At 40.3% G+C, this 57,671-nt stretch carries 52 protein-coding genes and 2 pseudogenes (2 of these 54 running past the window's edge); 53 read left to right on the top strand and 1 reads right to left on the bottom strand.

Annotated elements, in window-relative coordinates; translation table 11 throughout:
• The 4 genes and pseudogenes from yihA to DWY31_RS05085 form a co-directional block, all read left to right on the top strand.
• Nucleotides 1-408, top strand: partial view of a ribosome biogenesis GTP-binding protein YihA/YsxC gene (gene yihA, locus DWY31_RS05100; RefSeq protein ID WP_021859590.1) — the 3' portion only. Its footprint begins 195 nt before the window's first position; 408 of the gene's 603 nt are visible here — the last part of the coding sequence; its start codon lies off the left edge, out of view; it ends in the stop codon at nt 406-408.
• A gap of 256 nt (nt 409-664) precedes the next feature.
• Nucleotides 665-1,573, top strand: coding sequence for a trans-4-hydroxy-L-proline dehydratase activase (locus DWY31_RS05095; protein WP_021859591.1), 909 nt, complete (start codon nt 665-667; stop codon nt 1,571-1,573).
• 4 nt (nt 1,574-1,577) lie between these two features.
• Nucleotides 1,578-3,953: a trans-4-hydroxy-L-proline dehydratase gene (hypD, locus tag DWY31_RS05090; RefSeq protein ID WP_117538119.1), complete on the top strand. Its 2,376-nt coding sequence runs from the start codon at nt 1,578-1,580 to the stop codon at nt 3,951-3,953.
• A gap of 176 nt (nt 3,954-4,129) precedes the next feature.
• Nucleotides 4,130-4,417 (top strand): annotated as a pseudogene (locus tag DWY31_RS05085) (transposase domain-containing protein); the annotation flags it as partial.
• A gap of 34 nt (nt 4,418-4,451) precedes the next feature.
• On the opposite strand, the gene DWY31_RS05080 reads toward DWY31_RS05085, so the two are convergent.
• Nucleotides 4,452-5,327: an AraC family transcriptional regulator gene (locus DWY31_RS05080; protein WP_118519693.1), complete on the bottom strand. Its 876-nt coding sequence runs from the start codon at nt 5,325-5,327 to the stop codon at nt 4,452-4,454.
• Between the two features lie 202 nt (nt 5,328-5,529).
• Between DWY31_RS05080 and DWY31_RS05075 the strand changes: the two genes are divergently transcribed.
• The 49 genes and pseudogenes from DWY31_RS05075 to DWY31_RS04820 form a co-directional block, all read left to right on the top strand.
• On the top strand, nt 5,530-8,568 hold the full coding sequence (locus DWY31_RS05075) for a glycoside hydrolase family 2 TIM barrel-domain containing protein (protein ID WP_118519692.1): 3,039 nt from the start codon (nt 5,530-5,532) through the stop codon (nt 8,566-8,568).
• A gap of 72 nt (nt 8,569-8,640) precedes the next feature.
• Nucleotides 8,641-10,038 carry an MFS transporter gene (locus DWY31_RS05070; RefSeq protein WP_117538122.1) on the top strand — a complete coding sequence of 466 codons (1,398 nt, stop codon included), beginning with the start codon at nt 8,641-8,643 and terminating at the stop codon, nt 10,036-10,038.
• Nucleotides 10,039-10,331: 293 nt separating this feature from the next.
• Complete coding sequence (locus tag DWY31_RS05065; protein ID WP_118519691.1) at nt 10,332-11,132, top strand: helix-turn-helix transcriptional regulator; 801 nt, start codon at nt 10,332-10,334, stop codon at nt 11,130-11,132.
• An 833-nt stretch (nt 11,133-11,965) separates the two neighbouring features.
• A pseudogene (locus DWY31_RS05050) lies at nt 11,966-12,325 on the top strand (DEAD/DEAH box helicase family protein); the annotation flags it as partial.
• A 302-nt stretch (nt 12,326-12,627) separates the two neighbouring features.
• The gene (locus DWY31_RS05045; RefSeq protein ID WP_006426197.1) at nt 12,628-13,590 is read left to right on the top strand and encodes a hypothetical protein; all 963 of its coding nucleotides are present in this window, start codon (nt 12,628-12,630) and stop codon (nt 13,588-13,590) included.
• 74 nt (nt 13,591-13,664) lie between these two features.
• Nucleotides 13,665-15,104: a DUF5677 domain-containing protein gene (locus tag DWY31_RS05040; RefSeq protein ID WP_243060422.1), complete on the top strand. Its 1,440-nt coding sequence runs from the start codon at nt 13,665-13,667 to the stop codon at nt 15,102-15,104.
• A 22-nt stretch (nt 15,105-15,126) separates the two neighbouring features.
• Nucleotides 15,127-16,197: a hypothetical protein gene (locus tag DWY31_RS05035; RefSeq protein WP_117559169.1), complete on the top strand. Its 1,071-nt coding sequence runs from the start codon at nt 15,127-15,129 to the stop codon at nt 16,195-16,197.
• A gap of 175 nt (nt 16,198-16,372) precedes the next feature.
• The gene (locus DWY31_RS05030) at nt 16,373-17,200 is read left to right on the top strand and encodes a ParA family protein (RefSeq protein WP_118519689.1); all 828 of its coding nucleotides are present in this window, start codon (nt 16,373-16,375) and stop codon (nt 17,198-17,200) included.
• Nucleotides 17,178-18,089 carry a ParB/RepB/Spo0J family partition protein gene (locus DWY31_RS05025; protein WP_330422610.1) on the top strand — a complete coding sequence of 304 codons (912 nt, stop codon included), beginning with the start codon at nt 17,178-17,180 and terminating at the stop codon, nt 18,087-18,089. The genes DWY31_RS05030 and DWY31_RS05025 overlap by 23 nt, the downstream gene beginning before the upstream one ends.
• A gap of 264 nt (nt 18,090-18,353) precedes the next feature.
• Complete coding sequence (locus DWY31_RS05020; protein ID WP_118519687.1) at nt 18,354-21,422, top strand: VaFE repeat-containing surface-anchored protein; 3,069 nt, start codon at nt 18,354-18,356, stop codon at nt 21,420-21,422.
• The gene (locus DWY31_RS05015) at nt 21,394-21,708 is read left to right on the top strand and encodes a hypothetical protein (RefSeq protein WP_105309199.1); all 315 of its coding nucleotides are present in this window, start codon (nt 21,394-21,396) and stop codon (nt 21,706-21,708) included. Before DWY31_RS05020 ends, DWY31_RS05015 begins: the two co-directional genes overlap by 29 nt.
• A complete protein-coding gene (locus DWY31_RS14250; protein WP_278336545.1) occupies nt 21,692-21,817 on the top strand; it encodes a hypothetical protein in 126 nt (41 codons plus the stop codon). The genes DWY31_RS05015 and DWY31_RS14250 overlap by 17 nt, the downstream gene beginning before the upstream one ends.
• Nucleotides 21,807-22,280, top strand: coding sequence for a JAB domain-containing protein (locus tag DWY31_RS05010; protein ID WP_118519686.1), 474 nt, complete (start codon nt 21,807-21,809; stop codon nt 22,278-22,280). The genes DWY31_RS14250 and DWY31_RS05010 overlap by 11 nt, the downstream gene beginning before the upstream one ends.
• Nucleotides 22,281-22,511: 231 nt before the next feature.
• Nucleotides 22,512-23,867, top strand: a complete 1,356-nt coding sequence (locus tag DWY31_RS05005; RefSeq protein ID WP_009268661.1) for an AAA family ATPase — start codon at nt 22,512-22,514, stop codon at nt 23,865-23,867.
• A gap of 2 nt (nt 23,868-23,869) precedes the next feature.
• Nucleotides 23,870-24,571 (top strand): RloB family protein, encoded by a 702-nt coding sequence (locus DWY31_RS05000; protein WP_118519685.1) that lies wholly within the window; start codon nt 23,870-23,872, stop codon nt 24,569-24,571.
• 36 nt (nt 24,572-24,607) lie between these two features.
• Entirely contained in the window at nt 24,608-26,248 is a 1,641-nt protein-coding gene (locus DWY31_RS04995; RefSeq protein ID WP_118519684.1) for a P-loop NTPase fold protein, read from the top strand.
• A gap of 112 nt (nt 26,249-26,360) precedes the next feature.
• A complete protein-coding gene (locus tag DWY31_RS04990) occupies nt 26,361-27,347 on the top strand; it encodes a DUF3991 and TOPRIM domain-containing protein (protein ID WP_118519683.1) in 987 nt (328 codons plus the stop codon).
• 15 nt (nt 27,348-27,362) lie between these two features.
• Nucleotides 27,363-27,674: a hypothetical protein gene (locus tag DWY31_RS04985; RefSeq protein ID WP_055171646.1), complete on the top strand. Its 312-nt coding sequence runs from the start codon at nt 27,363-27,365 to the stop codon at nt 27,672-27,674.
• A 168-nt stretch (nt 27,675-27,842) separates the two neighbouring features.
• Entirely contained in the window at nt 27,843-27,950 is a 108-nt protein-coding gene (locus tag DWY31_RS04980; RefSeq protein ID WP_330422606.1) for a DUF3789 domain-containing protein, read from the top strand.
• A gap of 120 nt (nt 27,951-28,070) precedes the next feature.
• The gene (locus DWY31_RS04975) at nt 28,071-28,958 is read left to right on the top strand and encodes a DUF5688 family protein (protein WP_243060420.1); all 888 of its coding nucleotides are present in this window, start codon (nt 28,071-28,073) and stop codon (nt 28,956-28,958) included.
• Nucleotides 28,955-30,877 (top strand): recombinase family protein, encoded by a 1,923-nt coding sequence (locus DWY31_RS04970; RefSeq protein ID WP_117752022.1) that lies wholly within the window; start codon nt 28,955-28,957, stop codon nt 30,875-30,877. Before DWY31_RS04975 ends, DWY31_RS04970 begins: the two co-directional genes overlap by 4 nt.
• A complete protein-coding gene (locus tag DWY31_RS04965; RefSeq protein WP_118519681.1) occupies nt 30,874-31,257 on the top strand; it encodes a TnpV protein in 384 nt (127 codons plus the stop codon). The genes DWY31_RS04970 and DWY31_RS04965 overlap by 4 nt, the downstream gene beginning before the upstream one ends.
• A 109-nt stretch (nt 31,258-31,366) precedes the next feature.
• The gene (locus DWY31_RS04960; RefSeq protein WP_007488504.1) at nt 31,367-31,615 is read left to right on the top strand and encodes a hypothetical protein; all 249 of its coding nucleotides are present in this window, start codon (nt 31,367-31,369) and stop codon (nt 31,613-31,615) included.
• Nucleotides 31,593-31,883 (top strand): hypothetical protein, encoded by a 291-nt coding sequence (locus tag DWY31_RS04955; RefSeq protein ID WP_007488503.1) that lies wholly within the window; start codon nt 31,593-31,595, stop codon nt 31,881-31,883. Before DWY31_RS04960 ends, DWY31_RS04955 begins: the two co-directional genes overlap by 23 nt.
• Nucleotides 31,884-32,128: 245 nt before the next feature.
• The gene (locus tag DWY31_RS04950) at nt 32,129-32,776 is read left to right on the top strand and encodes a hypothetical protein (protein ID WP_118519680.1); all 648 of its coding nucleotides are present in this window, start codon (nt 32,129-32,131) and stop codon (nt 32,774-32,776) included.
• Between the two features lie 393 nt (nt 32,777-33,169).
• Nucleotides 33,170-33,709: a DUF6560 family protein gene (locus DWY31_RS04945; RefSeq protein WP_034595250.1), complete on the top strand. Its 540-nt coding sequence runs from the start codon at nt 33,170-33,172 to the stop codon at nt 33,707-33,709.
• Nucleotides 33,710-34,026: 317 nt separating this feature from the next.
• A complete protein-coding gene (locus tag DWY31_RS04940) occupies nt 34,027-34,776 on the top strand; it encodes a hypothetical protein (protein WP_005930799.1) in 750 nt (249 codons plus the stop codon).
• A gap of 241 nt (nt 34,777-35,017) precedes the next feature.
• Nucleotides 35,018-36,397, top strand: a complete 1,380-nt coding sequence (locus tag DWY31_RS04935) for a serine/arginine repetitive matrix protein 2 (protein ID WP_117750893.1) — start codon at nt 35,018-35,020, stop codon at nt 36,395-36,397.
• Between the two features lie 113 nt (nt 36,398-36,510).
• Nucleotides 36,511-36,714 carry a helix-turn-helix transcriptional regulator gene (locus tag DWY31_RS04930; RefSeq protein ID WP_117750748.1) on the top strand — a complete coding sequence of 68 codons (204 nt, stop codon included), beginning with the start codon at nt 36,511-36,513 and terminating at the stop codon, nt 36,712-36,714.
• Nucleotide 36,715: 1 nt separating this feature from the next.
• Nucleotides 36,716-37,030 carry a hypothetical protein gene (locus DWY31_RS04925; RefSeq protein ID WP_117750749.1) on the top strand — a complete coding sequence of 105 codons (315 nt, stop codon included), beginning with the start codon at nt 36,716-36,718 and terminating at the stop codon, nt 37,028-37,030.
• A 627-nt stretch (nt 37,031-37,657) separates the two neighbouring features.
• Nucleotides 37,658-38,296 carry a CHC2 zinc finger domain-containing protein gene (locus DWY31_RS04915; protein WP_118519679.1) on the top strand — a complete coding sequence of 213 codons (639 nt, stop codon included), beginning with the start codon at nt 37,658-37,660 and terminating at the stop codon, nt 38,294-38,296.
• A complete protein-coding gene (locus tag DWY31_RS04910; protein ID WP_050755933.1) occupies nt 38,208-39,584 on the top strand; it encodes a virulence-associated E family protein in 1,377 nt (458 codons plus the stop codon). The genes DWY31_RS04915 and DWY31_RS04910 overlap by 89 nt, the downstream gene beginning before the upstream one ends.
• 251 nt (nt 39,585-39,835) lie before the next feature.
• Nucleotides 39,836-40,033, top strand: a complete 198-nt coding sequence (locus DWY31_RS04900) for a hypothetical protein (protein WP_003864557.1) — start codon at nt 39,836-39,838, stop codon at nt 40,031-40,033.
• A 65-nt stretch (nt 40,034-40,098) separates the two neighbouring features.
• Nucleotides 40,099-40,236 carry a hypothetical protein gene (locus DWY31_RS13905; protein WP_158575487.1) on the top strand — a complete coding sequence of 46 codons (138 nt, stop codon included), beginning with the start codon at nt 40,099-40,101 and terminating at the stop codon, nt 40,234-40,236.
• Nucleotides 40,233-40,895 carry a plasmid mobilization protein gene (locus DWY31_RS14135; RefSeq protein ID WP_243060418.1) on the top strand — a complete coding sequence of 221 codons (663 nt, stop codon included), beginning with the start codon at nt 40,233-40,235 and terminating at the stop codon, nt 40,893-40,895. Before DWY31_RS13905 ends, DWY31_RS14135 begins: the two co-directional genes overlap by 4 nt.
• Nucleotides 40,896-40,913: 18 nt before the next feature.
• Entirely contained in the window at nt 40,914-41,288 is a 375-nt protein-coding gene (locus DWY31_RS04890; RefSeq protein ID WP_118519678.1) for a TnpV protein, read from the top strand.
• A 10-nt stretch (nt 41,289-41,298) separates the two neighbouring features.
• Nucleotides 41,299-41,589 carry a hypothetical protein gene (locus DWY31_RS04885; protein WP_118519677.1) on the top strand — a complete coding sequence of 97 codons (291 nt, stop codon included), beginning with the start codon at nt 41,299-41,301 and terminating at the stop codon, nt 41,587-41,589.
• 198 nt (nt 41,590-41,787) lie between these two features.
• Nucleotides 41,788-42,510, top strand: coding sequence for a TetR/AcrR family transcriptional regulator (locus tag DWY31_RS04880; protein ID WP_186856175.1), 723 nt, complete (start codon nt 41,788-41,790; stop codon nt 42,508-42,510).
• Complete coding sequence (locus tag DWY31_RS04875; protein WP_118519676.1) at nt 42,503-44,077, top strand: hypothetical protein; 1,575 nt, start codon at nt 42,503-42,505, stop codon at nt 44,075-44,077. Before DWY31_RS04880 ends, DWY31_RS04875 begins: the two co-directional genes overlap by 8 nt.
• A 421-nt stretch (nt 44,078-44,498) precedes the next feature.
• A complete protein-coding gene (locus tag DWY31_RS04865; RefSeq protein WP_118519674.1) occupies nt 44,499-45,383 on the top strand; it encodes an AAA family ATPase in 885 nt (294 codons plus the stop codon).
• Between the two features lie 190 nt (nt 45,384-45,573).
• Complete coding sequence (locus DWY31_RS04860) at nt 45,574-46,707, top strand: plasmid recombination protein (protein WP_243060417.1); 1,134 nt, start codon at nt 45,574-45,576, stop codon at nt 46,705-46,707.
• On the top strand, nt 46,662-47,543 hold the full coding sequence (locus DWY31_RS14010; protein ID WP_243060415.1) for a site-specific integrase: 882 nt from the start codon (nt 46,662-46,664) through the stop codon (nt 47,541-47,543). The genes DWY31_RS04860 and DWY31_RS14010 overlap by 46 nt, the downstream gene beginning before the upstream one ends.
• Nucleotides 47,544-47,878: 335 nt before the next feature.
• Nucleotides 47,879-49,861: an excinuclease ABC subunit UvrB gene (gene uvrB, locus DWY31_RS04850; protein ID WP_118519673.1), complete on the top strand. Its 1,983-nt coding sequence runs from the start codon at nt 47,879-47,881 to the stop codon at nt 49,859-49,861.
• An 83-nt stretch (nt 49,862-49,944) separates the two neighbouring features.
• Entirely contained in the window at nt 49,945-52,785 is a 2,841-nt protein-coding gene (gene uvrA / locus DWY31_RS04845) for an excinuclease ABC subunit UvrA (protein WP_117538125.1), read from the top strand.
• Between the two features lie 129 nt (nt 52,786-52,914).
• Nucleotides 52,915-53,904, top strand: a complete 990-nt coding sequence (locus DWY31_RS04840) for a rod shape-determining protein (protein ID WP_021861648.1) — start codon at nt 52,915-52,917, stop codon at nt 53,902-53,904.
• A gap of 23 nt (nt 53,905-53,927) precedes the next feature.
• The gene (gene recD2 / locus DWY31_RS04835) at nt 53,928-56,132 is read left to right on the top strand and encodes an SF1B family DNA helicase RecD2 (protein WP_117538126.1); all 2,205 of its coding nucleotides are present in this window, start codon (nt 53,928-53,930) and stop codon (nt 56,130-56,132) included.
• Complete coding sequence (locus DWY31_RS04830) at nt 56,125-56,877, top strand: ComF family protein (RefSeq protein WP_021861646.1); 753 nt, start codon at nt 56,125-56,127, stop codon at nt 56,875-56,877. Before recD2 ends, DWY31_RS04830 begins: the two co-directional genes overlap by 8 nt.
• Before the next feature lie 57 nt (nt 56,878-56,934).
• A complete protein-coding gene (locus tag DWY31_RS04825; protein ID WP_021861645.1) occupies nt 56,935-57,330 on the top strand; it encodes a hypothetical protein in 396 nt (131 codons plus the stop codon).
• 1 nt (nt 57,331) lies between these two features.
• Nucleotides 57,332-57,671, top strand: the 5' portion of a protein-coding gene (locus tag DWY31_RS04820) for a hypothetical protein (protein ID WP_021861644.1). It continues 800 nt past the right edge of the window; only the first 340 of its 1,140 coding nucleotides appear in the window; its start codon is at nt 57,332-57,334; its stop codon lies beyond the right edge, outside the window.

Below are 57,671 nucleotides of genomic sequence, written 5' to 3'. Positions count from 1 at the left end.
AATATTAATGAAGAATTATATCTGGTAGATCTTCCGGGATATGGATATGCAAAAGTATCTGAGCAGGAAAAAGCGAAATGGGGTCAGCTCATTGAGCGGTATCTCCATGGATCGGAACAGTTGAAGGCAGTCTTTCTTCTGATTGATATCCGGCATGATCCGTCTGCGAATGATAAACTGATGTACAGTTGGATCGTGGAGCAGGGATTCAATCCGATCATTATCGCGACTAAATTAGATAAGATCAAGCGCAGCCAGGTACAAAAGCAGATCAAAGCAATTCGCCAAGGATTAAATCTGCTTCCGGGAACGATTGTTATTCCATTTTCATCTGTGACGAAGCAGGGAAGAGATGAGATATGGGAGCTGGTTGAGACGGAATTTATGGAGAAGAATGAAGAGGAGTAATGGATGAGAGAAATTGTCATCTGTGAAGATGTAGAGATTGAAAGAAACCTTTTGAATACAGTACTGCTATGGAACTGCTGTTTCTTGACACCTACATGAAAGAATTAAACAGCATGGAGACAGCGCGAAGAATAAGAGAATAAGGAAAGAGAAGTTTGATAACAGATTGACAAACTTCTCTTTCTTTGCTATTATTAGACTAAAGTACAAACAAAAGTCTAACAGTAAAACAAAAGTAACGAGAAGGAGTAAGATCATGAATTATATTACGAATATCCAGAAGTATTCTATTCATGACGGAGATGGAATTCGTACTACCGTTTTTTTTAAGGGATGCCCGCTGAAATGTGTCTGGTGTCACAATCCGGAGACACAGCGATTTGAAAGAGAACTTCAGTACGATAAGGAAAAATGCATTGGATGCGGAGCCTGTGCAAAAGTCTGTCCGCAGAGCGCGATTTCAATGACGGAGGGAAAACCGGTTCTTGACAAATCTCTGTGTAATCTTTGCGGAAAGTGTGAGAATTACTGCCCGGAAGGAATCCGTGAGACAGTGGGAGAAGAGTATCCGGTAAAAGAACTGGTAAAAGAACTGATGAAGGATCTGATGTTCTACGAGCAATCCGGCGGCGGTGTTACTCTTTCCGGCGGAGAAGTTATGGCAATGTCTACGGAGTATGTGCTGGAAATTGCCAAAGCACTTAAGAAGGAAGAGATTTCTTTAACAATTGATACGTGCGGATATGTGCCGTATGATAAATTTGAAGCGGTTTTACCGTATGTAGATACATTTTTATATGATGTGAAAGTGATGAATCCGGAGCTTCATAAGAAGTACATAGGCGTAGATAACAGACTGATTCTTGAGAACCTTGTGAAATTATCGGATGCGGGAGCAAGGATTTACATCCGTATTCCGACAGTCAAAGAAGTGAATGGCAATGATGAGAATATGAAGGCAACCATTCAGTTCTTAAAAGAACACAATATCCATCCGGCACAGGTGAATCTGTTGCCGTACCATAATACAGGAAGCAGCAAGTATCCAAAACTGGATATGGAATATAAAGGAACTGATTTAACGGCACCAACAAATGAAGAGATGGAAGGTTTTGTAAAACTTTTCCAGGATGAAGGCTTCTCAAATACCAGAATAGGAGGTTAAAACAATGGCAAAAAGAGGCATGAATGAAAGAATTCAGAAACTGAGAGAACTGAGTGTAACAACACCGGTACATATCGACTTGGAGAGAGCGAAGATCGAGACAGATTTTTACAGAGAGAATGATGGAAAATATTCTATTCCTGTAATGAGATCTATGGTATTAAAAGAGTATTTCTCCAAGAAGACATTATATCTGGGTGATGGAGAACTGATCGTAGGTGAAAAAGGAAAAGACCCGCAGGCATCTCCGACATTCCCGGAACTTTGTTGCCACAGCGTAGAAGATATGACAGTTATGAGCGAGCGTGACCTTGTATCTTTCCATACAACAGAAGAAGACAGAAAGCTTCAGGCAGAGGAGATCATCCCATTCTGGCAGGGACGCAGCATGAGAGAAAAACTTCTTGCAACTATGACTCCGGAGTGGAATGACTGCTATTCAGCAGGTATGTTCACCGAGTTCATGGAGCAGAGAGGACCGGGACATACATGTGGTGGAGAACAGGTATTTACAACCGGATATATGGATTACAAAGAGAAAATCAAGAAGACAATGGATTCGCTTGATTTCTTAAATGATCCGGAAGCATACGACAAGATGGAAGAGTTAAAAGCTATGGATATTTCCTGCGACGCAGTGATCATCCTTGGCGAGAGATATCATGAATTAGCACTGGAGATGGCTGAGAAAGAAGCTGATCCGGTTCGTAAAGAAGAATTAAAACAGATCGCAGCCAACTTGGAAGTTGTTCCTGCACATGCACCAAAGACATACTGGCAGGCAATCCAGTTATACTGGTTCACACATCTGGCAGTTACAACAGAGCTGAACCCATGGGATGCATTCAGCCCGGGACGTCTTGACCAGCATCTGATCAAATACTACGAGGCAGATACGGAAGCAGGAATTCTGGATGATGATAGAGCAAAAGAGCTGTTAGAGTGCTTATGGGTGAAATTCTACAACCAGCCGGCACCGGTAAAAGTAGGTATCACACTAAAAGAAAGTGCTACATACACAGATTTTGCAAATATCAATACAGGTGGTGTGACGCCGGACGGACGCGATGGAGTTAACGCAGTCAGCTATCTGATCCTTGACTGTATGGACGAGATGAAACTGGTTCAGCCAAACTCTAACGTAACAATCAGCAAGAAGACACCGGCACGTTTCTTAAAGAGAGCATGCGAGATCTCAAGAAAAGGATGGGGACAGCCGGCATTCTACAATACAGAAGCACAGACAATGGAGCTTATCAATGCAGGTAAATCACTGGAAGATGCACGCCGCGGCGGATCTTCAGGATGCGTTGAGACAGGAGCATGGGGAAGTGAAGCATATATCCTGACCGGATATCTGAACATCCCGAAAGTATTCCAACTTACACTTTACAATGGATTTGACAATGAATCCGGCAAACAGCTCGGTCTGAAACTTGGTTATGCAAAAGACTTCAAGACATATGAAGAATTATGGGATGCATTTCAGAAACAGCTGAAACATTTCATCGATATCAAAGTACGTGGAAATAATGTAATCGAGAAATTATATGCAGAGAACATGCCTGCACCGTGCCTTTCAGTTGTAACAAACGACTGTATCAGCAATGCAAAAGATTATAATGCAGGTGGAGCAAGATACAATACAAACTATATCCAGGGTGTAGGTATCGGAACTGTTACAGATTGTATCACAGCAATTAAATATAACGTATTCGATAAGAAAAACTTCACAATGGAAGAACTGATCGAAGCGATGGATCATAACTTTGAAGGATACGATGCAATTTATCGTATGGTACATGATAAGACACCGAAGTATGGTAATGATGATGACTATGCAGATTCTATCATGCAGGATGTATTTAACCTGTACCATGATTTGATTACAGGACGTCCGACTATGAGAGGCGGAAAATACGGAGTAGATATGCTCCCGACAACATGCCACGTTTACTTCGGAGAAGTAATCGGAGCAACTGCTAACGGAAGAAAAGCAAATGTTCCGGTATCTGAAGGTATCTCACCGGAGAAATCCGCTGATACAAACGGTCCTACAGCAGTTATCAAATCCTGCTCAAAGATGGATCACCTTGCAACAGCAGGAACTCTTCTGAACCAGAAATTTACTCCGGATGTTGTAGCAGGAGAAAAAGGACTTGAGAACATGTCCAGCCTGATCCGTAGCTATTTCGCAATGGACGGACATCATATCCAGTTCAATGTCATTGACAGACAGACATTGATCGAAGCACAGAAACATCCGGATGACTACCGCGACCTGATCGTTCGTGTAGCCGGATACAGTGACTTCTTCCGTAACTTAAGCAAACCGTTACAGGATGAGATCATCAACCGTACAGAGCAGTCTTTCGGCTAAGATGCAAAATAATATAAGATATAAGACAGGATATCCGGAAATGTAAAAGTTTCCGGGTATCTTTTTATTGACGCTGCTTGCCAGAAATTTAAATATCAATTATACCTAACGCAGACGAGAGCATTTATAAGTATAGATCAGTATGGAGTTGATGCCTTATTTGCGTACCTTAAAAAGATGGAGAAGTTCCTATTGATAATAATGCCAGTGAACGAGCAATACGAGGATTTTGTATCGGCAAGAAAAATTGGCAGATGATTGACACGATCAATGGTGCCCATTCTTCAGCAATCATTTATAGTATTGCCGAAACTGCAAAGGCAAACAACCTAAAGCCATATGATTATTTTGTATATCTCCTGGAGGAGATTCCAAAACATATGGAACAAAAAGATCGAACCTTTCTTGAGAACCTGTTACCATGGTCTAAAAATCTTCCAGAAGGGATTCGAAAACAACAGTAGCCAAGAACCGCCAATTACGGCGGTTCTCAATTTTTCAATGTACTCGCTGTTGAGCGTTTACTATTTTTCGGTATTCTCTTGGCGAATATCCTTTCAACTTGTGGAAAAGCCGGCTGAAATAAAGCTGGTTATCATATCCGACAATCTTAGAAATCTCATTGATGGAATAAGTTGTTGTTTCAAGTAACATCTGAGCATTGTTGATGCGGATTCCCACAATGAATTGCATTGGTGTAGAACCGGTATATTTTTTGAAATTTCGGATAAACCAGCTGACACTCATGCCTCGTGAGGCAGCATAATCATCAATATTGATATTTTGATTGTAGTTTTCACTGAAAAAGGTAACAGCATTATCCATCTCATGATCAAGGTATTCATTTTTTAATATGTGCTCTCTTGTCAGTTCCCGGTGGAAACTGATCAGAAGATGACGTAGCAAAAGGACAAGCATTTCCTCATAATTATCTTGACAGCGTTGGAGCTCGATAATAATACGCTTGAAAATTTGTTCATATTCATTAGATGTACCAACTTGAAAGACATGTTCTTTATCCGGAAACCCATATTGACGTAAGATATTTTTTACATTGCTTCCTGTGAAGTGAATCCAGTATACTTCTGTCTTATCTTCTCCGTAATATTCATATTTTTGGAGTTCTTTCGGTCTGTACAGTACAATGTTGCCGGCTGGAACAATCGTTTCATTATTTACATTATCAAAATGAAAATGCCCACAACCAGCAGTGATATATATAATCTGATAATCCAGACGACCCCTTGGACGGTAGGTCGGAAGTTTGGGATGTCTGGAAAGACGGTAAGTACCACAGCTACCTACAATCAGCGGACGACTTTTGTCTTTGAAATCCATATGTGAGTGGTTCAAATAACCGGTGTTCAAATACATAGGACAGCACCTCTTTTCGTACTTTTTATCATTGTATCATTTAGTGCATATTTTGTCTAATCCAATTCATAGACATGTTTTGCAGATTAGGATAAGATATATATAGCAAAACAGAGAAACGTAAACATAAAAGTAAAAGACAAGGTTTGCTTTGGAAAAACAAAGTGCAAAAAAATGTATATGTATTGGAGGAGAGCTATTTATGATCGTACCACGTTATTATGAAAATCTAAGCGTACTGCACGAAAACACAATGCCAGCCAGAGCCTATTATATTCCGGCATCCAGAAGAATGGATAACCTGGTGGAGCACAGGGAAGAGTCAGACCGAATGCAGTTATTGAACGGAACTTGGAAGTTCCAGTATTTTAACAGTATCTATGATGTTCAGGAACCCTTCTTTGAGAAGAATTATGATACAGAAAATTTTGATGAGATTCAGGTTCCGAGTGTATGGCAGATGGCAGGATATGACACACATCAGTATACAAACATCAGGTATCCGTTCCCATTTGATCCACCGTATGTACCACAGGATATTCCATGTGGAACATATGCACATACCTTTGTTTATCACAAAGATGAAAATGCACCAAAAGCTTTCTTGAATTTTGAAGGAGTAGACAGTTGCTTTTATGTATGGATCAATGGCTCTTATGTAGGGTATAGCCAGGTTTCTCATATGACCAGTGAGTTTGATATCACCGACCTCCTTCGGGACGGAGAGAACAGCATAGCGGTTCTGGTCATGAAGTGGTGTGATGGTTCCTATTTGGAAGATCAGGACAAATTCCGTATGAGTGGTATTTTCCGGGATGTGTACATTTTGAAACGCCCAAAACAGGCAATCAGTGATTATCATATTGAAACAAGAATTGAGGATATGCTTGCGAAAGTAGAAATTGAAATGAAATTCTACTCTCCCTTAAATGTAAAAATTTCGATTGAAGATAGAAACGGAGCAGTTGTAGCACTAGGAAGTATTGCTGAAGAAGGAACAGCTGTATTAGAAATCGCAAGTCCGGAACTTTGGAATACAGAAAATCCATATCTATATAAACTGATTCTTGAAACAGAGAATGAAGTAATTGTAGATCACATTGCATTAAGAAAGATAGAGATTAAAGACCAGGTTATTTATTTAAATGGACAGAAGATTAAATTCCGTGGTGTCAATCGACATGATTCTGATCCGGTTACTGGATTTACAATCAATCCGGAACAGATTACAACCGATCTTACGTTAATGAAGCAGCATAATTTTAATGCGATCCGTTCCAGCCACTATCCGAACGCACCATTTTTCTATGAAATGTGTGACAAGTATGGATTCATGGTAATAGATGAAGCAGATATTGAAGCTCATGGTCCATTTATGATCTACAGAAAAGAAGACACCGATTACAATCGGTTCAAACGATGGAATGAGAAGATTGCAGATGATCCGGTATGGGAAGAGGCAATCGTTGATCGAGTAAAACTCATGGTGGAACGTGACAAAAACCGTTTCTGTATTGTTATGTGGTCAATGGGAAATGAGAGTGCTTATGGCTGCAACTTTGAAAAAGCACTGGAATGGACAAAGAATTTTGATCCAGACCGTATCACACAATATGAGAGTGCAAGATACCGTAATTATGATGAAACATATGATTACAGCAATCTGGATGTGTACAGCCGGATGTATCCGGCGCTTTCCGAAATTCAGGAATATCTGGATAAAGATGGAAGCAAACCCTTCCTTTTGGTAGAGTACTGTCACAGTATGGGAAACGGACCTGGAGATTTTGAAGATTACTTCCAGATGATTCAGGATAATGATAAAATGTGCGGCGGCTTTGTCTGGGAATGGTGTGACCATGCGATTGCTCATGGAACTGCTGAGAATGGAAAGACTATATATGCTTATGGGGGAGACCATGGCGAAGAAATTCATGATGGCAACTTCTGTATGGATGGATTAGTATATCCGGACAGAACGGTACATACAGGACTTTTGGAATACAAGAATGTTTATCGCCCAGCAAGGGTTATTTCCTATGACAAAGAAAGCGGAGAACTGGTGCTTCATAACTACATGGATTTTGATGACTTGAAAGATTATGTGAAGATCAGTTATGAACTGACGCAGGACGGGCTTGTAATCAGCAAAGGTAAACTTCCAGAAGTTTCAGCAGCACCACACAGTGAAGGAAAAATAAACCTTAAAATCAATGTACCAGAGAGTGGAAAATGTTATTTAAAATTTATTTACCATCTGAAAAAGGAATTGCCACTGTTGGATGAAGACCATATTCTTGGATTCGATGAAATTGAGGTAAGCAAAGACGGTGCAAAATGTAAACTTGCTGAGAAATGGCTACAAAAAACAGCAGTGGACTCTGAGTTACAGGTAAATGAAAATGATACACAGATCCATATCAAGGGGCGTGAATTTGCTTATACCATAGACAAACGTACTGCACTCTTTACAGAGATGAAATTCGCAGGTCGGGAATATCTGAACCACCCGATGGAATTAAATATCTGGAGGGCACCAACAGATAATGATATGTACATCAAGTCTGAATGGAAGAAAGCCCATTATGATAAAGCTTATACAAGAGCTTACACGACAGAGGTCGTGCAGGGAAAGCATGGTGTGAAAATTATAAGCCATGCATCCGTTGTGGCAGAGACAGTACAGAAGATTCTTGATGTGACGATCACATGGAAAATAGAAGCTGCTGGAAAGATTGATGCAGATATTGCAGTAACAAAAGATGATGAATTTCCGGACCTGCCAAGATTTGGTGTGAGGATGTTCCTGGATAAAAAACTTTCAGCTGCACGATACTTTGGAATGGGACCACAGGAAAGCTATTGTGACAAACATCAGGCTGCGAGCCACGGTTTGTATCAGACAAATGTAGATGATTTGCATGAGGATTATATTCGTCCACAGGAAAATGGAAGCCATTATGATTGTGAATATGTAGAGCTTAACAACAACCGATATGGAATTGTGGTCTCTGCGGAAAATGCCTTCTCATTCAATGCTTCTTATTATACGCAGGAAGAACTTGAGGAGAAAACGCATAATTATGAATTGACAGAATCAGATAGTGTAGTATTTTGTGTTGACTATGCACTAAATGGCATTGGTTCTAACAGTTGTGGTCCAGTTGTATTGGAGCAGTACCGATTTGATGATGTATTATTCCGGTTCCAGTTTACACTGATACCGTATATAAAGGGATAATAAAGTTTCATGTAACCCGTAAACAAGGAAAGCGATTCTAAGTGCGATGAAGATGAGGAGCAAAGAAATTCGATGGAAGAAAAAAAGTATTTGAAATGGTATAACAAAATTGGATATGGATCAGGCGATATTGCAGGTAATGTAGTCTATGCGTTCCTGACATCTTTTATGATGGTCTATTTGACGGACTCAGTAGGACTTGCTGCAGGTGTCGTAGGTACCCTGATTGCCGTATCAAAACTATTTGATGGTTTTACGGATATATTTTTTGGATCAATGATTGACAAAACACACAGTAAAATGGGGAAAGCGAAGCCATGGATGCTATACGGATACATTGGTTGTGCCATTACGCTGGTCTGCTGCTTTGCAGTACCAGTCAGCTTTGGAATAACGGCTAAATACGCATGGTTCTTTATTTCTTATACACTGTTAAATGGTGTGTTTTATACAGCAAACAATATTGCTTACTCAGCACTTACGTCACTGATTACAAAGAACAGCAAAGAGCGTGTGCAAATGGGATCTTACCGTTTTATTTTTGCATTTTCAACAAGTCTTCTGATTCAGGCGATTACAGTTGGATTTGTAGATAAATGTGGTGGAGATGCTGCGGCATGGAGAACGGTTGCTATTATCTATGCAATCATTGGTCTTGCCGTAAATACGATTTCAGCACTTTCTGTTAAGGAACTTCCTGAGGAAGAACTTAACGAAGGAGAAGTAAAGGATGATAATGAAAAGTACGGAATGGTACAGGCATTCAAGCTTCTTGTTAAAAACAAATATTACATGATGATTTGTGGAACATATATTTTACAGCAGTTATATGGTGCCATGATTGGAGCTGGCATTTATTACATGACATGGGTACTGAAAAATAAGAATTTGTTTGGACAATTTGCATGGGCAGTAAATATTCCACTGATCATTGCCCTGCTTTTCACACCGACATTAGTTGGTAAGTGGAAAGGTATGTATAAACTGAACTTAAGAGGTTATATCTTAGCAGTCATCGGTAGAGCACTTGTTGTTGTTGCAGGATATATGGGCAGTGTTCCGCTGATGATGGCATTTACAGCTCTTGCAGCTTTAGGTCAGGGACCATGGCAGGGAGATATGAATGCAGTTATCGCATCCTGCTCTGAGTACACTTATCTTACACAGGGAAAGAGAATTGACGGAACGATGTACTCTTGTACTTCTCTTGGCGTAAAAATCGGTGGAGGTATTGGAACTGCTGTTGCTGGATGGCTGCTTGAGTTCAGTGGATATATCGGAACAAATGCAACTCAGCCGCAGTCTGCACTTGATATGATGCAGTTTATGTATCTGTGGCTTCCGTTAATCTTTGATGTATTGATTATGTTTGTACTTTCAAGAATGAATGTAGAAGATGCAAATAAAAAACTGAAAGCAGAAAAAGGAATTGCTGCAGATGAAGTAACAGATGCATCAGACATAAATTAGAATTGACAGGAGAAAGCGTTGTCTGGTCATTGCTCGATGAGACAGTGCTTTTTTCTATATATAAAGTGATTGAACTGTATTTTGAAAATAAAAAAGGACCACTTCATTTTTGTGAAATGGCCTTAAGAAAATATTCAGTGTAGAATACTAAAAGGTCATTCAGATATTTTTTTAGGTTGCTCATTTGCAATTCCTCCTTTTCTCATTTACAAGTTGATTATAAGATAGGTGTAAAAGGATTGCTTGCTAAATCGAAAGAAGATATAGACAAATGTTGCAAAGGGGAGTATTTCATGCAGTTAAAATATGTTGACACAAAAGAGGAAATCATAGCAATAAATAGGAAATCAAAACATATTGAACCACATCTTCATAATGCACTGGAGATCGTTTGTGTAACAAGTGGAGCATTAGAAATTGGTGTCGGACAGGAACTATACCATATGGAAAAAGGAGATATAGGCTTTGTATTTCCAGATGTTATTCATCACTATCAGGTACTGACACCCGGTGTAAATAAAGCGACTTATCTGATTGCATCGCCATTTACGATAGCAAAATTTGCAGATATCATGCAATCCATGGCTCCTGAATACCCAATCATCAAAGCGGAAAAGGTTGAACCGGAGGTATATAGGGTTATAAATGCAATTTTAGAGACAGAACAGTCGGATATTACTGTTGCTCAGGCATATCTTCAAATTGTGTTGGCACGCTGCATAGGAAAATTAAATTTGGTAGAAAAGAGTAATGTGGGGAGCAACGATCTTATTTACCAGACAGTTTCCTATATATCAGCAAATTTTAAGAAGAAATTTTCGCTGGAAAAGATGGCAAAAGATCTGGGGGTGAGCAAATATGTTTTATCCAGACTCTTTTCCAAAACATTCCATAGAAACTTTAATCAATATCTTAACGATGCAAGGCTGAACTATGCATGCCATCGTTTGGAAAATACGAGTGATTCTATTACAAACATTTGTCTGGATAGTGGATTTGAAAGTCAGAGAACATTTAACCGAGTATTTAAAGAAAGATATAAAATATCACCGAGTGATTATCGGAGTATTTGTATGAAAGAGATGTTGTCATAAAAGGTTCTGTTGATAGAAATATTTACTTTGATTTCACAGTACTATGTATTTGATTTTATGTGTGGATGATATAATATAAAAATATTTGTAGAAAATAGCGCTTTATTTTATTATGAAAAGAGCAAGGTGTATTCTAAAGAAACAAGAAAGGCAGGGCGCATATGAACATGAGAGGGACTTGATGTGCCAGAAGAACATTTTTACACCAGCGCATTAGAAATACTATAAAGACTTGTTGAAATCCTTGGATTTGCCTGATATTCATTTTCACCAGTTGAGAAATACCTATGCAACTATTTTGCTGAAGAATAGCTTTAATTCAAAAGGTGTTTCGCATTTATTGAAGAAGTTATTCCAAAAGAGCGGAAAGATCAGTATTATGATTATTCAGAAGTGATTGAAATAGACTTAATCCTGGAGGAATATTTCAACGCAGCATGATAAAAAATAGAATAGTAGTAAGATAGAAAAGTACAAATGAGAATCGAACATTTGTACTTTTTTCTTACCTTCATCTATATACTTTCAAAAAAATGTCTGATATAATAGGGAATGTTACAAGAACAAACAGTAAAAATATGACAGAACCGGAGCCTGGTATCATCAGGTATTTCCGAGTGCTGTTTTATCCGCAAATATGAATTTTGTGACTTTTATTCGTAACGAGGTGAGAAACACATCTATTCACCATAAAATAAGCTTTTCGTTACGAATCTGGATACGAATTTTTGGCTGATAATGATCATAGTAAAAAAGTTCACAGAACTTTTTCAATCGCATAAATGCGATTAAAAGTCACATCTTATTGAACATTAGTAGTTCAATAAGCATGAATGGAGGGAGTTACCATGAATGCAGAAAAAGGACATTCGCAATCCGCTGACAATAGGCAGCTACTTGCTCATAAAAGCAGCCCGCAGGACGGACATGCTTTTAAATTAAAAGCCCCATATAAGCCAACCGGAGACCAGCCACAGGCGATAGCAGAGCTTGTAAAAGGGTTCAAGGAAGGCAATCAATGCCAGACTTTACTAGGGGTTACGGGTTCTGGAAAAACTTTTACGATGGCAAATGTGATTCAGCAATTACAGAAGCCGACGCTTGTCATCGCTCATAATAAAACACTTGCAGCTCAGTTATACGGAGAGTTCAAGGAGATGTTCCCCGATAACGCAGTGGAATATTTTGTCTCCTAGCATGAGAAAGTCACAAAACGGGTAGTATTTTGTGGTATGTGGGTGGTTGAACATCCAGATGTTGTGGAAGTGGTAGTGGTGAGAGTATAGGTGAAAAGCGGGTGGATGAAGAGGTTTTGTGACTTTTCATCGCCTGCTTTTTTGATTATAGAATTTGAAAAAATTAGTGTATAGGGGTTGAAGAGATGATATGATAAAATATGAAGATTTGCCAGTTGAATTAAAAAAATTATATTTATATTTGAGATAGAAAATTAAGTGAGAACTGAAATAAATAAGGAAATATAGGTGATGATGTTATGAATGGTATCTTGAAACTTGCAAAAAAATATTCCAAACAATATCATTTGAGTCTTCTTCCGTGTGAAGATTCAAACAATCTTTTGTGCAATCTAAATTTTTTATATGATGAAAAATGGGAAAATCAAAATTCTTATCCATATGAAATATTGACATATCTCTTTGACAGTTATTATGTTTTGCCTCAAAGACCAGATTTAGCAGCTTTGTTTTGTTGGCAAGCCATTAATCATTCATACTATGTGCAACAATTAGGTGATAATAGTATAGGATTTTGCGTGGATACAAAAGGTGTTGAACTTGTTAGGGAGGCTCTTTTGGCTGAATGGAATAACAGGTATAAGGCAATTTTGGAACCGTTTTTGTTGAAATTACCAATGAAGACTTTTCATTATGTCGCATCATATTTGTTAAAAGGATATGCAATGGAAAGTGCGGGGATTGCGGAAAAATATAGAGCATCGTCATATAAGTCTTTGAAAGGGAAAATCCCTGTGTTATCAGATATTTTGATTAATTCTTATGGAAATGTATATAACCAGATTGCAAATCCAGTGGTTGTGGGAAATAAAGTGGATTTAGGAATTGATAATTTGAATAAAGAAAAGAGTCGGGCAATAACACATAGTTTTGCAACGAAATTAAGAAAACTTGTGAAAGGCGATGAAGTAGAAATTACATTTTCTGACATAGCAAGAACAAAAAAGAGATATAGTTTTACAGAAGAGGAAAGACTTTCATTTGTTTTATTTGGTATTCTTTATGCTTCAAGATGTAATAATTTTCACGGGAATGTTGCGGCTCGAATGAATAGCATTAATGCCAATAAAGAGACGTTTGAGATGTATACAGATATTTTTTTGACGGAGTATATTATATTAGCGATACATATGCATAGTCAGGGAATATTATCTGATGCGGCGCTAGATAAAGTTAAGAGAAATGTGGAATTAATGATATAAATAAGACATTGAGAAAAGATAAAATGCAGCGGGAATACATACATGAAAATTTGTAATTGAGAGGAATGATGATAATGGATAAAATTGAATTGTCAAAACATAAAAAACAAGGAGATACATTGTATACACCATTTACCTCCCCAAGCGGTTTGGGGGCAAAATTAAGTCTTTCCAGTTGGGCAAGGTGTTGGTTGCCTGAATTTCTTTGGATTGGTTTAATTATCCGTAAGCAAGGGAGAAAAAAGGGTTTTGAAAATATGTATCATATAATTGAAGAGTTAAAAGACGAAGACATGGTAATTCCACAACTATCAAAGATTTTCGGATTATCCGCGGAACAGCAGAGAAAATATTGGTCAATAGTAACACGATATGTGGAGAAAAATATATTGTTGCCTTTAACAGTGGTGATTACTTCGGATATAAATGAGACTTTTTATGATTCTTTTTATGATTTTTCAATAAATGTTGATGAAAACATTTCGGAACTTTTGAATATTGCAAAGGAGACTAATAGATTTCATGATGAGTTGAGTACCGATATATGTTTTATAGTTGATTGGTTTTACATACAGAATGGGAGATTGTATATTTCAAATGAAATAGATATAGTTCCTACAGCGTTATCAGAATATTATAAATGCAATCATGAAGATGAAGCTATGAGAATATATAGACCTGTTATTAGATCTACATTCCAAGGGTTGTGCAATTTAGATTGTAGTAAGGAGTTTTCTGAGAAAATATGGAAAGTATTGGGGAAGATTTCAGAATGTAATCCTTTGGTAATAGTATGGGATGAGGAGAAGGAAAAAATGGAATTCTACGAGATTGCAAAGCAAACAATTGAATATTTCGCTGCAAATAATGAAGATAAGAAGATGGAAACTAAATATTCCGTAATCATGGGGATGACTTGTTATATTTACAGAATATATCAAGAAATTATAGAAAAACAGATGCAGAATAATATTAGCGGAAGGATTCTATTTAGAACAATGTTGGAGACATATATCAATTTAAAATATATGATGCAACAGGAAGATGAAGTGCCAGATGTTTATGATAGGTTCAAGGCATATGGAAATGGTAAGTATAAATTAGTAATGGCAAAGTTACGTGAGGAGAAATATACTGTATCGGATGATTCGCAGATTGATGAAAGAATAATGGAATTAATGGTGAATGAAGATATGGATGAAGCTTTTGTCAATATAAGTATTGGGTATTTTGATAAAACAAGTGTTAGGGCTAAATTTAAAAAATGTGGCGAAGATGAACTATATGAAATATATTACGAATACGCCACTAATTTTGCACATGGTATTTGGGGCGCAATTAGAGAATCATCCATGCTAATTTGCGACAATCCGGCACATATATATCATTGTGTACCAGATTATCATGCTGAACAGAATTTGCGTAGTGTGTTAAGTGATTGTGAAATGGTTATGAAGAAGACATTTGAAGCTATTGCAGATTATATAGAATTTCCGGAGTTTTATAATATTTAGTTAAATCCAAGGGGTGATATAAATGGTTGAATTGAAAGCTATAAAGCGAATCATGAATAATTATAGGATTTTGCTTGAGAGATATGAAGAAAAACTGGAAAGTTTTACTGTATCAGATTATAAAAGATTAATTGGTGAGGTAAAAATGTTCTGGTATCGAAATAGGAAAAGTATAGAGTACTTTGTCTCTCATATTACGGAAGATGACAAAGTGGCTTTCCTTGCAGGAGCAGTTCGCCTGGATATTGTGAGTAATGGACATTATGAATATATTTTGGTGGGGAGAGTCAGATTGATAAATGAACCACTGTTAAAAATGGCTATTTTATATAATGGTACGGAGGATGAAATTAATTTTGAATACACAAACCAATATGTGAAGGAGTGCATTCGAGATATATTGCTTTTACTTAGAGAATATACAGATGATTTTTATATCTTGCCAATAGAATATATTACAGTTAATAATGGGGAAGCTTATCATTTGGCGTTATCAAAAGCTGCTGAAAATATGATTCTCTCGATGTTTTCAACGGAATATAATGATATTCAGGATTTTTATGCAAAGAATGAAACATATGAAGATATTGAAAATAATTTATTACCACAAATAAAGAATCAGTTGATATTTGATGGGGTGGAAGATATTAAGATGCCATTGAGAGATAGATGTACTAATTATTTAAAATCAAATGGTCATATTATGCCTATGATGAAAAATATGAGTGAGGCACAATTATTTTATTTACTTGTAGTGCAATTTTGCATGCAAACAATTGATATAGTAATGGTTATGGATATCTATCATATGATTCCATTTATTAGAAATGATGTTACTTTTCAGTATTTTACTATACTCTCCCAGTCGAATTTATCAAGCAAATTTACAAAACAAAAATATTTGAATACATATATTCCATATGTTGTTCAGAAAGCTTTCGATTTTTCAGATAAGGAATACGGTTTTGTGAAATTACATATGGGAAATGGAAAGATGACTGATGCGATTATTAATGCGATTGAAGAAGAAAGAATTCCACTTCCGGGAGAAATTGTGAAGTGTGTTGAAAGTTATATGAGTTCTGTTGAATAAAGCCATGTTGTCAAAAATGTATGAAAAAATTAGGAGATGAATGATTAAGTAGAGTAATTATACATAGCCGATTGGTTCACCAAGAGCCAATCGGTTTTTTCATACCCATTTTTATACATAGTCAATTCCGTAAAAAGGATTGGCTATTAAATTTTTCGAGGAAGGAGGAAACCATATGACCAAGTGTAAAGTAATCGCCCTTGCAAATCAGAAGGGAGGGACAGCCAAGACCACAACGACATTAAATCTGGGAATTGGTCTTGCACATCAGGGGCGAAAAGTATTATTGGTCGATGCTGATCCACAGGGAGACTTAACAACCGCATTGGGGTGGACTAATGCAGATAATCTTCCGATTACGTTGGATACACAGATGAAGAAAATATTACAAGATGAACCATTTGTGTATAACGAAGGCATTTTACACCATAAAGAAGGAGTTGACATTATTCCAACTAACATTGAATTATCGGGCATGGAAATCTCCCTGGTAAATGCAATGAGCAGAGAGCAGACACTAAAGCTGTATCTGGCAGATTTGAAAAAAGATTATGATTATATCCTGATTGATTGTATGCCTAGCTTGGGGATGTTGACTATCAATGCATTAGCTGCCGCAGACAGTGTAATTGTTCCAGTTCAGGCTCATTATCTTCCATTAAAGGGCATGACACAGTTAATGAAAACAATCGGTAAGGTACAGAGACAGCTAAATCCTAATCTGAAGATTGAGGGAGTATTGCTGACACTTGCAGATATGAGAACAAAACTTGCAAGGACAACAGAGACTAGCCTTAGAGAGAATTATGGAAAGCATATTAGGATTTTCAAAACTGTTATTCCAGTGGCTATCACAGCAGCAGAAAGCAGTGCAGCAGGACAGAGCATTTATGAGTATGACAAGAATGGAACTGTTGCAAAGGCGTATGCAGAATTTACGAGGGAGGTGATTCAATGTGGCGAAAAGCAGAGAAATAAACATGAATATTCCTTCAGTAGATGACCTTTTTACGACGCAGGAAGAAAGAGACCAGAAGAATCAGGAATATGTAAAAGATATTTCGATTTATGAAATTACAGATTTCCCGAATCATCCGTTTAAGGTAAAAATGGATGATAAGATGTTGGAAACTATCGAAAGCGTGCGTGACCATGGCGTATTAGTCCCAGCACTTGTCAGGGAAAGGCCAACAGGCGGGTATGAAATGATTTCTGGACACCGCAGAAAAATGGCAAGTGAACTGGCTGGAAAAGAGACAATGCCATGCATTGTAAGAAATCTTAGTGATGACCAAGCAGTCATTGTCATGGTTGACAGCAATCTTCAGCGAGAAGAAATCTTACCATCCGAAAAGGCATTTGCTTATAAAATGAAGCTAGATGCTATGAAGAGACAGGGACAGAGGAGAGATTTGACTTCTGTGCCACTGGCACAGAAGTTTAAAGGTAAAACCTCAAGAGAAATATTAGGTGAACAAGTTGGAGAAAGCCAAGACCAAATCCGTCGCTATATCCGCCTTACGGAACTTATCCCGGAAATCCTTGAAATGGTCGATGACAAAAAGATTTCTATGCGTCCGGCGGTGGAGCTGTCCTATTTGACGAAGGAGGAACAGGAGATATTGTACGACACCATGGAGTCGGAGGCTTGTACCCCAAGTCATGCACAGGCAATTAAAATCCGTAAATTTTCAGCAGAAGGAAGGTTAAATGAAGATGTTTTACTGTCGATTATGGCAGAGGAAAAGCCGAACCAGGTAGAGCAATGGAAAATTCCAAAGAATCGACTGAAAAAATATTTTCCATCGGGAACTTCACAGCAGAAAATGGAAGAAACCATTATCAAAGCACTGGAATTATACCGGAAACGGGAAAAAAGCAGGGAACGATAGGCATTTTGACACCAAGGGAGAAGTCTATCCGTTGGCGGTCAATGAGAAATCAGTCTTTTTGTGTTTCCCCTCCCCACACCCTACCCCTTTTGTTTACCAGCAGATTACCAGCCGAAAAGACAATAAGGAGCCGGGAACCTCTTCTCTTTCGGCAGGTCAGAGATTCCCATACCCTGCATGACAGCAGGGAGCAAACAGCATAAAGCAACGGCAGGCGTTCCAGACGGACGTCTTTTTTGATTGAAAAGAAAGGAATTGTAGAAAATGAAGAAGATATGGAAACGAGTGTGTACAGGGATTCTTGCCCTGACCACGATTTTAACTGCATTACCGACTACATCGGTTCACGCAGCAGAAACACAGTATTGGACAGAGTCCTCAGAGAGAGTCGGATATATTGAACATGTGATGAATGATGGAACCATTCATTCGACATTCAATGAAGGTCACATGAAAGTAGAGGGCGAAACAGCCTATTGTGTAGATATTAACACCGGATTTAAAAATGGATATAAAACCAGACACGATGCAAGTGCCAGCATGAGTGCTGCACAGATCGAAGATGTGGCATTGTCACTGGAATATGTAAAGCAGTATAGGGGCAGTCACAGTAACCTGAATGTGAATCAGGGATATCTGCTGGAACAGTGTGTAGTATGGCAGAGACTCAGTGAACAGTTGGGCTGGAAGTGTGATAATGTCCGAGCTGCATATTCTGAGATTTCACAGGATATTCAGAATGAAGTGTATGCAGGAGCGAGAGCATTTGTACAGGCAAACAAAGGTCGTTATAAATGTGGCGGATATATCTATACTGGAGAGGGACAGGATCTCGGACAGTTTTGGGCAGAACTGAATGTCGGAAATGCGAAGGTAAAAAAGATTACAGCAAATGAAAGTATCACAAAAGCAAATGCAATGTATTCCATTGCAGGAGCAACTTTTGGCATATTCTCAGACCAGAATTGCAGTAATCAGATTGGAACACTTACAACAAATGAGAATGGTGAGACAAATGAAGTTGAAGTGACTGCAGGGACTGTTTATATCAAAGAGATTTCTGCACCGAAAGGATATAAGCTGGATACGACAGTACGCAGTCTGAAAGTTGAAGCCGGAAAGACAGCCGTATTAAATGTTTCCGATGTTCCGAAAGTAACAGAGACATTGGTAGATCTGTTCAAGATTGATATGGAGACAGGAAAAGCAACCGCACAGGGTGATGCAGCACTGTCAGGAGCAGAGTTTACCTGGCATTATTATGACGGATTTTATACAAAAGATAACTTACCAGAGAAAGCAACACGTACCTGGGTTACAAAAACGGTGGCAGAAAAGAGCAGTGACGGAAGTATTCATTATGTGACAAAACTGTCAGATGCTTACAAAGTATCGGGAGATGCATTTTACACTCAGAATGAAAAAAGCGTATTACCACTTGGAACACTGACTGTTGAGGAGATAAAAGCACCAGACGGATATTTACTGGACGGAGCTTATATGCAGGCAGGAGACAGTACAGAACAGATAAAAGGAATGTATCTGACACAGATCACAGAGGACGGAGAACTTGCAGTTCTTTCCGGAAGCAACCAGTATTCCGTATCTGACCAGGTAATCCGAGGTGGTGTGAAGATTCAGAAACGTGATTTAGAGACAAAAGATATCAAAGCACAGGGAAGTGCCACATTAAAAGATGCGGCGTTTGCAATTATTTCACTGAACGAGAATCCGATTCTGGTAGAAGGAAAGCTGTACAAAAGGAATGAGACAGTTAAGATGATTCAGACAGGGATTGATGGTATTGCAACAACATCAACAGATTTACTTCCATATGGTAAATACAAACTGGAGGAAACAAAAGCACCGGAAGGTTATTTGACAGACGGTGCAAAAGCGATTGAATTTTCCATTACAGAAAATGGAAAAATCGTAGATTTAACAGACGAAAGCCATTCCATTTACAACCAGATTAAACGTGGAGATCTGGAAGGAGTCAAGATTGGAGCTAGCACACATAAGAGATTGGTAAATGTTCCTTTTAAGATTACAAGCAAAACAACCGGAGAGAGCCATATCGTAGTGACAGATAAAAATGGTCAGTTTTCAACCGCTTCCGATTGGGCATCCCATAAGAAAAATACAAATGCCGGGAAATCCAGTGAGGACGGAATCTGGTTCGGAACTTCTGAGCCGGACGACAGCAAAGGTGCATTACTTTATGACACTTATGAGATTGAGGAGTTATCTTGTGAATCCAACAAAGGAATGAAGCTGATTCCGGCATTTGAAGTTGTTGTCAGCAGAAATAAAGTGAAAATCGACCTTGGAACACTGACCGATGAGTATGAAAAAGAAGTTAGTATTCATACAACCGCAACAGACAAGAAAACGGGCGAAAAGGTAATTGTTGCAGGAAAGAAAGTAACGATTGTGGATACAGTTACTCTGGACGGTCTGGAAGAAGGTAGAAAGTACCAGTTAAAAGGCTGGCAGATGCTGAAAAAGGAAAATGCTGAACTGCTCATTGATGGAAAACGTGTGGAGAGTGATTATACTTTTGTTGCTGATAGCGAGAAAATGAAAGTAGAGATTTCATATACGTTCGATGCATCAGAACTTGGAGGACAGAATCTGGTTACGTTTGAAGAATTATATGACCTAAAGAATCCGGAAGAACCTGTAAAAGTTGCAGAGCATAAGGACATTGACGATGAAGGTCAGACAGTCCTGATTACAGAGCGAAAGATTTCGATTCATACCGCAGCAACTGATAAGAACGGTAAGAAAGAGATTGAAGCCGGAAAAGATTTGACGATTGTGGATACGGTTACTTTAGAAGGACTGGAAATTGGTACAAATTATAAGTTGTCCGGTTGGCAGATGGTTAAGGCAGAAAATGCAAAGCTGCTCATTGATGGCAAAGAAGTTACCAATGATTATGAATTTACAGCGGATAAGGAAAACATGGAAGTGCAGATTGAGTTTACTTTCGACGGCAGCACTCTTGGAGGAAAGCAGCTTGTAACCTTTGAAGAACTGTATGATATGACAAATCCGGAAGAACCGAAAAAGGTAACAGAGCATAAGGACATCAACGATGAAGGTCAGACTGTAACCATCAAAAAAGTACCGGGAACACCAACCCCAGAGACACCGGGTACTACTACAAAGACCAGTAACCCTCCGAAAACAGGAGATACAGCAAATGCAGTTTTATGGATAGCCATTCTGGTATTATCAGCAGCCGGAATCACAGGAGTTCGTATCTGGAATAAAAAGAAACAGGTTAAGAGATTAGGAATTGAAGAAAAGAAAGAAGAGGAGGAGTAAAACAAAGGGCGGCGATAAACTGCCCTTTGATGATGAAATGGGAAAAAATCAGAAAGCAGTAAAAGTATTACAGCGTTTATTTGATGCTGGGTATGGAACGGAAAAAGAGATTGTCAATATGACGATGGATGAGATGTTTGCTTTGCCGGGAGTGAATGTAGCAGATTTGTGTATTATCAGTGAGTTACAGAAAAGAATTAAGACAAACAAAGTGATAAGCTATTTGTCAGGAAAAACAGAAGCAAGGGAAGAAACGAAAGGAGCAGATTATGGTGGAACAACCTAAATATTTGGAAATGACATTGTCACAATTGAAATCATATGTGGAATCTTCAGATAGTAATGTCCTTCTGGTTGTAGAATTTCCAAAAGGAGATCAGAACAATGGAGAATGAATTGGAAGTTGTGAATATCCGTCTGGTAAGAGAACCATCTCTTTATAGTGAGCAGATATTGGATAGTCCACAGGCTGTTGTAGAATTGATGGCGAAGGAGTTATCCCAATATGACAGAGAAGTATTTTGTATCCTGAATATGAAAAATAATGGACAGGTAATCAATATGAATCTGGTCAGTGTTGGAACAATCAATGCATCTTTGGTAATTCCCAGAGAAGTTTTTAAGAGCAGTATTCTGGCAAATGCTTCTGCAATCATTGGACTTCATAATCATCCCAGTGGCAATGTGAAACCGTCAAAAGAGGATATGGTTGTTACGAGAAAGCTGCAGAAGTGCGGACAGCTACTGGGGATAGAATTGCTGGATCATATCATTGTCGGTGGAACTAATGGAAAGATGCTCAGCTTCCGAGAAGAAAAGATGTTGAATGTGACAGGAAGGATGGATTGGGAGAGATAGAAGAAAAAAGAATTAGAAGTTTTTATTTATTGTAATATTTCATGTAGCGGCATTAGTAAAATAGTGTCGCTACAAAAAGCTGACTTATACATTGATATTATATGCATAACTCAAAATAAAATTGTTAAAAATAGAAAAAGAAACAATATATAACGAAAAAATCTCTAAATAAGAAATTTACATTGACTGAGAGAAGAGTAAAACATATAATAAAGGTGGAGGTGTATAAGAATGTTAGTAAAAGTAAGTGTTGAAAATTTTAAATCTTTTGATAAAGCAGCAGAGCTGACAATGATTTCCTCAAATAAAATACGAACAAATGCAAATCACAGGTTAAAGATAAAAAGTACCCAGTTATTAAAATATGCAGTAGTTTATGGAGCAAATGCATCTGGAAAGACCAATTTGGCATTGTTTTTTAAATTTTTTAAAGATAGTGTCTGCAATGGTATTCCGATAGAAGCTACACAGATGTTTTGTAAGAATCGGCAGGAGAATAAGGAACGAGAAAGTAGTTTTGAAATTCAGATTACTGTAGGTGACAAATTTTATGCCTATGGTTTTTCTGCAGTTTTAAGCAGACGAAAAGTAACCGGAGAATGGTTATATGAATTATATCAGAATGGTTCAGCAAAATGTCTCTTTGAACGAGAAGGAAGTAAACGTCCGGTGTTAAATGATGGTATTACGCTGACAAACACAGAAAAAAATAAATTTGAAACCTATGCAGATGATTTTGAAGGAAATGAAACATCTTTGTTCCTGACAGAAATGAATCGTGGAAAAAAATATAGCACACGATCTAAATTATTGTTCTTCCGGGATGTATATGATTGGATTCAGAATCATATTTCGATTATCACACCGGATACGCCATTGATTGATTTGGAATATTATTATGATGATAATTCGCTGAAGCTGATTAACAAATTGATCAAAACATTTGATACGGGTATCAGCCAGGTAAAAATTGAAGAAATTACATTGGATGAGTTATCAAATGCATTGCCGAAATCAGTATTTGATAAGATGATGCAGCATGTAAAAAATAGAATGGAAGAGCAGGAAGAACCATCATTCAGAATGACGATGAGGTCGAAGGAAACTTTCTTTAATATCGAAGTTGAAGGACATTCTGAACCGAAGGTCACAACAATCCGATTGCATCATAATAAGTCATTTTATGAGTTCGGTTTTGATGAAGAGTCTGATGGAACAAGAAGATTATTCGATTTGATGGATATGCTGTTGAATAAACGAGAAGATGTTCTTTATGTTGTGGATGAATTGGAGAGAAGCTTACATCCGAAATTGACAGAACGATTTTTGCAATTGTTTATGCAGCTACATGATGAGCAGCGTATGCAGCTATTGTTCACTACACATGAATCATCCATTATGGATCAGGCTATTTTTAGAAGGGATGAAATCTGGTTTGTAGAACGTAACGCAGAAAATGCAAGCTCTATTTATTCCTTAGATCGTTTCAAGGAGAGGTATGATAAAGTGTTGAGCAAGGCATATCTGGAAGGAAGATATGGTGCGATACCGGTATTTTCAACATTCGACTTTAGAGAGGAGGAGTAGCCTTGGCTCCAGTAAGAAGTTATACGAATTGGAATAGTAGAACTACAGATGAAGAAGAACAGATTGAGCCTTATCGTAAGTACTTTTTCATATGTGAGGGTGCAAATACTGAAACATGGTATTTCAAAAAGTTAATTGATATCCGAAAAGAGTTAAATATTCATCCATTGATCGATATCCGGTTACTTGAAAAAACAGAGGGAGACAGGGACATTTCATTTCCAAGACGTTTGATTGAGTTTGCAGAAAATCAGAAAGAAAATCCAGAAATAGCGTTTGATAAAGAACGGGATAAGATGATTGTTGTATTTGATGGAGACATTTTTGAAGAGAAGGTACTTGATTATGATGAATTGGTAGCTGAAGGTGAAAAGAAGAATATATTAGCGGTTAGCAATCCGGCATTTGAACTGTTCCTGTTGTTGCATTATAAAAATTCATACGAAGATGATATTGAGCCAAATGCTGAACAGATTATCAAGAATGAAAAAGATGGACATCAGACATTTATCTATAAGTTGTTACTTGCTAGAACAGGAATCAATCCGAAGAAAAATGCTGCGATTGGAGAACTCGCGAAAAATATAGAGATTGCTATTGAACAGGAAAAGAAAATCAATGAGGATATTCATCAGTGTAAAGGACAGATTACATGTAATATAGGCCGGATTATTGATGAGATTCGGAAGGATGATGGAAAATAAGTTGTTAGATGAAAAATAGGGGTGGAAAGATACAGTATGAAAGCAGATAATATAAAAAATATAATCAGTGACATAGATCATCTACCGTATAGAGCAATTTTATTTGATGGAACATGGGGAATTGGAAAATCTTATGCGGTAAATGAGGCATTAGAAGCAAATCCCAATGTTTGTAAAATATCAATGTTTGGTTTGAAAGACACTAGGCAAATATATCATGAAGCTTTATTTCAATTGGCTTTAAAGAATAATATTGGTGGGAAAATAGGTGAAATAGCTAATAATATTTTAGATGGCGCATCAAAAATCTGGGATAAAGTTGGTCAGGCAAAGGAAGCAGTACAAAGTATAGTCAATGAAAGAGAAATGTTTCTATTATTGTCAAAAGAGTTTACTTCTGTTCATATTATTGTAATAGATGACTTGGAAAGAATGAGTGATGACATAAATTTGGAAGATATATTTGGAATTATAGAAGAACTCAAGCAATGTAATTATGTAAAAGTTATTGTGATTGCGAATACAGATGAAATACAATCGGACAAAAAAGTTGTATTTGAAAAGTATAATGAAAAGGTCATTGAAAGAATATATCATATTACAGAACGTGCAGAGAAAGTGACATGGAGTAAAATGAATATCCATGCAGACTTTGTTGAAAAATTCTTGGAAATCCATAAAGTCAAAAATTTACGGACGCTCGAAAAGGCGCAACGTTTTTTTGAAGATGTAAAATTGTTTTGTAATAGTGACATGAGTGAGCAATTTAAAGAAGAATTAAGGTTAATATGCTTTGCTGTTGTTGTGGAGAGTATAGAAAATTTGTACTATAAAGAAATTGATTCTGATAATACTGATTCTGTAGAAAAAATGACAAATACGATTGGAAATATGCTTCAACATAGAATTGGCAGATATCTTTATGGAATAAAGTGTAGTACAAATTTGGTAGAAATGATACTGAAATATTATGAGGAAGGGGTACTAAATGAAGAACAATTGGAGGCTGAATACAAGTTATTTCTTAATTCAGGAGATAAGCCTAACTATTATAAGTCAGATGAGGAAATAAGGAGTGTATTACCTATTTTAAGAGAGAAAATGCTTGAAGCAAAGAGTTTGGCAGAATTAAATGAATTTGCAGATGCGTATGTTGTTTGGAGTGATGTTTTAGAGGAAAATAATGAAAGTGTTTTATCAGAATATAGAAATATTTTAGAAGAAATGCTGGAAAAAACTGTCTTAGATGGGAAAGAGGAAATGCTATCGTATTCATATGATTTGTTTCACATGTCATCGGAAAAGACAAAAAGAATATATCAAGAAGAAAATAAAGAAACGATGAAATTTTTAATAGAGACATATGTGGGATATTTGAAAAAAACAACTCATGGGAAAAAGGCTTATGAGTATTCATATAAACTTAGAAATAATTTTGATAGTAGTTATTATCATGATATTATCATATCAGAGATAAACAATTTGTATAATAAAATTTCTTTTCCAGTAGACAATGTGGATGAGGATAGATATCATACGTGTTATAATATTATGTATGTTTTGTATCATTCAGATGCTGAAAAATTCTTGCAGTATTGTGAAAAAATAAAAGAAGATTGTGATAATATGTCAAGGCATAGAATAGATGTTTTGATTGAGGAGATAGTAAAAAAGTAAAAGTAAATTTACATAGCCAGATGGTTCCGACCCAAGGAATCACCTGGCTATTTTCATGCCCGGATATTATCCCCAATAATACCAATCCAAGGCAGGAAAGGAGATGAAAATTATGCCATATATACCACCATCAGTTGTGCAAGAGGTCAAGCGGATGGACTTGCTCACATACCTGAAAAATTATGAACCATATGAATTGGTTCACTTTTCTGGCAACACCTACACTACCAGAACACACGATAGTTTGAAAATATCAAATGGAAAATGGATGTGGTGGAGTCAGAGAACCGGTGGCAGATCAGCACTGGATTATCTGATCAAAGTAAGAGGATACAGTTTTTTAGAGGCGGTTGAATTGCTTGCAGAACGGGCAAATATTCAGCCGCCTCTTTCTGTATATGAGAATGTTCCGATGGAGAAACAGTTACTGTTGCCAAAGAAAAATCAAGATGATCAGAAAGTGATTGCGTATCTTTTAGGACGTGGGATTGATAAGGAAATCATTCAGTTTTGTTTGGAGTCCGGAAGAGTTTATGAAAGTGCATTTCATCATAACGTAGTGTTTGTAGGGATGGATGAGAAAGATAATCCGAAATATGCAGCTCTTAGAGGAATCGGAACCAGCTTTATAGGAGAAGCAAATGGAAGCGATAAGAATTATTCTTTTTCCATTTTTGCAGAGAAATCCAATGATACGGTGCATCTGTTTGAGTCAGCCATTGATTTATTATCCTATGCGACGTTGCAGAAATTAGACGGGAAAGAGTGGAGGAGAGAACATTTATTGTCATTGGCAGGTGTCTATCAACCAGCAAAAGAAATTGAAAAAAGTAAAGTCCCTACAGCGTTGGCCAGGACATTAAAAATGCATCCAGAGGTGAAGACAATCGTTCTGCATTTGGACAATGACCGTATTGGAAGACTTGCCACAAAAGCAATTTCTACAGTCCTTCCGAAGCAATATCAGGTAAAAGATATACCGCCAAAACAAGGAAAAGATTACAACGATCTGCTCTGCATCAAGTTAAATCTGGCAATTACAAAGCGAGAAAAAAACACGAAAAAGAGTATGTCTGGTCATGAAAAATATGAGAGATAGAAGGTGAAAAAAGATATGAAAATTGCAAGATATGAGCTGAAGGTTGTGTATAAGAAAGAACTGATTTTGATGATGGAAGACGATGTAGACAGCGAAGATCTGTTGAAGATTTTTCTGGAAACACAGTTGAAAGAGGAAAAAGAACAGAGTGAATTACTTGGAATTATTGCTGAAAAAGTGTCAGAAGAAAGCTGTACGGAGCAGTGTGAAAGTTGTCAAAAGTATTGTCCGGCAAGTGAAGAATGTATGGCAACTGATGAAAATGTACGATGCACAAAGTGTGAATACTTGTGTGAAACTTGCGGGATTTGTGAACTGAAAGAATAAAAAAAGCAAGTGCTTTTTCGGCAAGTAAATCTTCTGATACCCGGAACAGTGAGACGGGTGCAGAAGAATACACAATACCAGCAAGCAACGCCTTTGGATTGCCATACAGGTTTCCTGTCTGGCAGTCTGCGGCAGCTTGTCAGGGAGAATCCCTGAAACCCTCAGAAAATGAAAAAGGAGAAAGTAACAATGTTGAAGTTTATTTGTGGAGTATTAATAGGTGGCATTATAGGAGTAGTGTTGATGTGCCTGTTGCAGATTAACAAGATTCAGTAGACAAAAAGAAAGGAGATACAAGATGCAGGTTGAAGTATCAATGAAAGACAAGAAGAAAGCAGAAAGACGGTATCAGGAATATTTAAAGAAAATGAACAAGAAGAAGGGAGAACAGAAGAAATGATTGCAAGAGAAATGATAGCAGAAAAAGTGTTTGCGGAAAGTGTAGCAAAGGACATCAGGAATTTTCTTCCAGAAAAATATGAGAATGCAGAATTTCGGGTAATGCAGATGAATAAAAATAATGGAGTCCAGATGATAGGAGTACAGGTAAGACTACAGGAAGAAAATGTGTGTCCAGTTGTTTATGTAGAGCCGTTTTTCAATGAAATACGTCTAGGTGAACCTGTTGAGAAAGTGATGAATGAAATTGCAAAATGCATGGAAGAAGCAGGCAATGCTCCGTTTGTGCACAACGGTATCAACCCAATGGATTATGATTCAGTGAAGGAACATCTGGCAGTGATGCTTGTAAACACCCAGGCAAACAAACGAATGTTACAGGAAATGCCTCATGAAAATATCGAAGATCTGTCGGCTATCTGTTATGTGGATTTTCCGGTAGAGTCTAACGATGGAAAAGCGACTATGAAGGTGAAAAATGAACATCTTAAGATGTGGAATGTGGATGCAAAAGAAATGTTCCATCAGGCCAGAGCAAATACCCAGCCTGTAAATACACCGATTCTTCAGTCAATGGACGAAATGATGTTGAGTATTTTTAATGAAGAAGGACATGCAACAAATTTATTAGATGAAAATGTTGATTTTGGATTTCGTTCACATGATATGTTGTATGCACTTACGAATGTAGAAAAGCAATATGGGGCATCTATGATCACGCAGCCAGAAGTTTTAAATAAATTGGAACAGCTTTTTCCAGAAGGATTTTATGTGTTACCGTCATCTGTGCATGAAGTTCTGATCGTTCCGGATAATGGAGAGATGGATGTGATATTTTGTGAGCGTAAGGAGTGGATAGGAATTGAAGAAAGGAGTTCAGCATGAGAAGAAAAAAAGATAGAAGCAATGGCATTACTGCTTTGTATGAAAGACTGTCTCGTGATGACGATAATGCTGGAGAGAGTAACAGTATCATTCATCAAAAGCAAATGCTTGAAGATTATGCTATAAAACATGGTTTTACGAATCTTGTTCATTTTACCGATGATGGTTGGAGTGGAGCGACCTTTGACAGACCTTCATGGAACAGACTTGTTGAAGGTGTTAAAAACGGAGAAATCACTGCCTGTATCTGCAAAGATATGTCCAGAATCGGCAGAGACCATTTGCAAGTAGGTTTTTTCACTGACATTCTGTTTAGAGAAAAGGAAGTTCGATTTATAGCAATCAATAATGGTATTGACAGTGACCGTCAAGAAACCAGTGAGTTTGCCCCTTTTCTGAATATCATGAATGAGTGGTTTGTCAGGGACACAAGTAAGAAAATTAAAGCTGTACTGAAATCCAGAGGTTCTTCCGGCAACGCTCATACAAGTAATATCCCACCATACGGCTATTTGAAAGATCCCGAAAACCCCGACCATTGGATTATTGATGAAGAAGCTGCCGAAGTAGTCCGCAGAATTTATCGCATGACTATTGAGGGAAAAGGACCTTATCAGATAGCAAGAGAACTTTCAGAAGAAAAAATAGAAAGACCATCTTATTATCTTGGCAAAAAGGGACTTGGAAATCATGCAAGCAACTATGACAAAGAAAATCCGTATATGTGGCGAGGAAATCAGGTTACTACTCTGATTGCCCGACCAGAGTATATCGGAAAGACTGTCAACTTCAGGACATTCAAAAATTCCTATAAGGACAAAAAGACGAAAAGGGCAGACAAGGAAGATTGGGTGGTTTTTGATGATACACAAGAGCCTATTGTCGATGAAGAAACATGGCTGCTTGCTCAAAAGTTAAGACAGAATGTAAGAAAAGCAGATCCTATGGGCGAGCCTAATGTTCTGACCGGAAAGATTTACTGTGCTGACTGTGGTGCGCCGATGTATAATCACAGGCAACGAAAAGGGCGTGAAAGAATATACTATACTACCAAAGGCGAAAAGCGGATAAGCCATTCAAATCCGGCAGATTGTTATGAATGTTCCACTTATAATCTTGCTTATCAGAAGTATGACCGGCATTGTACTTGCCACCATATTTCAACAAAAGCACTTAAAAGCATCATTCTGAAAACCATACAAGAGACTTGCCATTATGTTTCTTTGAATGAGCAGGAGTTTGTCTATTCTCTGCAAGAAGAATCGGCGATGAAAGATATTGCTGTTTCTGAAACTGTAAAAAACCGCATTGAAAGAAATCAGAAGCGAGTTCACGAACTGGATATGCTTATCAGGAAAATCTATGAAGATAATGTAATTGGAAGATTGCCGGACAGGCTTTTTCAGAGTATGCTTACTGATTATGAAAATGAGCAGAACGAGCTAAACAAGATTATTGAGACTGACACCGCTGATATGCAACGAATTATAGGCGGTCAAAATAATGTGGAGCGTTTTATAAAGCTGGTCAAAAAGTATGAGAACATTACAGAGCTTACTCCTGCCATGATAAATGAATTTATCGACAAAATTCTGGTTCACGAGCCACAAGGAAAAGGTGCAGACCGCACCACAGAGGTGGAGATATATCTTAACTATGTCGGGCAATTTCAAGTACCTGTGGAGCAGCATGAACCAACAGAGGAAGAAAGGATTGCTGCTGAAAAAGAGGCGGAACGGCTTCGCAGAAAACGAGAATCCAATCGTAAGTATATGAAAAAGATTCGTGAGAAATCAAAAGAATTTGCGGAGCATGAGCGTATAGCAGAAGAAAAAAGTTCTGATAGCAATGTGCGTGTTGAACAGAACGCCACAAGTAAATCAAATCAGCAAAAAATGAAAGGAGAAAAAATAGCATGACAGAATTGAAACCACGAATCCATGATGAAAGCAACGGTCTGGACTATGTTCTTGTGGGCGATTACTATGTGCCGGACTTGAAGCTGCCGGAGGAACACCGCCCTATCGGTATGTGGGGCAGACTGCACAGGACATATTTGGAGCAGTACCGCCCTACAAGGTTCTCTGCCCTCTGTTTATCCGGCGAACTGCATACTTACCTTGCTGACCTGAACGAACAGGCAACGGAAAGGTGCAGCCTTATCATTGAGCAGATGAAACAAGCCGAGGGTGTGACCGAAACCATGAAAGCAGACAATCAGATGTTGTGGGTACAGTCCATGAACTCTATCCGTAACCGAGCCGAAGAAATCATCAGACAGGAAATGATTTACTGCTGATTTTATCAAGTCCAAAACCAACAAATTTATATCGTAAACGAAGCGACAGGTATTTCCTTATGAAGTGTCTGTCGCTTTTCATTTATCAAACTTTAAGGAGGAAAACACAATGAAGATGAACCGGAATGAAATGGAAGCCCTTTATGCCTTTGGCTGTCCGAACCTGAAAGCAACTGTCGAGCGTTTGCGTATGGTAGCTGCCCTTGCACCCGATCCAGTGGCGAAGAAGCTGTTTTATATGCTTTCCGTTAAGCTGAGTGCTGAGGGTGTTGAAAGGTGGTATCGCTGCTTTTACTGCAAGCTGCGTGTGTTGAAAAACCATAGGGAGGGCTGCTATGGCGAGACTGACGAAGATTGAGAAAGAAACAATCGTTCTCTTTAATGAGGGCGAGGACAAGGCAAATATCTACACCCACAACGCCGGATTGAAAAAGAGGTTGGCTGCTTTTGCTAAGAAGTACCCTGACCTTTGCAGACTGGAAAAATCCAATGTTCAAGGCGGTGTTTCTTATGAGCTGGCAAAGTCCCGTCTGTCTATCCGCTTCCTGCCGCCTTACAGTGAGGAACGCAGACAGAAAGCCAGTGAATATGCGAAAAAACATGGGCTGAACAGTCAGCAGGGATAATGTGATAATCAGGGCTGATATGCGGTTAAAATGTCAGGTGAAGACCTGATGTTTTGACCGTTGCCTATCGCCTGTGAGGAAAGTATCGGGGACTATGAAATTTGCAGAAATGTGCGTTACGGGTAGCAAGATAAAAAGCTGTGAAAATTTAATGCCACTTCGGAATTATTAACACTTATTTGTAGATTTAAGGTATGGAGATATGTTAGAATAGCAATAAATAATGACGAAAGGGTAATTTTTATATGATGAAACTTAGTGAAAAAACCAAAAATTTCATACTATATGGTGTTGAAAATAAAATAGAGAGGAAAGAGATTTATAAATTTGATGGAGCAATACTTTTTCTCTGTTTTTTAGCAATGTTTATAGCAGATTCAACTCCGTCGCCCTCTTTTTACAGAATTTTTTTAATACTATTCTATGTTGTTTTCGTAATTGCTACATTTTCAAAATCAGATGTGACTGGCGAAAAAACTTTTTGGATTCATGGCATTCAAGGTTTAGGAATGGGCATTTTGTTCGGTTGGTTTGGGACTATTCTCATGTTTTCAACATTAGAAAAGGAAGATTATAGTTCTTATATGGCTATTTTATTGATTGTATATATAATGAGTGCGATAGCATATACATGTTTAGTTATGTTTCTCATAAAAAAGGATATATATAATTCAGATTCTAATAAAAAAGTTATGGGAGGTTGGAGTTTCGTTTGTTTTGGAATGCTCGGAATATCCGTCGCTAAAATAATGAGTTCTAAAATACCATATATATCCATGATTAGGATAGCAGGTTTGGGATTTTATGTTCTTTCGTTACTATGTTTAATGAGTATAATTTTTTTCGTGAAGTACTTTTTGATAAAAAAATATAAGCTAAAACCGAATGAATAAATAATCTTTATATTCCACATAAATGATAATCAGCTGCATAGTTGGTCGTTTTTGTTTATCCATTTACAGACTATTTGTAATCTGCCACAACTGAATATGACCGTTAAGGTCAGATGAAGAAACCGATGTATTGAGCGTAAAGCGATCATGCGTCGGTTTTTCTTATTTCATGAGCTGACAGAATTCCGACTGTATATCACCCGTGAGGAAAGTATCGGGGACTATGGATTTTGCGGAAATGTGCGTTACAAGGCTTGAACAGGAACTCTGTACACAAAATTTTTTCTTCCATTCTTTAAGTTGATGAAGTATAATGAGATATGAAAAATTGAGGTTTTTAATACTCGATTTCAAACAATCATTTTTATATAGCTGGAACTATGGAGGGCAAAAATGAATAATTTTTTACGAATGTGTTTGAATATAATTACACAAATAGGTCCCTATTTAGTTGTACTTCTTCTTTTGAAATATCTTGTAAATCTTCAACAAAAGAGAGCTAAAGAACGAGAGGAAGAACAGAAAAAGGGAATAATTAGGACGCATTATATAATAAAAACCGAAAAAGTACTTACTATGTTTTTTGTATTGGCGGTGTTTCTTTTTGGGGGAGCTACGGTAGCCAGTGCTATTCAACAAGATGATTTATTGCCACCAATTGGTTTTAGTATTTTCTTTATTGTTTCTTTAATCGGCTCATTGAACATGATTATGTGGAAACTGGAAGTGAACGGAGATGAAATCACATGGCGTTCAACTTTTGGAAGAAAGAGAACTTTTCGCTTTGAAGATATTACATATTGCGAGATGAAGGGAAATTCTATTCGTGTATATGTCAATGGCAAAAAATTATTCACTATTGACAGCGGTGTTGATGATAGTGAATTTATGGAGGATATAGAGAGAAGAAGAATCCCTGTAAAATCTTACTGAGCAAATCAGCATAAGAAAAATCGTAAATGACATAGATTTTATAACAGTACGATGTTAGACAACTGAATATGACCGTCAAGGTCAGATGAAGAAACCGATGTATTGAGCGTAAAGCGATCATGCGTCGGTTTTTCTTATTTCATGAGCTGACAGAATTCCGACTGTATATCACCCGTGAGGAAAGTATCGGGGACTATGGATTTTGCAGAAATGTGCGTTACAGGTAAGTAAAAAAACTACTTGATAGAGTGTAAATTGAATTGTTCATATCGGTATGATATAATTTACTGAAATGAAGCAAGAAGGTGGACTTTTGTATGAAAAAATTTTTGAAAATATTGCTAATCGTTATAGGAATAGTTTTTTTGATTTTTGCAGCGCTGATATGTATTGGACTGTTTGTTGATTATGATGACCATATTGAAAATGGTCGTTATACTTATGTTCCGGAAGAAGAAAACAAAGGAAATGAGTATATCGAGTTTAAGTTGACAGATAATGGAAAAGACGATTCTAAACTTACATATTATAACTCTATCGAAGAAGCTATTTTGAATTCCCCCTTAAAAGCAGAACATGAAGATTTATCAGCTCCAGAAGATTTTCTTAATCATGTTGATGAAATATTGCATATATGGAATGGCAAACAGTATGATACGATTTTCTATCGAGCAGGAAGTGATAACGATCCCGTTCAAGGTTTTGTGATTGCACGCTGCAAAAAACAGATAGAAAATGAAAGTACACAATATGCGTTTGTAAATGCCACACCATCTGCCACTACACCAGATACCACTTATGGGGGAGACTTCAAAAAATTTATCCATTTATCTTTAACAATAAGTGATATTCAACAAGACTTAAATCCAAATTATCCAGATACCAGATTCGTTTTTGGCTATGCACATGATAAAGAAATTTACTCATTAGAAGTAGAGGGTCAAAAGCCAGATGGAATTATAGAATATGAAGAATATGGTAGAACGATGTATATGTGGTATTATAACGATTTGGAAAGCAATAAAAGAGGCGATTGTCTGAGCTACTCAGTAGATGTGCCAGAATAATTTTTCAAATTGGCTAATCTGCCACAACTGAATATGACCGTTAAGGTCAGATGAAGAAACCGATGTATTGAGCGTAAAGCGATCATGCGTCGGTTTTTCTTTTTTGCAAAATAGTCCGGTGGACTGTTTTGTAAAACCGAAGGAACTGACAGAGCTTGAGACGGGGCGAAGTCAGTTTGTTCGAGCGGGAGTACAGAGGGTGCAACCCTTTGTGCATGGGTACAGGGAATGCAATATCCCTGTGCAGGTCAAGGGCGGCAGCCTTGCCCAGTTAAGTGGCGTTTCGCCACTTAGTACTGGGTATTACTTGACGCAGAAAGCCGCAAGGAATCAGCTTCGCTGCCCTTCTCCCCTGTCGGGGAAATCAAAAAGAAAAGGAGGAACTCATGTGAAATTAACAAGGCACAATGGACGAGCCGGAAAGAATGGCGTTTATAATCCGAAGCACAATGACCGCAGTTTTGACATTGCCAACAGCGAACACATTGACGAAGAACGAGCCAAACAAAATCTCTATTGGGACTGTTACAATGGCTTCCGCAATTTCAAAAATCCCGAAAAGGAAAATGAGCTGTCTGCCACTTTTGAAGATGTGGAACAGCTTTTTTATCGTCAGCGGTATCGTGATTTTGTGACCAGGCAGAACGAAAGAAATGTGAAGAACCGACACCCTGAAAGAAATAAGGAAACCGGAGATTTACTCAAAAGCAAAAAGACCTGTCCAGAGGAAACGGTCTATCAGATTGGAACGCTTGATAATCATGTTCCGCCGGAATTGCTCATTGAGATCGTCACAGAATTTATGGAAATCGTAAATGAGCGTTTCGGTTCTCATGTCCATATCCTGAATTGGGCTCTGCACTTGGATGAATGTACCCCTCATATTCACGAGCGTCATGTGTTCGACTGTGAAAATCAATATGGGGAGATTGCCCCACAACAGGAAAAGGCTTTGGAAGCACTGGGGTTTGAACTGCCGGAACCGGAGAAGCCTGTCGGAAGAAAAAATAACCGCAAGATGACTTTCGATTCAGCTTGCCGAGTGCTGCTGTTTGATGTGGCGAAAAAGCATGGCTTACAACTGGAAGAAGAACCGGAATATGGTGGTCGTGCTTATCTGGAAAAACAGGATTATATCCTTTTCAAGCAAAAGGAGCAACTGTCAGCACAGGAGCAAAAGCTGGAAGAACTCACGATGAAGATTGAAGATGTGGAAGCTCTGGTGGACGAGGTTGCCGATATTGCCTATGACAAGGCGGTTGAGGTCGTTGCTGATACTGTGAAACTGGAAACGCACAAGGAGGATATTAAGCTGGTGGAGCAGTCTAAGGCGTGGGTTCTCTCCCCTGAGCGTAAGGCTTCAAAGAAAGAAGTTGAGTATGCAGTGAAACGATTGGATGGCGTGATTGCCAGAATCACAAACGCTATGAAATCAACCATTCAGAAAATCCAAACCACGCTGATGAAGCCGGAGGTCAAAAAAGCCGGAACGGAGCAAATCAAGAAGAAAGCCAAAAGTTCCATTATAGAGCAGTTGAGCCGCAAAAAGAAAGAAATTGCAGAGCGTGAAGTCAGCCGAACAATTCCGGCGAAAAACCAAAAACAAGATATGGAACTTTAAGGCACTTGCTGTTTTCAATTTGAAATCGTGTATTACTCTATTGACAAAATGTAATGAATTGATTACAATACAAATGTAATCAGTTCGTTACATTTAGGAAAGGAGAGATTACTTTGATATGGAACAGGATTAAGGTGTTGAGGGCTGAAAGAGATTGGACGCAAGCCGACTTAGCAGATAGGGTTGGTATTTCACGACAAGCAGTCATATCAATAGAAAAATATAAATATACGCCCTCTTTGGAATTAGCTTTCAAGATAGCAGAAACATTTGGTGTATCTATTGATGAAGTTTTTAAGTATGGAGAGGAGAAGTAAAATGAACGAACAAACAATTATTTTGATTTTTCTTGTTATGGCATTAGTTATAACTCTTTGGCTATATATTCTAAAAGCTATAAAACAGGTAAACTATAAAGGTGATGAGCGTTGGAAACTAATACAATTAAAGGCGAATAATGCCGCAAATCTTGCACATTCGATTTTGATAGTTTTAATTGCCGTTCTACCACTTTTTATAAGTATGCAAACAACAATTACACTCCAACGAGTTTCAATTTTTGCGTTGCTCTATATTGGAATACGCAATTTAATTGAACTGGTTGCAACGATTTATTTGGACAAACAATTATAAAAGTGTATTGAATAGTTACCGAAATTACTTAAGTGGAAATGGAACGCTAAAGCACTTGCTGCTTTCACTTTGAAAATGACAGGTGCTTTTGCTTTGGGAAACAAGAAAAAATCTTCCATTCTTTAGGTTGATGGGGTATAATGTAAGTAGCAAATTAGAGGTTGTAGGGGTGATCAGAATGAAGAAACTATATTGTATGAACTGTGGTGTTCAAATAAAAGGAGGAATACCTAACGAATGTTCTTGTGGTGCTAAATTTGATTTAGCAGACACAAAAAACATAAAAAAAATAATTACAAGCATTATATTCTTTGTAGTATTAATGTCTCCACTGCTTATTCTTATTCATTTTGGCAGACAATACTTACAAGCGTCAATTATTTTATATGCGTTACTCCTGATTATAGGTATTTTTGGTATCGTATCGTACAAACTATTTTAGTTCGTCTTGGGTTAGTAACCATGACGAATATTGAAATTAAATAACAACAATAACCTCTACTGAGCAGGAAATCTGAAAAGGTCTCCTGCTTTTTTGTACCTAAAATTAAATATGGAACTTTAAGGCACTTGCTGTTTTCGTTTTGAAAATGACAGGTGCTTTTTTCGTTTCAGGAAAGGAGTCACATGAATGTATTTGAAGTTGTAAAAGAAAATGTTACTGCCCGACAAGCCGCAGAAGCCTATGGCTTGAAAGTGGGTCGCACAGGTATGGCGTGCTGTCCGTTTCACTCGGATAAGTCCCCCAGTATGAAGCTGGATGAACGCTATTACTGTTTTGGCTGCGGAGCAACCGGAGACGCTGTTGATCTCACGGCGAAGCTATTCGGCATCGGGCTGAGGGAAGCTGCTGTCAAACTTGCTGAAGATTTTGGTCTTAACTATGACAGCCGACAAAAGCCGAGTATTCGCCCTCATATTCGTGAGCCGACACCGGAACAGAAGTATCAAAAAGAAGAAAATCATTGCTACAAGGTGCTGACGGATTATTTTCATCTTCTTAGAGAATGGGAAAAGAAATACGCTCCTAAACAGCCGGATGAAGAATGGAATCCCCTGTTTGCAGAAGCACTGTATAAGAAGAACTATATCGAATATCTGCTTGATATTCTTCTGTATGGTTCATTGGAGGAACGAAAAGCACTTGTGGCAGAACAGAGAAAGGAGGTGTTGAAACTTGAACAGCGAATTGCAGAACTGTCAGCAGACAGAACCATGCACAGTAGAAGAAATCCGAAACAGCTTAGAGCAGAGCGAGAAAGGTAAGGTTTATAATACTGCCGCAAATTATAAGCGTGTTCTGCAATATGACCCACTTTTGAAAGGAGCTATCCGAAAAAATCTTCTGACCGAAAGAATCGACATTGTGAAGCCCCTCGGTTGGTATCGTGACAGCCCGACATTGACGGATGTGGATGTGAAATATCTGCTCCTATATTTTGAAGAAAACTATGGATTGACCGTAGAGAAGAAAATCATAGACGCAGTTGCGGTTATTGCCAATGAAAACCGTTACCACCCTGTCTGTGATTTTCTCAATGCCCTGCAATGGGACGGAACGGAACGCATACGCTTCTGTCTGCACCGCTTTCTTGGTTCTGATACAGATGATTACACCTATGAAGCATTGAAGTTGTTTCTGTTGGGTGCTATCTCACGAGCCTTTAAGCCGGGGTGTAAATTTGAGGTAATGCTCTGTCTTGTAGGCGGTCAGGGAGCCGGAAAGTCTTCTTTCTTCCGTTTGCTTGCGGTCAATGATGACTGGTTCTCTGATGACTTGAAAAAGCTGGATGATGAAAATGTGTACCGCAAAATGCAGGGGCATTGGATTATTGAAATGTCGGAAATGATTGCAACTGCCAACGCTAAGAGCATTGAAGAAATCAAGTCCTTTCTGAGCCGACAAAAGGAAACCTATAAGATACCGTATGAAACACATCCGGCAGACAGAAAGCGACAATGTGTATTTGGGGGTTCTTCCAATACCCTTGACTTTCTTCCCCTTGACCGAACAGGCAACCGCCGCTTCGTTCCGGTTATGGTCTATCCTGAAAGGGCTGAGGTTCATATTTTGGCAGATGAACAGGCTTCCAGAGAGTATATCAATCAGATGTGGGCAGAGGCTATGGAGATTTACAGAAGCGGCAATTTCCGTCTGAGATTCAGTCCGGCTATGAACGCTTACCTGAAAGCTCACCAAAAGGACTTTATGCCGGAGGACACAAAGGCAGGACAGATTTTAGATTATCTGGAACGCTATTCCGGCAGCATGGTCTGTTCCAAACAGCTTTATAAGGAAGCACTGGGGCATGATTATGACGAACCGAAACAATGGGAACTGCGAGAGATCAACGACATTATGAATAACGCTGTCACAGGCTGGAGGGCGTTCAGCAATCCGAGGTATTTTCCAGAGCCTTACCGCAGACAAAAAGGCTGGGAGCGTATCAGGAATGACAACGAGCCTGACAACAGCATGGATGGTTTTCAAGAAATCCCGACAGAAGAAATGGAACAGTTAGGACTTCCGGAAGAATGGTTGAAGCAAAAATAAAAGCCCGTTGTCGCTTCGGTTGTCGAGCCGGTTGTCGGTCTGGTTGTCGGGCGAAAATCCCGAAAGCCTTGATATTGCGGCACTTTTCCCTCTCTGACAACCATGACAACCAATATTATAAAGAAAAAGGAAATAGTAAAAAGATAGTATCGCCCGATAAAGAAAAAAGGTTTTCTGATGTCCGTTGTCGGAACTTCGTTGTCAGACCTTTCCTTGTCGGGCTTTTTTCATTTAATTAGGAGGAATATCGTATGACAAATATTGTGAACAGTACACTACCCACCCAAAATAACCATTCGGAGAAAAACAAACCGGATGGAGTTTTTGTGATTAAGCAAGGCAAAACAAATTATAAAGTCAAAGTGTTTTTTGACCATAGTAGCGGTTTGACTGCTGAGGACAGGTTGAAACGCATTATTCAGGCAGAAGCAGAGAGAGAATCTGCGTAAGTAATATAAAAAATATCCACGCACCCCCTTGACAAAAGCTTTCAGAACCGAAAATGCTTGGTGAAATGGTACGGGAAGTAAATAAAAATGAAGTGGAACGGCAGGAAGTCCTTTCAGACAGAGTTTACAGCTACGATAAAGAAAAACACCAGATTCGCCAGGAACCAGATTCTATACAGAAAGTAAAGGAGCTGGAGCGTTGAGAAAACGTAATGTAGCAATCCTTTTTCGATTGAACAAAAAAGAAGCAGAGGTATTGGATAAGAAAGTAAAGAAAAGTGGACTGAACCGGGAAGCTTACCTGAGACAGTTGATTTCCGGTGTTGTTCCAAGAGACGCACCGCCACCAGATTATTATTCCATGATGCGGGAACTTCATAAGATTGGAAATAACTTAAATCAGATTGCACAGAAAGCACATGTGTTAAATGTGATAGATGCCGAGCAAGAAGCGGCGGAAAAAGCAAAGCGCAAGAAGAACCGGCAGCGTGAGAGCAATGCTGCGCATAGAGCCAAAACCAAGGCGGAACGCTGGGCGGCGAATGACGGGCATAAGTACCCGAAGCGTATCTGCGAACAGTGCGGTAAGGAGTTTTATCCGAACAGCACAAGGCAGAGGTTTTGCAACACCGACTGTACAAAAGCCCATCAGCAGGCAGAAAAAGAGAAGAAACGCTTTGCCGAAAAGGGAGAGCACACCTTCCGTCAAAAGGTCTGCAAGATATGCGGCAATCCCTTCTGGCCGTCCAACGGTCAGGAGGTGCTGTGCTCCGAGGAATGCAAAACCATCAATCGCAACCAAAGACAGCTTGCCTATTATCACCGTAAGCAATCCGGGCAGAAAGCCGGAGAAGCAATATAATTCAAGGAGGACGATACAATGGAAGAATTCATCACAGACGAAAGGACAGGCTTGCGCTATGAGCTTGTCGGGGACTACTATCTGATCGCCGGAGAGGACGAGCCGGAGGGCAGACCCATCGGCATTTGGGGACAGCGACACCTGCGATACATTCGCAAGCACAAGACCAGTCTGTATGCCGAGGTGCTGACCACCGGCAAGCTGAACGATTACCTTGCAGACCTCAATGAGCAGGCAGAAGCAATGCTTTCTCGGCTGGTAAAGCAGCTTTCCGAAAAGGAGGGCGTTATGGAAGCCCTCAAAGCGGAAAATCAAATGCTGTGGGTGCAGAGGATGAACAACATCCGCAGTGCTGCTATGGAAATCGTTGCAAACGATTTGATTTACTGTTAGGAGGACGGCTATGAATGTCAAGCTGGACGATTATGAGGTGCGAGTGCTGATAAACGGCTTGATACAGCAGCACAGGAGCTATGACGCAGAAACCAACGGTCAGATTGACTCACTCGCCCTTCGCCTGTGTGACATTGCTGAGGCAATGAAGCCGGGGCGAAAGAAGAAAATCCCCTTTGAGCCGGTAGAAATCAGAGTAATTTGTCAGTGCCTTATGGAGTGGCGAAATCGAGAGATACAGGTGAAAAGACACGGCGCAGTGGATGCTATAAATGAACTGCTGATACGGTTTACCCGCTAAAGAGAAAAGTCGCTGTCAACAGACGGCGGCTTTTCCTTTGCGGGTAGTATTCAAGAAGTCATAAAGTTCCGTGAGTAATGGAAGAAGCCAGCGTTTGCGGAAATGTCACAATTTACGGAGGTAAAGTTTCAAATACCGCTTGCCTTTTTGTACTTGCTATGATATTATTAGTATACGTACTAAAGCGTTTAAAGAGAGGTGATATATTTGCGGAGAGACAGCAGTGGAACAAAGAGGAAAATACTGACCGTGTGCGTCCGTCTCTTTCTGGAACAGGGGTATAAAAACACCTCTGTCAGTCAGATTGTGGATGAAGCAGGTGTTGCAAGAGGAAGCTATTTGAATCTGTTTCCCACCAAGGATAAAATTTTGCTGGACTTGACCGAAACGATGTTCGGCGGACAGTTCGGCGTGGCAAGAAGCATTGCAGACAGCAAGCTGCCGCCAGTTTACGCCTATGCGGTGGAAACGGCGATCCAACTGACACTGACTGAACTGAATGAGAACCTGCGAGAAATCTACATTGAAGCCTATTCCCTGCCCGACACGTCGGAATATATTTACCTGCAAACCACAGCAGAGCTGAAGCAGATTTTTGGTGAAAATTTTCCCGATGATACCGAGAGCGACTTTTATGAGATGGAAATTGGCACGGCGGGATTGATGCGCAGCTATATGGCGAGAAAATGTGATATTCATTTTCCGTTGGAACGCAAGCTCAGTCGCTTTCTGACGGCGGCGATGCGGGTGTATCGTATACCGGAGGAAGAACAGGCAAAGGTGCTTGCCTTTATTCAATCACTGGATATTGAAGCAATTGCTACAGAGGTTATGTATAAGCTGTTTGCAATGCTGGAAATGAAATACGATTTTAAGCTGTCAAAGGACAGCAAAGGAAAGGAGAGGAAACTATATGAATAAGAAAATTTTGAGCGTTGTGCTCATACTGTGCGTGATGCTGGCTGTTATGCCTATGACGGCATATGCGGCGGATATTGCGTTTTGTTCTAAATGCAACCGGATACAAACAGTAAGGTTGACTTATCAATACTCAAATGATGAATGGCACATATGCAATGTTACATGCACGGTGTGTAATAATATATGGTTTTACGGAATGTCACACAAATGGAGCGGAACGGCGACTTGCACAAGCGGAAGGACATGCACGGAATGCGGCGGATCTTCCGAACCGCTTGGGCACGACTGGGGCACTTGGACGCAGAACAGCGATGAAAAGACCCACACCCGAATCTGTAAGCGTGACACCAGCCATACGGAAACCGAGAATTGCCACGGCGGCACGGCCACCTGCACCCAAAGAGCAACATGCACAGTTTGCGGTGCGGAATATGGCGATGCTCTGGGACATGATTTTACTACCAGTTGGACACATGATGATAACGAGCACTGGAAGCAGTGTTCCCGTTGCGATGCAAAGGATGACGTAAGCCCTCATACTTGGGACAGCGGTACGATAACAACAGCGCCTACCTGCACAAAAGCGGGCAAAAAGACATATAGCTGCACCAAGTGCGACGCAACAAAAATAGAGCCGATTCCAGCTACGGGCCATAGCTGGAAGTCCGATTGGACGTCCGATGCAACGCATCACTGGTATGAATGTGACAATAAAAACTGCGATGTGACGGATAACGCGGGAAAGAAAGGCTACGCGGAGCACTCCGGCGGCAAAGCGACCTGCACCCAAAATGCCGTCTGTGAGTTTTGCAAGGCTGAGTATGGCGAAAAGCTGCCCCACGACTTCACGGCGGAGACCGTGGATGCAAAGTACCTGAAATCCGCCGCCACCTGCACGGAAAAGGCAGTCTACTACAAGTCCTGCGCAGTCTGCGGTCTGAGCTCCGAGGGCACGGCGGATGAGGCGACCTTCTTCTCCGGCAATGCGCTGGACCACAACTGGGGCGCTTGGACGCAGAACAGCGATGAAAAGACCCACACCCGAATCTGTAAGCGTGACACCAGCCATACGGAAACCGAGAATTGCATCGATGCAAACAAAGACCACAAATGTGATATCTGCGATTATATAATCAGCGAGTGTGCAGACGATAACAAAGACCACAAGTGTGATTATTGCGGCAAGAAGCTGACTGAGCACACCGGCGGGAAAGCGACCTGCAAGGACAAGGCAAAGTGCGAAGTCTGCGGTGCGGAATACGGTGAGCTTGATGCGAAGAACCACACCGACTTAAAGCACTTCCCGGCAACTACGGCGACCAAGACCACCGAGGGCAATATCGAGTACTGGTACTGCGAAGGCTGCGGTAAATATTACAGCGACAAGGACGGTACAAAGGAAATCAAAAAAGCCGACACCGTAACGGCGAAGCTGAAGGACGATTCCAAATCTTCGCAGACCGGCGATACAAGCAACCTTGCTTTGTGGATTGCCTTGCTGTTTGTCAGCGGCGGTGCAGCCATTGGCACAACGGTTGTCAGCAGAAAGAAAAAGTACAACAGATAATTGAATAGCGTTCCCTTGCCCCATCTTCCGAGCAAGACAAAAGCGTCGTAGCGATACGGCGCTTTTTTGTTACCCGGAAGCGACAAACAGCGGCTTTTGAATGGTTGGCGGTAAAGGATACCGCCGCTAAAACAAAGCCGCTCATATCGAAAGAAAACGCCCAAAATCGCCCCGAAACTATACAGTGGGAAACGGTTTTGGGCATTTCTGCGTTTCGGGAGCAAATCGGCAGTGAAAAGGAGGTGCTCGCTATGCCCCGTATGCCGAAATACCTCAAGGAAGAATGGGCGTTCTTTCTTGATGAGCGTGGCAGGAAGAAATACAACGAGCTTTGCAGGAAATGCGAAAGGAGCTGCAAGCAGAGCTTCCGTGCCGCCGTTATCCAATGCCCACACTATCTATCGAAAAGGAGAACAAGACAATGACAGACTATGCGAACAACACCCCAGCAAAGCTGGAAATCATCAAGGCAAGCGAGATTATACCCAAGGAGGTGCTCTGGCTGTGGTATCCCTATATCCCCTTCGGCAAGGTCACACTGCTGCAAGGCGACCCCGGTGACGGCAAGAGTAAGCTGATGCTTTCTCTTGTCGCTTTGCTTTCCAAGGGTGCGCCGCTGCCCTTTGCCGATGAGGACGAACAAGGCGAGCCGATGACGGTTATCTATCAGACCACCGAGGACGATGCAGACGATACCGTTGTGCCGAGATTTAATTCGGCGGGCGGTGACGGTGATAGGCTCATCTTCATCAAGGAGGACGAAAAGAGCCTGACCTTTGGAGATGACCGTATCCGTGAGGCCGTGGAGAAGTACAACGCCAAGCTGCTGATCCTCGACCCAATGAGTTCATATATCGGTGACACCTGCTCGATGAACAACGCCAATGAAACGAGAGCCGAGTTCAACCACCTGATTGCCGTTGCCAAGGACACCGGCTGCGCCATCGTCATCATCGCCCATATGAACAAGGCGAAGGACACAAGCCCCCTCTATCGCACCAACGGCTCTATCGACATTGCCGGTGCAGCGAGAAGCATTCTTGCTGTCACACGCACGGCAAACAAACAGAACCCCGCTGAGCGTTATCTGGTGCAGGTCAAGAGCAATCTTGCGCCGATGGGCTCGGCTATTCTCTTTGAGGTAGCCGACAAGGGCGTGAACTTTCTTGATGAGCTGGAGCTGAATGCGGAGGATGCTTTCTCTGCTTCTGCGCCGAGGATGGGCAGACCGAATGCCTGTGAGGAAGCGGCAACGGACTTTATCCGTTCCCTGCTGGCGGGCGGTAGGCGGCTGGCTTCCGATTGAGAATGGGCAGGAAGTCACGGACGAGGACGACCTGCCTATTTGATTGAGGTTTTGAGGGAGGTCAAGGGAGGAAAGCCCTTGCCCACGACATCTTTGCAGCGAAGCTGAAAGTGTCATAGTGGGTTACGCACTTTGAAAAAGTTGCGTAACCCGCACCCCCCTCCCTTTCCGCTGACTGGAGGTGATGAGAATGGCGGAAGGAAATTGGAACGTTATCCGAGTGGAGAAAATCTCCGCAGAGGGAGCGCAGAAAACCGAGCGACACAACGAGCGCAAGAACGAAAGCTACGCAAATCTTAATGTGGACACCGAGCAAATTGCCCGCAATGTTCACTTTAAGGACACCGGCGGTCTGACCTACAACGAGTATTTCCAGCGGCTCATTGATGAGGGCAAAATCTCCACAAGAGGACAGAAAGCCGGGGCAACGGTCTTTAACGAGCTGGTCATTGATGTGAACACAAGGTACTTTGAGGAGCACGGCGGCTACGAATATGCCAGGCAGTTCTACGAGGAAGCCTACCGTTTGGGCTGTGAGATTTACGGCGAGGAGAACATCGTGTCGGCGGTTATGCACGCCGATGAAATCAACAAGGCGGTGTCCGAAGAACTGGGCAAGCCGGTCTACCACTACCACCTGCACATCGTGGCAATCCCCACCGTCAGAAAAGAAATCTTGTGGTCGAAACGCTGCAAGGACGAAGCCCTGAGAGGAACGGTCAAGGAGGTCATCAACCAAGTTTCCCACTCGAAGAAATGGAAGAACGCCGTTCCTCTGCTGGACGAAAACGGGCAGCAGGTTATCAGCAAATACGGAAAGCCGATGTTCCGCAAGTCCTACTCCGTTCTGCAAGACAAGCTCTTTGAGCATATGACCGAAGCGGGTTTCACCGGCTTTGAGCGTGGCGTATTGGGCAGCACAGCGGAGAATTTGAGCAGCCTGGATTATCAAATTCAGAAGGACAAGGAACGACTTGCCCACATTCAGGAACGCATTGAAGCCGAGCAGGTACGCTATGAACCTGCTCACGAAGTCCGCAAGACAATGGCAGAGATTGAGGGTATGGGGCAGAAAACCATCACCGGCAAGATTTCCGTTTCCAAGGACGATTATCAACAGCTCACGGCACTTGCCAAGGAGGGTATCACAAGCCGCAGTGAAATCCAAGATTTGAAAAGCAGCGTTTCCTACTATCAAAGGCAATATTTCAATGCGTCCTCTGCCGTGGAACGATTGCAGGAACGCTATGACCGGCTCAAAAAAAATGCCAGCCGTTTTTGCAGGCACTGGAACACTTCCCAAAGCTGGTGGAGGTCTTTGTAGAGAAGGTCAAGGAGCTTTTCAGTATCAAGGAAGCACAGGAAGGAATCAATTTACCGAAGAAAATAAAAAAGACAGAGTATCGTGTCCTGAAAATTGACGAGAAGAAAACATTGACACTTCCGCAGGTGCTTCGGTTGATTGAGGCAAGCAAGGAGACACCGATTCATATGCAAATTCTGTTTGCGGTATTGATGGGACTCAGAAGAAGTGAAATAAATGGTCTGAAATACAGTGATGTCGATTACATTCACAGGATGTTGAGAGTAGAGCGTCAGTTGGGAAAGAAGCCAAACAGTAAAGCAGAAGACTGTGCACCTAAGATGCTGACAAAGCAGGAAATTAAAACAAAAACACCTGCTGGTGTGCGTGAACTTCCAATACCGGATTATGTATTTGAAGCAATTCTGGAAGAACGGAAAACTTATGAGAAGAACCGCAGACGCAGACCAAAAGAGTTCCGGGACTGGAATTATATTTGTTGTTCTACATATGGGAATCCAAGGAGTAAAGGTTTTCATCAGAAATACTATAAAGACTTGTTGAAATCCTTGGATTTGCCGGATATTCATTTTCACCAGTTGAGAAATACCTATGCAACTATTTTGCTGAAGAATAGCTTTAATTCAAAAGGTGTTTCGCATTTATTGGGACATGCCAAGGAAATCATATCAGTAGATGTCTATGGAGATACGCAGGAAATCATAGAAGACTGTCTGGATGTATTGGAACCATTTATTGAAGAAGTTATTCCAAAAGAGAGGAAAGATCAGTATTATGATTATTCAGAAGTGATTGAAATAGACTTAATTCTGGAGGAATATTTCAACGCAGCATGATAAAAAATAGAATAGTAGTAAGATAGAAAAGTACAAATGAGAATCGAACGTTTGTACTTTTTTCTTGCTTCCATCTATATACTTTCAAAAAAATGTTTGATATAATAGGGACTGTTACAAGAACAAACAGTAAAAATATGACAGAACCGGAGCCTAGTATCATCAGGCATTTCCGAGTGCTGTTTTATCCGCAAAAATGAATTTTGTGACTTTTATTCGTAACGAAACAAAAATGACCTCTATTCGAGACAAAAATAAGCATTTCGTTACGAATCTGATTACGAATTTTTGGCTGATAGTGATCGTACTAAAAGTCATAAATGGAGGAATTTACCATGAATGAGTTCAAATTAAAAGCCCCATATGAGCCAACCGGAGACCAGCCACAGGCGATTGCAGAGCTTGTGAAAGGGTTCAAGGAAGGTAATCAATGCCAGACTTTACTAGGGGTTACGGGTTCTGGAAAAACTTTTACGATGGCAAATGTGATTCAGCAATTACAGAAGCCGACGCTTGTCATCGCTCATAATAAGACGTTAGCAGCTCAGTTATACGGAGAGTTCAAGGAGATGTTCCCCGAGAACGCAGTGGAATATTTTGTATCCTACTATGATTATTACCAGCCGGAAGCCTACGTTCCGTCATCCGACACTTACATTGCGAAGGATTCTTCTGTAAATGAAGAGATTGATAAATTAAGACTGTCGGCAACAGCGGCGTTGATCGAACGGAGAGATGTAATCGTAATTGCCAGTGTATCCTGTATTTATGGTTTGGGCGAACCGGAGAACTTTGAGCAGATGATGGTATCATTAAGACCGGGAATGGAGAAAGACCGGGATGAAGTACTGCGTCAGCTGATAGATATTCAATATGACAGAAATGATATGGATTTCAAGCGTGGAACGTTTCGTGTGCGGGGAGATACAGTAGAGATTGTGCCGGCAGACCGTGGGGATACTGCGATCAGAGTTGAGTTTTTCGGGGATGAGATCGATCGGATTTCAGAGATTGATATGCTTACCGGTGAGATTAAAAATACATTGAATCACATTGCAATATTTCCGGCTTCTCATTATGTCGTTCCAAAGGAACGTATGGAGAAAGCAATTCATGATATTGAGCTTGAATTGGAAGGCCAGGTGAAATATTTCAAAGGCGAAGGAAAGCTTCTGGAAGCACAACGTATTGCGGAACGGACAAATTTTGATGTTGAGATGATGAGGGAGACTGGCTTCTGTTCCGGAATTGAAAACTATTCCAGACATCTGGCAGGACTGCTTCCGGGACAGCCGCCGAATACGCTGCTGAATTATTTCCCGGACGATTTTGTAATGATGATTGATGAGTCGCATAAGACAGTTCCGCAGATTGGTGGAATGTATCATGGAGACCAGTCGAGAAAACGTACCCTGGTGGAATATGGTTTCCGTCTGCCATCGGCACTGGATAACCGTCCGCTTAGTTTTGATGAATTTGAAAATAAGATTGACCAGGTACTTTTTGTTTCGGCTACGCCAGGCACTTACGAAGAAGAGCATGAACTTCTCCGGGCAGAGCAGGTAATCCGGCCGACCGGGCTTCTGGATCCTGAGATTGTAGTGCGTCCGGTAGAAGGACAGATTGATGATCTGATTGGTGAAGTGAATAAAGAGATCGTAAAAAAGAATAAAGTACTGATTACAACACTTACGAAACGAATGGCAGAGGATCTGACCGATTATATGCGGGAAGTAGGCATCCGTGTAAGATATTTACATTCGGATATTGATACGCTGGAGCGTACAGAGATTGTCCGTGATATGCGACTGGATGTCTTCGATGTGCTTGTCGGAATCAATCTTTTGCGTGAAGGTCTGGATATTCCGGAGATTACACTTGTGGCAATTCTTGACGCGGATAAAGAAGGATTCTTACGTTCAGAGACGTCACTGGTACAGACGATCGGTCGTGCTGCGCGTAATGTGGAAGGACATGTTATCATGTACGCGGATACGATCACGGAATCTATGCAGAAAGCGATGGATGAGACGTCAAGGAGACGTGAAATCCAGATGAAATATAATGAAGAACATGGAATCACACCAAAGACGATACAGAAGAGCGTCCGTGATCTGATCAGTATTTCAAAGAAAGTTGCTGCATCTGAGATGAAGATGGAAAAAGATCCGGAGTCTATGAGTGCAAAGGAACTGGAGAAGCTGATCGCAGATGTGACAAAGCAGATGAAGAAAGCGGCAGCAGAGCTGAATTTCGAAGCGGCAGCAGAGTTGCGTGATAAATTAATAGAATTAAAGAAGCTACAGAAGGAAGAATAAAGAAAAATGGCAGATAAAAAGCCAGATAGAATAAAAAATGCAGCAGCTGCAGAAACAATTAAAATAAAGGGGCATAAAAAACGGTGGATAGAAAAGAGAACAATCGATATATAAGAATACGGGGAGCCAATGAGCATAATCTGAAGAATGTAGATTTGGATATTCCAAGAGATAAACTGGTTGTCCTTACAGGACTTAGTGGTTCGGGAAAGTCTTCTTTGGCGTTCGATACCATTTATGCGGAAGGACAGAGACGATACATGGAATCGCTGTCTTCTTATGCAAGACAGTTTTTGGGACAGATGGAAAAACCGGATGTAGAGAGCATTGAGGGACTTTCACCAGCAATTTCTATTGACCAGAAATCTACGAACCGGAATCCGAGATCTACGGTTGGAACGGTAACGGAGATTTATGATTATTTCCGATTATTATATGCAAGAATCGGAATCCCGCATTGTCCAAAGTGTGGAAGAGAGATCAGAAGACAGACGGTCGATCAGATGGTAGACCAGATTATGGCACTTCCGGAACGGACGAAGATCCAGCTTCTTGCGCCTGTAGTCCGTGGCAGAAAAGGACGCCATGAGAAACTTTTAGACCGTGCAAAGAAGAGTGGATATGTCCGTGTGCGGATTGACGGGAATCTGTATGAACTCTCGGAAGAGATCAAATTAGATAAGAATATCAAACATAACATTGAAATTGTCGTAGACCGTCTCGTTGTAAAACCTGGAATCGAAAAACGACTGACAGATTCGGTGGAGAATGTGTTACACCTGGCAGAGGGCCTGATGATGGTAGATATTATTGACGGAGAAACGATGAATTTCAGTCAGAGCTTTTCATGTCCGGATTGCGGAATCAGTATTGATGAGATCGAACCAAGAAGCTTTTCTTTCAATAATCCGTTTGGTGCGTGCCCGGAATGTTTCGGACTGGGTTATAAAATGGAATTTGATGAAGATCTGATGATTCCGGATAAGAAACTGAGCATCGCCGAAGGTGCGATTACGGTACTGGGATGGCAGTCGTGTACCGATAAGAAGAGTTTTACCTATGCGATTCTCGATGCTTTAAGCAAGGAGTACAAATTTTCACTGGATACACCTTTTGAGGAATATCCGAAAAAAATCCACGATATATTGATCCATGGAACGGATGGAAAAGAAGTGAAAGTCTATTACAAAGGTCAGCGTGGAGAAGGTGTGTATGATGTCGCTTTCGAAGGGCTGCTCCGCAACGTGGAACGCAGATACCGAGAGACGGGTTCCCAGACAATGAAAGCAGAATATGAAGAATTCATGAGGATTACGCCGTGCAGTGCCTGCAAAGGGCAGAGGCTAAAACCGGAAGCGCTGGCAGTAACTGTCGGAGGATGCAATATTGCCGAACTGACAGACCTCTCTATTGAAAAACTGCATCAGTTCCTGGAAACATTGGAATTAGACAAACAGCAGATGTTGATCGGGGGACAGATTTTAAAGGAAATCCGTGCAAGAATCCGGTTTCTTCTGGATGTTGGGCTGGATTATCTGACACTTGGAAGAGCAACCGGTTCGTTATCCGGAGGGGAAGCGCAGAGAATCCGGCTTGCAACACAGATCGGTTCCGGCCTGGTAGGTGTGGCATATATTCTGGATGAGCCGAGTATCGGACTTCATCAGAGAGATAATGATAAATTATTAAATACGCTGAAACATCTGCGTGATCTGGGCAATTCAGTTCTTGTAGTAGAGCATGATGAAGATACAATGCGGGAAGCAGATTATATTGTTGATATTGGACCGGGAGCGGGAGAACATGGTGGAAAAGTTGTAGCAGAGGGAACTGCTGAAGAAATCATGGCGAATCCGGATTCGATAACAGGAGCATATTTAAGTGGCAAGAAGAAGATACCGGTGCCGGAAGTGCGGGAGAAGCCATCAGGCTGGCTGAAAATTACCGATGCAGAAGAGAACAATTTAAAAGGGATCGATGTGGAGATTCCGCTTGGCATTATGACTTGTGTAACCGGTGTCTCAGGTTCGGGGAAAAGTTCTCTTGTAAATGAAATTTTATATAAAAGACTTGCCAGGGATTTGAACCGTGCCAGAACAATTCCGGGAAAGCACAAGAATATTGAAGGACTGGAACAGCTTGACAAAGTAATTGCCATTGACCAGTCTCCAATTGGGCGTACACCGAGGTCAAATCCTGCCACGTATACCGGCGTCTTTGATCTGATCCGTGATCTTTTTGCGTCAACAGCGGATGCCAAAGCAAGAGGCTATAAAAAAGGAAGATTCAGTTTCAATGTGAAGGGCGGACGATGTGAAGCCTGCAGTGGAGACGGTATTTTAAAAATAGAGATGCATTTCCTGCCAGACGTATATGTGCCTTGTGAAGTTTGTCACGGAAAGAGGTATAACAGAGAAACTCTGGAGGTAAAATACAAGGGTAAGAGTATTTATGATGTGCTGAATATGACGGTGGAAGAAGCATTGCATTTTTTTGAAAATGTACCAAGTATCCGCAGAAAAATGGAAACTCTGTACGATGTAGGACTTTCTTATATCCGCTTGGGACAGCCTTCGACACAGCTCTCGGGAGGAGAAGCGCAGAGAATCAAACTTGCAACAGAACTGAGTAAGAGAAGTACAGGAAAGACCATCTATATTCTGGATGAACCGACAACCGGACTGCATTTTGCAGATGTGCACAAACTTACGGAAATTTTGCGCAGACTTTCCGCAGATGGAAATACCGTTCTTGTGATCGAACATAATCTGGATGTTATTAAGACTGCGGATTATATCATTGATATGGGCCCGGAAGGCGGAGATAAGGGCGGAACTGTTATTGCGCAGGGAACACCGGAACAGGTGGCTGACAATCCGGTTTCCTACACAGGCAGATATATCCGACAGGTGTTAGATAAATAATAGTTCCATTCGACAGGATACACGTTTGCTTCACAAATAATTAAGGAAAAAGGGCTTTCTATTTTAGAGGAATTTGATTATAATGATACATGCATGAAAACCAGATGCAGAAATGAAAGGGGATTGAACATGTCGGTCGATATTGGGATTGATTTAGGCACTGCCAGTGTTCTGGTATATGTAAAAGGAAAGGGAGTTATCTTAAAAGAGCCATCTGTTGTGGCTTTTGACAGAGATTCAAATATAATAAGAGCGATCGGAGAAGAAGCAAGACTGATGCTCGGGAGAACACCGGGAAACGTTGTAGCGATCCGTCCGCTGCGCCATGGTGTGATTTCAGATTATACTGTGACGGAAAAGATGATCAAATATTTTGTACAGAAAGCAATGGGAAAGCGTTCATTTAAAAAGCCACGTATCAGTATCTGTGTACCAAGCGGTGTGACAGAAGTGGAGCGTAAAGCGGTAGAAGAAGCTACTTATGCGGCAGGTGCGAGAGATGTGAAACTGATCGAGGAACCGGTTGCGGCAGCGATTGGTGCCGGAATTGACATTTCCAAGCCATGTGGCACATTACTCGTAGATATCGGTGGAGGAACAACAGATGTAGCTGTGATCTCTCTGGGGGGAACAGTTGTGAGCGCCTCACTGAAACTTGCAGGAGATGATTTTGATGAAGCCATTGTCCGTTACATGAAGAAAAAACACAATCTTCTGATTGGTGAGCGGACAGCAGAAGATATTAAGATTAAGATCGGAACGACCTATCAGATGATGGAAGACGAAGTGATGGAAGTGAAAGGCCGTAATCTTGTAACCGGATTACCAAAAGTCGTAACAATTTCTTCGTCGGAGACGGAGCAGGCATTAAGGGAGACAACGGGACAGATCGTAGAATCAATTATGAACGTATTGGAGAGAACTCCGCCGGAGCTGTCAGCAGATATTTTGGAGCGTGGCATTGTTCTGACTGGTGGAGGAGCAATGCTCCGCGGGCTGGAAGAGCTGATTGAAGAGCGTACCGGTATTAATACAATGACTGCTGATGAACCGATGCAGGTAGTTGCTATTGGAACCGGACAGTATGTTGAATTTATGAGTGGACAGAAAGAATATTAAAATACAAATACGAAGAAGCACATATGGAAGAGATAAAAGGTTATGTAGAACACATTGTATACCGGAATGAAGAAAATGGTTATACAGTTTTTAATTTAAATAATGAAGATGGTGAACTGACCTGTGTAGGAAAGTTTCATTATATAGAAGAAGGCGAACTTCTGGAGCTTGAAGGCGAATATACGGTACATAAGCTGTATGGAACACAGCTTCAGGTATCGGCTTCACGAGTATGTGCGCCGGAAGATCTGATTTCCATTGAGAGATATCTTGGCTCAGGCGCAATTAAAGGCGTGGGAGCGGCACTTGCGGGACGGATTGTCAAGAAGTTTAAGGAAGAGACATTCCGGATCATTGAAGAAGAGCCGGAACGTCTGGCAGAAGTCAAGGGAATCAGCGAGCGGAAGGCAAGAGAGATTGCTGTTCAGGTAGAAGAGAAAAAAGAAATGCGGGAGGCAATGATCTACCTGCAGAATTATGGAATATCTACGACTCTTGCAGCAAAGATTTATCAGCATTACGGGCAGAATGTTTACCGTGTGATAGAAAATAATCCATATCAGATTGCAGATCATGTGCCGGGTGTTGGCTTTAAAACTGCTGATGAGATCGCATCAAAAGTTGGAATCCATACAGATTCCGATTTCCGGATCCGCAGCGGTATTTTTTATACTTTGCAGGAAAGTGTCATGGAAGGACATATTTACCTGCATAAGAAGGAACTGCTGTATCGCGCGGGCGAACTGCTTGGCGTACGAATTACAGATCTGGAGCCATATCTGATGGATCTTTCTATGGAAAAGAAAATCGTTGTAAAAGAAGACAGAATCTATGCTTCGCATTATTATTATATGGAACTGAATACAGCAAAGATGCTGCATGATCTGAATACAAGGGATGAAATTGCAGATGTAGTCCTTCTCCACCGCATTCATGAAATTGAAAAAAATACAGGGATGCAGTTGGATGAAATGCAGCAAAAAGCGGTCATGGAGGCGGCGAGAAACGGGATTATGGTGCTGACCGGAGGCCCGGGTACAGGAAAGACAACAACCATCAATGCAATGATTCATTTTTTTGAAAGCGAAGGAATGGAGATTGCGCTGGCTGCGCCTACCGGACGTGCTGCAAAAAGAATGACAGAGACAACCGGATATGAGGCACAGACGATTCATCGTTTGCTGGAAGTGAATGGAAATCCGGAGGAGGAAGACACCCCATCCGGATTTGGAAGAAATGCGGAGAATCCGCTGGAAACAGATGCAATTATCATAGATGAGATGTCGATGGTGGATCTGCCACTGATGTATGCACTGCTTGGTGCGATTGTTCCGGGAACCCGTCTGATCCTTGTGGGTGACCGGAATCAGCTTCCAAGTGTAGGTCCGGGAAGTGTCTTAAAAGACATTATAGCTTCGAAATGTTTTCCGGTCGTTATGCTGACAAAGATTTTCAGACAGGCGGGAGAAAGCGATATTGTAGTGAATGCGCATAAGATCAATCAGGGAGAACCGATTGTACTGGATAATAAGAGTATGGATTTTTTCTTCCTGAAAAGACAGGATCCGAATGTGATCATTAGTATTGCAATTACACTTGTCCAACAGAAGATGCCCAAATATGTACACGCAAAACCATATGATATCCAGGTCCTGACACCGATGCGCAAAGGTCTTCTTGGAGTGGAACGGCTGAATCGGATTTTACAGGAATATCTGAATCCGTCACAGAAGAATAAAAAGGAAAAAGAATATGGAGAACGGCTTTTCCGTGAAGGTGATAAAGTTATGCAGATTAAAAATAATTATCAACTGGAATGGGAAGTATCTACAAAATATGGAATGACCATAGACAAAGGGCAGGGCGTTTTTAATGGAGATACCGGAATTATCCGTGAGATTAATACATACGAAGAAACTGTGACGGTAGAGTTTGATGAACAGCGGAAAGTCAAATATCCGTATCAGCTGTTAGATGAACTGGAACTTGCATATGCAATCACGATTCATAAAGCGCAGGGAAGTGAATATCCGGCGGTTGTCATTCCGCTTTTGCAGGGACCAAGACAACTTTATACGAGAAATCTTTTGTATACAGCAGTGACACGGGCAAAACAATGTGTGACACTTGTGGGGAGTGAAACCGTATTTCAGGAAATGATTCGTAATACACACGAACAGAACAGGAATACGAGCCTGGCAGAACGAATCCAGGAGTTTATTGATTAAGAATAAAGACAGCAATAGTAAAGCAGATAATAAAGAAAAAATATGGAAGTGGCTGTTAAAACTTTTATGGCCGGAGAGGTGTCCATTCTGCATGAGGGCATACAGAACGGGGATCTGCCCTGAATGCCAGAAGAAGCTTAAGCCACTTTTTGTGACTGAACCAAGATGTGTACAGTGCGGAAAGCCACTGCATGTATCTGAAAAAGAATACTGCTATGACTGTGCAGAGGGACAGCACTATTTTGATGCCGGAAGTGCAGTGTGGGTGCATAAAGAACCGGTGAGCAATTCTATATATCAATTTAAATATCATAATCAAAGAGCATTCGCTAAAGAATACGCAAAAGTACTGGTCGGACAATTTGAAAAAGAGATCCGAAGATGGAATCCGGATGTACTCATACCGGTTCCGTTACATAAAAAGAGAAAAAAGAAGAGAGGCTATAATCAGGCAGAACTTCTTGCTGCAGAGATCGGCAGACTTATGAACCTGCCTGTGGAAACAGATCTTGTAGTCCGCACAAAGAATACAAAGCCACAAAAAAACCAGGGACACAGAGGAAGAAAGCAGAACCTGAAGCAGGCATTTGGACTAAAATACCGCTTCCGGAAAGGCTGTACGATTGTTGTTGTAGATGATATTTATACAACCGGAAATACGATCGATGCAGTATCATTTCTGCTGAAAAAAGCAGGCGCTGAAAAAGTCTATTTTTTAACTATAAGTATTGGACAAGGATACTGATATTTGTTATACTTAAAATGATGTTTAAAAGTAGAAAATAGAAGTTTGAGGTGGATTATGTTAGATAGAAGCAAAGTGAAGTTGATGACAAAACTTGCTTTATATGAACAGACACAGGGAAAAGAAGATTTTAAGATCAGTGAATACTATAGAAAAGATTATGTCGGCTTACATTCAATCTGCTCATTTTTGTGGGTTACGGTTGGATATATCTGTGTGTGGATGCTGATACTGTTGGCGGGATTTGACCTGATCGTAGGTCATATGTCATTGCTGTTAATGCTCATTATGATGCTTGTTGCAGTAGTAGGATATGTTGTGATACTGGCGATATATGCCGGTGTGACAAGCCATGTGTATAATCAGAAACATAAGGATGCAAGACAGAGAGTGAAGATGTATAATCATGATCTGATAAAACTGCTTAAACTGTATGAAAAGGAGAAACAATAATATGGATAATCTGTTTGTAATACGAGAAAAAATGCGGGAACTGTATGCAGCACATTCCAGAGTATTCGATAAGGGAATACAATTTGTGCTCGCACTGGTGACGTTTTATCTGATCAATGGTAATGTCGGCTTTATGAAAGCGGCGGCATCACCGGTAGCAACGCTGGCTCTTGCTGTGATCTGTACATTCTTCCCGATGATCATCACGGTACTTCTTGCTACAGCGCTGATTCTGGTACATATGTTTGCAGCATCCGTTTCGGCACTGGCAGTTACAGCGTTGATTTTTCTTGTTATGTATATTTTTTATTTACGCCTGACACCGAAAATGGCAATTGTAG

It is taken from the genome of Dorea sp. AF24-7LB (assembly GCF_003478575.1).
Classification (GTDB): Bacteria; Bacillota; Clostridia; order Lachnospirales; family Lachnospiraceae; genus Dorea_D; species Dorea_D hominis.
This window is presented reverse-complemented; position numbering and strand designations above follow the sequence as displayed.

Bases quoted from the DNA above. Each gene is read 5' to 3' on its own strand.
- DWY31_RS04885 (WP_118519677.1), top strand. From the start codon at position 41,299: ATGAATGTCAAGCTGGACGATTATGAGGTGCGAGTGCTGATAAACGGC.
- DWY31_RS04890 (WP_118519678.1), top strand. From the start codon at position 40,914: ATGGAAGAATTCATCACAGACGAAAGGACAGGCTTGCGCTATGAGCTT.
- DWY31_RS04865 (WP_118519674.1), top strand. From the start codon at position 44,499: ATGACAGACTATGCGAACAACACCCCAGCAAAGCTGGAAATCATCAAG.
- DWY31_RS05035 (WP_117559169.1), top strand. From the start codon at position 15,127: ATGGTTGAATTGAAAGCTATAAAGCGAATCATGAATAATTATAGGATT.
- DWY31_RS04975 (WP_243060420.1), top strand. From the start codon at position 28,071: ATGATTGCAAGAGAAATGATAGCAGAAAAAGTGTTTGCGGAAAGTGTA.
- DWY31_RS04825 (WP_021861645.1), top strand. From the start codon at position 56,935: ATGTTAGATAGAAGCAAAGTGAAGTTGATGACAAAACTTGCTTTATAT.
- DWY31_RS04995 (WP_118519684.1), top strand. From the start codon at position 24,608: ATGAAAGCAGATAATATAAAAAATATAATCAGTGACATAGATCATCTA.
- DWY31_RS04925 (WP_117750749.1), top strand. From the start codon at position 36,716: ATGAACGAACAAACAATTATTTTGATTTTTCTTGTTATGGCATTAGTT.
- DWY31_RS13905 (WP_158575487.1), top strand. From the start codon at position 40,099: ATGGTACGGGAAGTAAATAAAAATGAAGTGGAACGGCAGGAAGTCCTT.
- DWY31_RS05030 (WP_118519689.1), top strand. From the start codon at position 16,373: ATGACCAAGTGTAAAGTAATCGCCCTTGCAAATCAGAAGGGAGGGACA.
- hypD (WP_117538119.1), top strand. From the start codon at position 1,578: ATGGCAAAAAGAGGCATGAATGAAAGAATTCAGAAACTGAGAGAACTG.
- DWY31_RS05005 (WP_009268661.1), top strand. From the start codon at position 22,512: ATGTTAGTAAAAGTAAGTGTTGAAAATTTTAAATCTTTTGATAAAGCA.
- DWY31_RS05070 (WP_117538122.1), top strand. From the start codon at position 8,641: ATGGAAGAAAAAAAGTATTTGAAATGGTATAACAAAATTGGATATGGA.
- DWY31_RS04950 (WP_118519680.1), top strand. From the start codon at position 32,129: ATGATGAAACTTAGTGAAAAAACCAAAAATTTCATACTATATGGTGTT.
- DWY31_RS04980 (WP_330422606.1), top strand. From the start codon at position 27,843: ATGAAAAAGGAGAAAGTAACAATGTTGAAGTTTATTTGTGGAGTATTA.
- DWY31_RS05065 (WP_118519691.1), top strand. From the start codon at position 10,332: ATGCAGTTAAAATATGTTGACACAAAAGAGGAAATCATAGCAATAAAT.
- DWY31_RS05010 (WP_118519686.1), top strand. From the start codon at position 21,807: ATGGAGAATGAATTGGAAGTTGTGAATATCCGTCTGGTAAGAGAACCA.
- DWY31_RS04875 (WP_118519676.1), top strand. From the start codon at position 42,503: ATGAATAAGAAAATTTTGAGCGTTGTGCTCATACTGTGCGTGATGCTG.
- DWY31_RS04940 (WP_005930799.1), top strand. From the start codon at position 34,027: ATGAAAAAATTTTTGAAAATATTGCTAATCGTTATAGGAATAGTTTTT.
- DWY31_RS04945 (WP_034595250.1), top strand. From the start codon at position 33,170: ATGAATAATTTTTTACGAATGTGTTTGAATATAATTACACAAATAGGT.
- DWY31_RS05095 (WP_021859591.1), top strand. From the start codon at position 665: ATGAATTATATTACGAATATCCAGAAGTATTCTATTCATGACGGAGAT.
- DWY31_RS04990 (WP_118519683.1), top strand. From the start codon at position 26,361: ATGCCATATATACCACCATCAGTTGTGCAAGAGGTCAAGCGGATGGAC.
- DWY31_RS05040 (WP_243060422.1), top strand. From the start codon at position 13,665: ATGGATAAAATTGAATTGTCAAAACATAAAAAACAAGGAGATACATTG.
- DWY31_RS05075 (WP_118519692.1), top strand. From the start codon at position 5,530: ATGATCGTACCACGTTATTATGAAAATCTAAGCGTACTGCACGAAAAC.
- DWY31_RS04970 (WP_117752022.1), top strand. From the start codon at position 28,955: ATGAGAAGAAAAAAAGATAGAAGCAATGGCATTACTGCTTTGTATGAA.
- DWY31_RS04955 (WP_007488503.1), top strand. From the start codon at position 31,593: ATGGCGAGACTGACGAAGATTGAGAAAGAAACAATCGTTCTCTTTAAT.
- DWY31_RS05020 (WP_118519687.1), top strand. From the start codon at position 18,354: ATGAAGAAGATATGGAAACGAGTGTGTACAGGGATTCTTGCCCTGACC.
- DWY31_RS14250 (WP_278336545.1), top strand. From the start codon at position 21,692: ATGGTGGAACAACCTAAATATTTGGAAATGACATTGTCACAATTGAAA.
- DWY31_RS05080 (WP_118519693.1), bottom strand. From the start codon at position 5,327: ATGTATTTGAACACCGGTTATTTGAACCACTCACATATGGATTTCAAA.
- DWY31_RS05045 (WP_006426197.1), top strand. From the start codon at position 12,628: ATGAATGGTATCTTGAAACTTGCAAAAAAATATTCCAAACAATATCAT.
- DWY31_RS04860 (WP_243060417.1), top strand. From the start codon at position 45,574: ATGGCGGAAGGAAATTGGAACGTTATCCGAGTGGAGAAAATCTCCGCA.
- DWY31_RS04985 (WP_055171646.1), top strand. From the start codon at position 27,363: ATGAAAATTGCAAGATATGAGCTGAAGGTTGTGTATAAGAAAGAACTG.
- DWY31_RS04840 (WP_021861648.1), top strand. From the start codon at position 52,915: ATGTCGGTCGATATTGGGATTGATTTAGGCACTGCCAGTGTTCTGGTA.
- recD2 (WP_117538126.1), top strand. From the start codon at position 53,928: ATGGAAGAGATAAAAGGTTATGTAGAACACATTGTATACCGGAATGAA.
- DWY31_RS04965 (WP_118519681.1), top strand. From the start codon at position 30,874: ATGACAGAATTGAAACCACGAATCCATGATGAAAGCAACGGTCTGGAC.
- DWY31_RS04900 (WP_003864557.1), top strand. From the start codon at position 39,836: ATGACAAATATTGTGAACAGTACACTACCCACCCAAAATAACCATTCG.
- DWY31_RS04915 (WP_118519679.1), top strand. From the start codon at position 37,658: ATGAATGTATTTGAAGTTGTAAAAGAAAATGTTACTGCCCGACAAGCC.
- DWY31_RS05025 (WP_330422610.1), top strand. From the start codon at position 17,178: ATGAATATTCCTTCAGTAGATGACCTTTTTACGACGCAGGAAGAAAGA.
- DWY31_RS04960 (WP_007488504.1), top strand. From the start codon at position 31,367: ATGAAGATGAACCGGAATGAAATGGAAGCCCTTTATGCCTTTGGCTGT.
- uvrB (WP_118519673.1), top strand. From the start codon at position 47,879: ATGAATGAGTTCAAATTAAAAGCCCCATATGAGCCAACCGGAGACCAG.